The organism is Arthrobacter sp. UYEF36, from assembly GCF_040547025.1.
Taxonomy (GTDB): domain Bacteria; phylum Actinomycetota; class Actinomycetes; order Actinomycetales; family Micrococcaceae; genus Arthrobacter.
Genome location: NZ_JBEPOX010000004.1, coordinates 56522 through 112143 on the forward strand (window position 1 = coordinate 56522; position 55622 = coordinate 112143).

58 protein-coding genes (2 of these 58 running past the window's edge) are annotated in these 55622 nt (G+C 68.2%); 39 read left to right on the forward strand and 19 right to left on the reverse strand.

Features of this window, described 5'->3' with window-relative positions:
• The 6 genes in view from ABIB29_RS08080 to ABIB29_RS08105 are tightly spaced (at most 47 nt apart) and all read left to right on the forward strand, a layout consistent with a single transcriptional unit that may run on beyond the window.
• On the forward strand, nucleotides 1–1159 hold the 3' portion of the coding sequence (locus ABIB29_RS08080) for a PEP-utilizing enzyme (protein ID WP_354171687.1). Its footprint begins 710 nt before the window's first position; the window shows 1159 of its 1869 coding nt (coding positions 711–1869); its start codon lies beyond the left edge, outside the window; its stop codon occupies nucleotides 1157–1159.
• 7 nt (nucleotides 1160–1166) lie between these two features.
• On the forward strand, nucleotides 1167–1955 hold the full coding sequence (locus ABIB29_RS08085; protein WP_354171689.1) for an SDR family NAD(P)-dependent oxidoreductase: 789 nt from the start codon (nucleotides 1167–1169) through the stop codon (nucleotides 1953–1955).
• Between the two features lie 47 nt (nucleotides 1956–2002).
• Nucleotides 2003–2323 (forward strand): 2Fe-2S iron-sulfur cluster-binding protein, encoded by a 321-nt coding sequence (locus tag ABIB29_RS08090; RefSeq protein WP_354171691.1) that lies wholly within the window; start codon nucleotides 2003–2005, stop codon nucleotides 2321–2323.
• Between the two features lie 2 nt (nucleotides 2324–2325).
• Nucleotides 2326–3654 (forward strand): NAD(P)/FAD-dependent oxidoreductase, encoded by a 1329-nt coding sequence (locus ABIB29_RS08095; RefSeq protein WP_354171693.1) that lies wholly within the window; start codon nucleotides 2326–2328, stop codon nucleotides 3652–3654.
• A 31-nt stretch (nucleotides 3655–3685) separates the two neighbouring features.
• On the forward strand, nucleotides 3686–4459 hold the full coding sequence (locus ABIB29_RS08100; RefSeq protein ID WP_354171695.1) for an HD domain-containing protein: 774 nt from the start codon (nucleotides 3686–3688) through the stop codon (nucleotides 4457–4459).
• The gene (locus ABIB29_RS08105) at nucleotides 4456–5976 is read left to right on the forward strand and encodes an aldehyde dehydrogenase family protein (RefSeq protein WP_354171697.1); all 1521 of its coding nucleotides are present in this window, start codon (nucleotides 4456–4458) and stop codon (nucleotides 5974–5976) included. Before ABIB29_RS08100 ends, ABIB29_RS08105 begins: the two co-directional genes overlap by 4 nt.
• A 119-nt stretch (nucleotides 5977–6095) precedes the next feature.
• Here the strand turns inward: ABIB29_RS08105 and ABIB29_RS08110 are convergent, their stop codons facing one another.
• A complete protein-coding gene (locus ABIB29_RS08110) occupies nucleotides 6096–6455 on the reverse strand; it encodes a DUF6841 family protein (RefSeq protein ID WP_354171699.1) in 360 nt (119 codons plus the stop codon).
• A 135-nt stretch (nucleotides 6456–6590) separates the two neighbouring features.
• Between ABIB29_RS08110 and ABIB29_RS08115 the strand changes: the two genes are divergently transcribed.
• Nucleotides 6591–6914 carry an antibiotic biosynthesis monooxygenase family protein gene (locus ABIB29_RS08115; protein ID WP_354171700.1) on the forward strand — a complete coding sequence of 108 codons (324 nt, stop codon included), beginning with the start codon at nucleotides 6591–6593 and terminating at the stop codon, nucleotides 6912–6914.
• Between the two features lie 89 nt (nucleotides 6915–7003).
• Here the strand turns inward: ABIB29_RS08115 and ABIB29_RS08120 are convergent, their stop codons facing one another.
• The 6 genes from ABIB29_RS08120 to ABIB29_RS08145 form a co-directional block, all read right to left on the reverse strand.
• Nucleotides 7004–8284 (reverse strand): Dyp-type peroxidase, encoded by a 1281-nt coding sequence (locus ABIB29_RS08120; RefSeq protein ID WP_502915578.1) that lies wholly within the window; start codon nucleotides 8282–8284, stop codon nucleotides 7004–7006.
• The gene (locus ABIB29_RS08125) at nucleotides 8281–8889 is read right to left on the reverse strand and encodes a copper chaperone PCu(A)C (protein WP_354171702.1); all 609 of its coding nucleotides are present in this window, start codon (nucleotides 8887–8889) and stop codon (nucleotides 8281–8283) included. The genes ABIB29_RS08120 and ABIB29_RS08125 overlap by 4 nt, the downstream gene beginning before the upstream one ends.
• A 53-nt stretch (nucleotides 8890–8942) precedes the next feature.
• On the reverse strand, nucleotides 8943–9521 hold the full coding sequence (locus ABIB29_RS08130) for a copper resistance CopC family protein (RefSeq protein WP_354171704.1): 579 nt from the start codon (nucleotides 9519–9521) through the stop codon (nucleotides 8943–8945).
• Between the two features lie 107 nt (nucleotides 9522–9628).
• Nucleotides 9629–10240: a hypothetical protein gene (locus ABIB29_RS08135; RefSeq protein ID WP_354171706.1), complete on the reverse strand. Its 612-nt coding sequence runs from the start codon at nucleotides 10238–10240 to the stop codon at nucleotides 9629–9631.
• Between the two features lie 58 nt (nucleotides 10241–10298).
• Nucleotides 10299–10844 (reverse strand): hypothetical protein, encoded by a 546-nt coding sequence (locus tag ABIB29_RS08140; protein ID WP_354171708.1) that lies wholly within the window; start codon nucleotides 10842–10844, stop codon nucleotides 10299–10301.
• A complete protein-coding gene (locus ABIB29_RS08145; protein ID WP_354171710.1) occupies nucleotides 10841–12157 on the reverse strand; it encodes an MFS transporter in 1317 nt (438 codons plus the stop codon). The genes ABIB29_RS08140 and ABIB29_RS08145 overlap by 4 nt, the downstream gene beginning before the upstream one ends.
• Nucleotides 12158–12277: 120 nt before the next feature.
• Between ABIB29_RS08145 and ABIB29_RS19975 the strand changes: the two genes are divergently transcribed.
• The 8 genes from ABIB29_RS19975 (at nucleotide 12278) to deoC (ending at nucleotide 20068) form a co-directional block, all read left to right on the forward strand.
• Nucleotides 12278–12397 (forward strand): DUF8730 family Cys-rich protein, encoded by a 120-nt coding sequence (locus ABIB29_RS19975; RefSeq protein ID WP_502915579.1) that lies wholly within the window; start codon nucleotides 12278–12280, stop codon nucleotides 12395–12397.
• Between the two features lie 209 nt (nucleotides 12398–12606).
• Nucleotides 12607–13173, forward strand: a complete 567-nt coding sequence (locus tag ABIB29_RS08150) for a LacI family DNA-binding transcriptional regulator (RefSeq protein ID WP_354171712.1) — start codon at nucleotides 12607–12609, stop codon at nucleotides 13171–13173.
• Between the two features lie 216 nt (nucleotides 13174–13389).
• A complete protein-coding gene (locus ABIB29_RS08155; protein WP_354171714.1) occupies nucleotides 13390–14415 on the forward strand; it encodes a LacI family DNA-binding transcriptional regulator in 1026 nt (341 codons plus the stop codon).
• Between the two features lie 33 nt (nucleotides 14416–14448).
• Nucleotides 14449–15423, forward strand: coding sequence for a ribokinase (locus ABIB29_RS08160; RefSeq protein ID WP_354171716.1), 975 nt, complete (start codon nucleotides 14449–14451; stop codon nucleotides 15421–15423).
• 56 nt (nucleotides 15424–15479) lie between these two features.
• Complete coding sequence (gene rbsD, locus ABIB29_RS08165; protein WP_354171718.1) at nucleotides 15480–15884, forward strand: D-ribose pyranase; 405 nt, start codon at nucleotides 15480–15482, stop codon at nucleotides 15882–15884.
• A 1-nt stretch (nucleotide 15885) separates the two neighbouring features.
• Nucleotides 15886–17376, forward strand: a complete 1491-nt coding sequence (locus ABIB29_RS08170; protein ID WP_354171720.1) for a sugar ABC transporter ATP-binding protein — start codon at nucleotides 15886–15888, stop codon at nucleotides 17374–17376.
• Nucleotides 17373–19364: an ABC transporter permease/substrate-binding protein gene (locus tag ABIB29_RS08175; RefSeq protein WP_354171722.1), complete on the forward strand. Its 1992-nt coding sequence runs from the start codon at nucleotides 17373–17375 to the stop codon at nucleotides 19362–19364. Before ABIB29_RS08170 ends, ABIB29_RS08175 begins: the two co-directional genes overlap by 4 nt.
• Before the next feature lie 35 nt (nucleotides 19365–19399).
• Nucleotides 19400–20068, forward strand: a complete 669-nt coding sequence (deoC, locus tag ABIB29_RS08180) for a deoxyribose-phosphate aldolase (protein WP_354171724.1) — start codon at nucleotides 19400–19402, stop codon at nucleotides 20066–20068.
• Between the two features lie 110 nt (nucleotides 20069–20178).
• Here deoC and ABIB29_RS08185 read toward each other — a convergent pair whose 3' ends face one another.
• A complete protein-coding gene (locus ABIB29_RS08185; RefSeq protein ID WP_502915580.1) occupies nucleotides 20179–20619 on the reverse strand; it encodes a MerR family transcriptional regulator in 441 nt (146 codons plus the stop codon).
• 138 nt (nucleotides 20620–20757) lie between these two features.
• On the opposite strand from ABIB29_RS08185, the gene ABIB29_RS08190 reads away from it, so the two are divergent.
• From ABIB29_RS08190 to ABIB29_RS08225, 8 genes are all read left to right on the forward strand, one after another.
• The gene (locus ABIB29_RS08190) at nucleotides 20758–22281 is read left to right on the forward strand and encodes a SulP family inorganic anion transporter (protein ID WP_354171728.1); all 1524 of its coding nucleotides are present in this window, start codon (nucleotides 20758–20760) and stop codon (nucleotides 22279–22281) included.
• Between the two features lie 39 nt (nucleotides 22282–22320).
• On the forward strand, nucleotides 22321–22761 hold the full coding sequence (locus tag ABIB29_RS08195) for a protein-tyrosine phosphatase family protein (RefSeq protein ID WP_354171729.1): 441 nt from the start codon (nucleotides 22321–22323) through the stop codon (nucleotides 22759–22761).
• A gap of 124 nt (nucleotides 22762–22885) precedes the next feature.
• Nucleotides 22886–23170 (forward strand): DUF1540 domain-containing protein, encoded by a 285-nt coding sequence (locus tag ABIB29_RS08200; RefSeq protein ID WP_354171731.1) that lies wholly within the window; start codon nucleotides 22886–22888, stop codon nucleotides 23168–23170.
• A gap of 225 nt (nucleotides 23171–23395) precedes the next feature.
• Nucleotides 23396–24892: a pyridoxal phosphate-dependent decarboxylase family protein gene (locus ABIB29_RS08205; RefSeq protein ID WP_354172021.1), complete on the forward strand. Its 1497-nt coding sequence runs from the start codon at nucleotides 23396–23398 to the stop codon at nucleotides 24890–24892.
• Nucleotides 24889–26259 (forward strand): lysine N(6)-hydroxylase/L-ornithine N(5)-oxygenase family protein, encoded by a 1371-nt coding sequence (locus ABIB29_RS08210; RefSeq protein WP_354171733.1) that lies wholly within the window; start codon nucleotides 24889–24891, stop codon nucleotides 26257–26259. Before ABIB29_RS08205 ends, ABIB29_RS08210 begins: the two co-directional genes overlap by 4 nt.
• Nucleotides 26256–26819: a GNAT family N-acetyltransferase gene (locus ABIB29_RS08215; RefSeq protein ID WP_354171735.1), complete on the forward strand. Its 564-nt coding sequence runs from the start codon at nucleotides 26256–26258 to the stop codon at nucleotides 26817–26819. Before ABIB29_RS08210 ends, ABIB29_RS08215 begins: the two co-directional genes overlap by 4 nt.
• Nucleotides 26816–28720: an IucA/IucC family protein gene (locus ABIB29_RS08220; protein ID WP_354171737.1), complete on the forward strand. Its 1905-nt coding sequence runs from the start codon at nucleotides 26816–26818 to the stop codon at nucleotides 28718–28720. Before ABIB29_RS08215 ends, ABIB29_RS08220 begins: the two co-directional genes overlap by 4 nt.
• A gap of 177 nt (nucleotides 28721–28897) precedes the next feature.
• Complete coding sequence (locus ABIB29_RS08225; protein WP_354171739.1) at nucleotides 28898–29638, forward strand: Type 1 glutamine amidotransferase-like domain-containing protein; 741 nt, start codon at nucleotides 28898–28900, stop codon at nucleotides 29636–29638.
• A 9-nt stretch (nucleotides 29639–29647) separates the two neighbouring features.
• On the opposite strand, the gene ABIB29_RS08230 is transcribed toward ABIB29_RS08225, so the two are convergent.
• Entirely contained in the window at nucleotides 29648–30754 is a 1107-nt protein-coding gene (locus ABIB29_RS08230) for a GTP pyrophosphokinase (protein WP_354171740.1), read from the reverse strand.
• 228 nt (nucleotides 30755–30982) lie between these two features.
• Here ABIB29_RS08230 and ABIB29_RS08235 point away from each other — a divergent pair, with 228 nt between their 5' ends.
• From ABIB29_RS08235 to ABIB29_RS08280, 10 genes are all read left to right on the forward strand, one after another.
• The gene (locus ABIB29_RS08235) at nucleotides 30983–31777 is read left to right on the forward strand and encodes an alpha/beta hydrolase (RefSeq protein WP_354171742.1); all 795 of its coding nucleotides are present in this window, start codon (nucleotides 30983–30985) and stop codon (nucleotides 31775–31777) included.
• Nucleotides 31778–31820: 43 nt separating this feature from the next.
• Nucleotides 31821–33212, forward strand: a complete 1392-nt coding sequence (locus ABIB29_RS08240) for a TrkH family potassium uptake protein (protein WP_354171744.1) — start codon at nucleotides 31821–31823, stop codon at nucleotides 33210–33212.
• Nucleotides 33205–33900 (forward strand): potassium channel family protein, encoded by a 696-nt coding sequence (locus ABIB29_RS08245; RefSeq protein WP_354171746.1) that lies wholly within the window; start codon nucleotides 33205–33207, stop codon nucleotides 33898–33900. The genes ABIB29_RS08240 and ABIB29_RS08245 overlap by 8 nt, the downstream gene beginning before the upstream one ends.
• 78 nt (nucleotides 33901–33978) lie before the next feature.
• Complete coding sequence (nhaA, locus tag ABIB29_RS08250; RefSeq protein WP_354171748.1) at nucleotides 33979–35328, forward strand: Na+/H+ antiporter NhaA; 1350 nt, start codon at nucleotides 33979–33981, stop codon at nucleotides 35326–35328.
• A gap of 187 nt (nucleotides 35329–35515) precedes the next feature.
• Nucleotides 35516–36889, forward strand: coding sequence for an MBL fold metallo-hydrolase (locus ABIB29_RS08255; RefSeq protein WP_354171750.1), 1374 nt, complete (start codon nucleotides 35516–35518; stop codon nucleotides 36887–36889).
• 62 nt (nucleotides 36890–36951) lie between these two features.
• Nucleotides 36952–37956, forward strand: a complete 1005-nt coding sequence (locus tag ABIB29_RS08260; RefSeq protein WP_354171751.1) for a carbohydrate kinase family protein — start codon at nucleotides 36952–36954, stop codon at nucleotides 37954–37956.
• 9 nt (nucleotides 37957–37965) lie between these two features.
• A complete protein-coding gene (locus tag ABIB29_RS08265) occupies nucleotides 37966–38478 on the forward strand; it encodes a YbhB/YbcL family Raf kinase inhibitor-like protein (RefSeq protein WP_354171753.1) in 513 nt (170 codons plus the stop codon).
• A 272-nt stretch (nucleotides 38479–38750) separates the two neighbouring features.
• Nucleotides 38751–39569 (forward strand): HAD family hydrolase, encoded by an 819-nt coding sequence (locus ABIB29_RS08270; RefSeq protein WP_354171755.1) that lies wholly within the window; start codon nucleotides 38751–38753, stop codon nucleotides 39567–39569.
• Between the two features lie 134 nt (nucleotides 39570–39703).
• On the forward strand, nucleotides 39704–39955 hold the full coding sequence (locus tag ABIB29_RS08275) for a hypothetical protein (protein ID WP_354171757.1): 252 nt from the start codon (nucleotides 39704–39706) through the stop codon (nucleotides 39953–39955).
• Nucleotides 39956–40119: 164 nt separating this feature from the next.
• Nucleotides 40120–40863, forward strand: a complete 744-nt coding sequence (locus ABIB29_RS08280) for a glycerophosphodiester phosphodiesterase family protein (protein ID WP_502915582.1) — start codon at nucleotides 40120–40122, stop codon at nucleotides 40861–40863.
• A 15-nt stretch (nucleotides 40864–40878) separates the two neighbouring features.
• On the opposite strand, the gene ABIB29_RS08285 is transcribed toward ABIB29_RS08280, so the two are convergent.
• Nucleotides 40879–41838, reverse strand: coding sequence for an ADP-dependent NAD(P)H-hydrate dehydratase (locus ABIB29_RS08285; protein ID WP_354171761.1), 960 nt, complete (start codon nucleotides 41836–41838; stop codon nucleotides 40879–40881).
• Nucleotides 41822–42571 carry a histidine phosphatase family protein gene (locus ABIB29_RS08290; protein ID WP_354172023.1) on the reverse strand — a complete coding sequence of 250 codons (750 nt, stop codon included), beginning with the start codon at nucleotides 42569–42571 and terminating at the stop codon, nucleotides 41822–41824. The genes ABIB29_RS08285 and ABIB29_RS08290 overlap by 17 nt, the downstream gene beginning before the upstream one ends.
• 133 nt (nucleotides 42572–42704) lie before the next feature.
• Between ABIB29_RS08290 and ABIB29_RS08295 the strand changes: the two genes are divergently transcribed.
• Entirely contained in the window at nucleotides 42705–43829 is a 1125-nt protein-coding gene (locus ABIB29_RS08295; protein ID WP_354171763.1) for a glycerate kinase, read from the forward strand.
• A gap of 4 nt (nucleotides 43830–43833) precedes the next feature.
• Here ABIB29_RS08295 and ABIB29_RS08300 read toward each other — a convergent pair whose 3' ends face one another.
• From ABIB29_RS08300 to ABIB29_RS08310, 3 genes are read right to left on the reverse strand one after another with little or no spacing between them, the layout of a single operon-like run.
• On the reverse strand, nucleotides 43834–44358 hold the full coding sequence (locus ABIB29_RS08300; protein ID WP_354172025.1) for a DUF6766 family protein: 525 nt from the start codon (nucleotides 44356–44358) through the stop codon (nucleotides 43834–43836).
• Complete coding sequence (locus tag ABIB29_RS08305; RefSeq protein ID WP_354171765.1) at nucleotides 44324–44527, reverse strand: hypothetical protein; 204 nt, start codon at nucleotides 44525–44527, stop codon at nucleotides 44324–44326. Before ABIB29_RS08305 ends, ABIB29_RS08300 begins: the two co-directional genes overlap by 35 nt.
• A gap of 1 nt (nucleotide 44528) precedes the next feature.
• Nucleotides 44529–45068 (reverse strand): DUF6328 family protein, encoded by a 540-nt coding sequence (locus tag ABIB29_RS08310; RefSeq protein ID WP_354171767.1) that lies wholly within the window; start codon nucleotides 45066–45068, stop codon nucleotides 44529–44531.
• Between the two features lie 233 nt (nucleotides 45069–45301).
• On the opposite strand from ABIB29_RS08310, the gene ABIB29_RS08315 reads away from it, so the two are divergent.
• Nucleotides 45302–46201 carry an SDR family oxidoreductase gene (locus tag ABIB29_RS08315; protein ID WP_354171769.1) on the forward strand — a complete coding sequence of 300 codons (900 nt, stop codon included), beginning with the start codon at nucleotides 45302–45304 and terminating at the stop codon, nucleotides 46199–46201.
• Between the two features lie 70 nt (nucleotides 46202–46271).
• Entirely contained in the window at nucleotides 46272–46790 is a 519-nt protein-coding gene (locus tag ABIB29_RS08320; protein ID WP_354171771.1) for a hypothetical protein, read from the forward strand.
• 88 nt (nucleotides 46791–46878) lie between these two features.
• Here ABIB29_RS08320 and ABIB29_RS08325 read toward each other — a convergent pair whose 3' ends face one another.
• Complete coding sequence (locus tag ABIB29_RS08325; protein WP_354171773.1) at nucleotides 46879–48216, reverse strand: uracil-xanthine permease family protein; 1338 nt, start codon at nucleotides 48214–48216, stop codon at nucleotides 46879–46881.
• A 214-nt stretch (nucleotides 48217–48430) separates the two neighbouring features.
• On the opposite strand from ABIB29_RS08325, the gene ABIB29_RS08330 reads away from it, so the two are divergent.
• Entirely contained in the window at nucleotides 48431–49036 is a 606-nt protein-coding gene (locus ABIB29_RS08330) for a malonic semialdehyde reductase (RefSeq protein WP_354171775.1), read from the forward strand.
• 324 nt (nucleotides 49037–49360) lie between these two features.
• Nucleotides 49361–50524 carry a GGDEF domain-containing protein gene (locus ABIB29_RS08335; protein WP_354172026.1) on the forward strand — a complete coding sequence of 388 codons (1164 nt, stop codon included), beginning with the start codon at nucleotides 49361–49363 and terminating at the stop codon, nucleotides 50522–50524.
• Between the two features lie 99 nt (nucleotides 50525–50623).
• On the opposite strand, the gene pgm is transcribed toward ABIB29_RS08335, so the two are convergent.
• The gene (gene pgm, locus ABIB29_RS08340; protein WP_354171777.1) at nucleotides 50624–52285 is read right to left on the reverse strand and encodes a phosphoglucomutase (alpha-D-glucose-1,6-bisphosphate-dependent); all 1662 of its coding nucleotides are present in this window, start codon (nucleotides 52283–52285) and stop codon (nucleotides 50624–50626) included.
• 136 nt (nucleotides 52286–52421) lie between these two features.
• Between pgm and ABIB29_RS08345 the strand changes: the two genes are divergently transcribed.
• Entirely contained in the window at nucleotides 52422–53012 is a 591-nt protein-coding gene (locus ABIB29_RS08345) for a DUF4190 domain-containing protein (RefSeq protein ID WP_354171779.1), read from the forward strand.
• Nucleotides 53013–53036: 24 nt separating this feature from the next.
• Here ABIB29_RS08345 and ABIB29_RS08350 read toward each other — a convergent pair whose 3' ends face one another.
• From ABIB29_RS08350 to ABIB29_RS08360, 3 genes are all read right to left on the reverse strand, one after another.
• Entirely contained in the window at nucleotides 53037–53882 is an 846-nt protein-coding gene (locus ABIB29_RS08350; RefSeq protein WP_354171781.1) for a phosphotransferase, read from the reverse strand.
• A 4-nt stretch (nucleotides 53883–53886) separates the two neighbouring features.
• Complete coding sequence (locus ABIB29_RS08355; RefSeq protein WP_354171783.1) at nucleotides 53887–55356, reverse strand: peptide MFS transporter; 1470 nt, start codon at nucleotides 55354–55356, stop codon at nucleotides 53887–53889.
• Between the two features lie 179 nt (nucleotides 55357–55535).
• On the reverse strand, nucleotides 55536–55622 hold the end of the coding sequence (locus tag ABIB29_RS08360; RefSeq protein WP_354171785.1) for an alcohol dehydrogenase catalytic domain-containing protein. The gene runs 1026 nt beyond the window's last position; the window shows 87 of its 1113 coding nt (coding positions 1027–1113); the start codon falls outside the window, past its right edge; its stop codon occupies nucleotides 55536–55538.

A 55622-nucleotide genomic window follows, 5' to 3' on the forward strand; every position in this document is an offset into this window, starting at 1 on the left:
GCTCAAGCAGCTCGCCAAGCTCGCCGTCGAACTCCGGCTCCAGTCCCATTTCGGCAACACGGACGACGTCGACGCCACCCTGGCTGCCATCGACGCGGCCCCCGGCGGGGACCGCTGGACGGCACAGTACGAGGCCGCCAAGGACCCGTGGTTCAACTTCACCGTGGGCAACGGCTTCTACGGCCACGACAAGTACTGGAATGAACACCAGGAAATCCCGCTCGGCTACATCGCGGACTACATCCGCCGCGTGGACGAGGGCCAGGAAATCATGCGCCCGATCGAGGCCCTGATCATTGAACGCGACCGCATCATCGAGGAATACCGGGACCTGCTGGAAGGCGAAAACCAGGCGCTGTTCGACGCCAAGCGCGGGCTCGCCGCCACCGCCTACCCGTACGTGGAGAACCACAACTTCTACATCGAGCACTGGACCATGGGCGTCTTCTGGCGCAAGATCCGTGAACTGAGCCGCATGATGCAGGCCGAGGGTTTCTGGACCGAGCCGGACGACCTGCTCTATCTGGGCCGCAACGAGGTCCGCGACGCGCTCTTCGACCTGGTCACCGGCTGGGGCGTCGGCGCCAAACCGATCGGCCCGGACTACTGGCCGGAGGAGATCGAACGCCGCCGCGGGATCGTGGACGCGCTCAAGACCGCCCGGCCCGCCCCGGCGCTGAACACCCCGCCGGAGATCATCACCGAGCCCTTCACCCGGATGCTCTGGGGCATCACCACCGAACAGGTCCAGCAGTGGCTGGGTGCCGGTGAAGCGGTGGAAGGAGGCGGCCTGCGCGGCATGGCAGCCTCGCCCGGCGTCGTCGAAGGCCTGGCCCGCGTGGTCACCGACGCGGACCAGCTCTCCGAGGTGCAGCAGGGCGAGATCCTCGTCGCCACCGTCACGGCGCCGTCCTGGGGACCGATCTTCGGCAAGATCAAGGCCACGGTCACGGACATCGGCGGCATGATGAGCCACGCGGCGATCGTCTGCCGCGAGTACGGCCTCCCGGCTGTGACCGGCACCGGCTCGGCCTCGACCACGATCAAGACCGGACAGCGGCTGCGGGTGGACGGGACCAAGGGCACCGTCCAGATCCTCGACGACGAGGCCGAACTGCTCGTCACCGGCCCCGGGGCGCACAGCCACAGCCATGTCTGAACAAAAGATGCCTGAATCAAATATGCCTGCTGCGGAATATGACGGTGCGGGGCAGCCCGCCCGCACCGTCCTGATCACCGGTGCCGCCGGCGGACTGGGCCGGGCGTTCGCGCTCGGCTTCGGCCGCCGCGGCTACCGCGTGGCGGTGGCGGACGTGAACCTCGACGGTGCGGAGGAAACAGCCAAACTGGTCCTCGACACCGGGGCCGACGCGGCCGCCTTCCATGCCGACGTCACGAGCGTCGACTCCACCGAGGCCCTCGCAAAAAGCTGCGCGGACTTCGGCAACGGGAGCATCGACGTCGTGCTGAACAACGCCGCGGTGTACGCGGGGGTGACCCGCAGCCCGTTCGAGGACATCGATCCGGCCGAATGGGACCTGGTGATGAACGTGAACCTCAAGGGCCCCTGGCTCGTGACCCGGGCCGCCAGCCCGTACCTGCCCGAGGGCGGGCGCGTCATCAACCTCTCCAGCGCCACGATTTTCAGCGGCTCGGAGCAGTGGCTGCACTACGTCGCCTCCAAGGGCGGGGTGGTGGCCCTGACCCGGGTGATGGCCAAGGAACTGGGCCGGCGGGGGATCACGGTCAACGCGATCGCCCCCGGCTTCACCCTCACCGAGGCCAGCTACGGGCTCATGGAGAACGCCGAGAACTACGGTGTGGATCGCGGAGCGATCAAGCGGGCCAGCCAGCCGGAGGACATTGTGGGCGCGGCGCTCTTCCTGGCCGGGCCGGACAGTTCCTATTACACGGGGCAGACCATGGTGGTCGACGGCGGCCGCCAGTTCATCTGACTCTGCCCGCCTTGCCAACTTTCCGACTTCAACCCCAAGGAGATCCAATGCCAACGGTTCATTTCACCGACGCCGAGGGCGACGTCCGCGACGTCCAGGGCAACCCCGGCGACTCCGTCATGGAAACCGCGGTGCGCAACGGCGTCCCCGGCATCGTGGCCGAATGCGGAGGTTCGCTGTCCTGCGCCACCTGCCACGTCTTTGTCCGCGAGGACTGCCTTTCAAAGCTCCCGGCGATGGAGGACATGGAGGATGAAATGCTCTACGGCACAGCCGTGGACCGCGAGGACAACTCGCGGCTGTCCTGCCAGCTCCGCCTGACGGATGAGCTCGAACTCTTCGTCACCACCCCGGAAACCCAGGTGTAGTGATGGGCACCCAAGTTGCCGCGGCCGAGCAGCCGTCCGCCGGCGCCGCAGCGCAGCCGGAGAGCACCACCCGCACCGGCCTGCTGATCATCGGCGCCAGCCAGTCCGGCGTCCAGCTCGCCGTGTCCCTGCGGGCGCTCGGCTTCGACGAGCACATCACCCTGCTCGGCGACGAGGACCACCGCCCCTACCAGCGCCCGGCCCTGTCCAAGGAGTTCCTGCAGGGCACGGTGGAGAGCGAATCCTTAATCTTCCGCTCCAACGACTACTGGGCCGACCACAACGTGGAGCTGGTCAAGGGCGAATACATCGTCAAAATCGACAAGGAAGCGGACGGTTCCGGCGTCGCGCATGCCTCCTCGGGCAGACAGTTTCCCTTTAAACGCCTCGCCCTCACCGTGGGCGCCCGCGCCCGGAAACTGGAGATCGAGGGCGGTGACCTCGACGGCGTGCTCTACCTGCGTAACGCCGACGACGCTCTGGCGCTCAAGGCCCGGGTGGGGGACGCGCAGGACGTTGTGGTGATCGGCGGCGGGTTCATCGGCCTCGAAGCCGCCTCCAGCCTGCAGAAGATGGGCAAGAACGTCACCGTGCTGGAATTCGGCCCGCGGCTGGTGGGCCGCGCCGTCGGCGAGGAAACCGCCGACTACTTCCTGCAGGCCCACCGCGCCCGCGGCCTGGACATCCGGCTCAACACGAGCGCCAAACGCTTCACCGCCGACGGCACCGCAGGCGACGCCGGTGCCGTCGCCGGCGTCGAACTCCAGGACGGCACCGTGCTGCCCGCGCAGATCGTGCTGGTCGGCATCGGGGTCATCCCCAACACCCACCTGGCCGAACAGCTCGGCCTCACCGTGGACAACGGAATCGTGGTGGACCGCTTCGCACTGGCCTCGGACGGCACCACGGTGGCGATCGGCGACTGCGCCAACATGCCCAACCCGGTGCCCGGATCGGAACCCGGCGAGCGGATCCGGCTGGAAAGCGTCAACAACGCGATCGAACACGCCAAGGTGGCCGCCTACTCGCTCACCGGCCGGCGCGAGGAATATGCGGGCATCCCGTGGTTCTGGTCCAATCAGGCCGACCTCAAACTCCAGATCGCCGGACTCTGCAACGGCTACGACCGGACCGTGCTTCGACGGGACGAGGAACGCGGAAAATTCAGCGTCCTTTACTACCGCCAGGGCCAGGTCATCGCCGCGGACTGCGTCAACGCCCCGCTCGACTTCATGGCCGTGAAAAACGCCCTCGCCAAGGGCCAGAACATCCCCGCCGACGCCGCCGCGGACCCGGCCACACCCCTCAAGACGATCACCACGGACAGCTAGCCACGCGGCCGGCCCCACCCGAAGGAGCACTATGACCACCCCCAAGACCCCGGTTGCCGACGCAGGCACCGCGAACCCGGATTCCGACAACCCGGCGGCAGTCGATTCCGCGGCAGTCGATTCCGCGGCTGCGGATTTCGCCGCCGCGTACCCGGTCCGGCCGGTTCCGGCGCCGGGGCCGGTGGACACCGCCCCGATCGCCACCACCCCGGCGGCGCTCGAGGAACTCGACGGGCTGTGGCGGGCGGTGGTGCACGAGACCCGCACCCGCGGCAATGACATCCACCTGCCGATCTCGCTCGCCTTCGCCGAGCGGCTCTGCCGCGCCTACCCCGACGCCGACGCCGAACTGGTCCGGGTGGCCACCTTGCTGCACGACACCGGCTGGGCCCATGTGGACGAATCCCGCATCATCTCCGAGGGCTTCGCGGGGGATTGGCGCAAGGCCGCCATCCGCTACGAACACGAGAAGCAGGGCTGCGACGTGGCCCGCCGGGTGCTCCCGGGCCTGGGCTACTCCCCGGAATTCGTCGAGCGCGTCTGCGTGATCATCGACGGCCACGACACCCGCCCGGTGGCCCGGTCGCTGGAGGACGCGTTGATGCGCGACGCCGACCGGCTGTGGCGCTTCGACCAGGCCGGGATCGCCCTGGCCTCCACCTGGTTCAAGATGGACCCGGCCACCTACACGGACCGGCTGGCCGCGGAAATCGTGCCCGAACTCATCACCCAGGCCGCCCGCGACATGGCCACCGCCGATCTGGACCGCTCCACCGCACTGCTCAAGACGGCGGTCATCCGGTGACCGCCGCGACGCACGACGCTGCCGCCCTGGCCGCCCGCGCCGGGCTCCTGCTCCCGTACACGCATGTGGATGACGTCTTTCTCGACGGCGCCTGGACCCCGGCGCGGGGCACGGGCCGCAACCCGGTCACCGATCCCGCCACCGGCGACGTCTGGGGCTCCGTCCCGGACGGCACCCCCGAAGATGTGGACGCCGCCGTCGGCTCCGCCCGCCGGGCATTCGACGACGGCGAGTGGCCGCGGCTGGCGCCCTCCGAACGGGCCGCGTACCTCCTGCGCATTGCCGAGGAAGTGGAGAAGCGGGCCGAGGAACTCTCGCTGACGAACACCCGCGAGAACGGATCGCCGGTCTCCGAATCCACCGGGGCCGCAGCCAACGCCGCGGGCATTTTCCGGTACTTCGCCACCCTCGCCGACTACCTGGAGCGCGAGGACGTCCGGGCCTTTCCCAAGGGCGGCGGCGAATCCGTGGTCCGGCGAGAACCGATCGGCGTGTGCGCGCTGATCGCGCCCTGGAACTTCCCGATCAACCTTGTGGTGATCAAGCTCGCCCCGGCCCTGCTGGCCGGCTGCACCGTGGTGATCAAGCCGGCGTCGCCCACCCCGCTCTCGCTCCGGGTGATCATCGACGCGGTGGCCGCGGCCGGCGTTCCGGCCGGCGTCGTCAACCTCGTCACCGGTTCCGGCCGGCTGGGAGACGCGCTGGTGAAGCACCCGGGCGTGGACAAGGTGGCGTTCACCGGTTCGACGCCGGTGGGCCGGAAGATCGCGGCGGCCTGCGGCGAGCTGCTGCGCCCCGTCACCCTGGAGCTTGGCGGCAAATCCAGCGCGATTGTGCTGCCGGACGCGGACCTGGACGCGATGTCCAAGGTGCTGATCCGCTCCTCGATGCGCAACACCGGACAGACCTGCTACATCTCGACCCGGATCCTGGCCCCCGCCAGCCGCTACGAGGAAGTGGTGGACATGGTCACTTCCACCATCGCCGCCGGCAAGCAGGGGGACCCGCTGGACCCGGACACGGTCTTCGGGCCCTGCGCCACCGAATCCCAGTACCGCACCGTGCTGGAATACGTGGAGTCCGGACTGGCCGAAGGCGCCCGCGCCACCACCGGCGGGCGCGCGGCAGCGCTGGGCGGCGGACTGGAACACGGGTACTTCGTGGAACCCACCGTGTTCGCCGACGTCACCGCGGACATGCGGATCTCCCGGGAGGAGATCTTCGGCCCGGTGATCTGCATCCTGAAGTACGACGACGCCGGCGGCAATGCTGATGAGGCCGTTGCGCTGGCGAACAACACGGAGTTCGGGCTGGGCGGGCTGGTGTTCGGCGGCGATCCGGAGGCGGCGCTCGCCGTGGCGGACCGGATGGACACCGGCTCGGTGGGCATCAACTTCTTCGCCTCCAACCACGCCGCACCGTTCGGCGGCCGGCACGATTCCGGCCTCGGCACCGAGTACGGCGTCGAGGGCCTCAACGCGTACCTGAGCTACAAGTCGATCCACCGGAAGGTGTAGGGCCCGGCGCACTCTTGCCGCCGCCGTCGTCCGGCAAACTCCAACGCGGGGTCACTTCGCGCCCGTCCAGGGCCCCAGGATGGGCGCGAAGTGGCCCCGCGTTGTTTGTGAGGAGGTGTTCAGGCCATCAGCGTGAGCACCGCGATCCGGTAGCCGTCAGCTGAATCGACAAGCTGGTAGCAGAACCGCTCAGGTGGCCGGCCGGCGTAGGACCAGGTGACGTCGGCCCAGACGGTGCCCGGAGCCTCGCCCATGATGGCGATCTGTTTCTCAAGGTCCTTCACCCCTTCGTACTGGCCAAAAGCGGCCGTGAAGAACTCCTCGGCCTGGCGGGCGTCACTGACCGGGATCGACGTGCCGGGGAACAGGATGAGTGACGGCACCGCATACATGCCGGCGATCGCTGTGGCATCGCGGGCGAGCAGCGCCGAGGCGTAGCGCCCGAAGAACCCGTCGACTTTCTCCTGGGTTTCATTCATGGCATCAGCCTACAAATCCGCCGGGTCCCGCGCACGGACTTTCTGCAGCCGGGAAAGGCCCGCCGTCGGGTAAATCGGCCCTACCGGCAGGATGGCGGCCGGGCCGATAATCGGGGAATCCACCCCTTGCAGACTATGGAGGCGATCGACGTGTCGGTTTATACGCTGGGAATTTGGTTGGTACACCCGGGCCGCGAGAACGATTTCGTGCAAGCCTGGCGGGATCTGGCCCGAAAGACCCAGGAAGACTTCCCGCATGGGAAGGCCGTGCTGATGCATGACCACGACGTCCGGAACCGGTTCATCAGTACCGGCCCGTGGGAATCCCTGGAACAGGTGGAGCAGTGGCGGGCGTCCGAGATGTTCAAGCAGAGCCTGGAGGGCATGCGCGAGATGCTGGAGCACTTCGAGGCGCGCACCCTGGACGAGGCTGCCAGCATCGGCGGGGATACCCCCTAGTTGCACGCACTTCCCCAGCCGACGCGGGGTCACTTCACGCCCATCCGGGGCCTCGGGATGGGCGCGAGGTGACCCCGCGTTGCTTCGGATCAGGCAAACAGGCCTTCGCCGACGAACCCGCCCTCACGGCACCCCGGGGGGATGGCGAAAACGGCCGAGCCGATCGGCGTCGTCCACTGATTGAGCATGTCCATTTCGTCGAGCCGGCGCTGGATGGGCGTGAACTGCTTGTCGACGTCGGACTGGTAGGACACGAAGATCAGCCCCGAGTCCGAGACCCCTCCGGCGCCCGGGGCGGCATCGTAGTTGTACGCCCGCCGGAAGATCCGCTGCGAACTGTCCTCGGGCCGGGCCCGGCGCAGGTGCGAGACGTCCGAGATCACCGGGAACCCGAGCTTGGAGGCGGCCGCGAAGTCCGGCTCGTCGTGCTCCTGAGTCCCGGTCAGCGGTGCGCCGTTGGAGAGCCGGCGGCCCACGGATTCCTCCCGGCCCACGCGGTCCAGCTCGTCCCACTTGTCCAGGTTCATCGCGATCCGGCGAATCACAACGGACGTGCCGTTGTCCGTCCACGCGGGAATGTCCCCGCCGCCCCAGACGACGCGTTCAGCGTCGGTGCTGTCCGGCGCCGGGTTCGAGGTCCCATCCACCTGGCCGAAGAGGTTCCGCATGGTGGTCCCGGACTTCTCGCTGCCATACGAACGCCGGAAGCCGGTCTGCACCCAGCGGACGGACGCGAAGCTCCGGCTGTCCTTGAGGAGCATCCGTTGGGCATGCGCCACGGTCAACGGATCATCCGCGCAGATTTGCAGCAGCAGATCACCGTCGGAGAACCCGGGCTGCAGCCGGTCGATGCTGAAGACCGGCAGCGGCTTCAACCAGCCCGGTGCCCGGGCGGGGTCCACCGCGGCAACCAGCCCGGGCCCAAAACCGAAGGTGACGGTCAGCCGGGCCGGCACCTGGGCAAGCTCGCCTTCGGTGTCGGCCAGTGCCGGTTTTCCCGCGGCGAGGTTCGCGGCATCGTCGCTGAGGAGCCGCAGCAGCGCCCTGACCCCCGCGCGCGTTGTTCCCGGGAGCAGATCCAGCGCGACAAAAACGCCGTGGGCCTGCGCCGCCGTCGTAATTCCCGCCTGACGGTCGCCGTAAAAAGGGACAACTCCGCCGCCGTGGACGCTCTCCGCGGGCCCGGTCCGTGCAGACTTCCCGGCCTCCTGGGCATCCGCCCCGGCGAGGTGGGCGCCGGCAGCGGCCAGCGCCCCCAGTCCTGCGGCGGCGCCGCCGAAGAGCAGGCCGCGCCGCGGCAGTTTCCTCGGGGCTCCGGGCCCGTCACTGCCCGCGGTTGGACCCGCGGGCTTCTGATCCCCGGCCGTCACTTCGAAGTCGGCGCCGGCGCCGAAGCGGGGGCGCTGCCGGGGGTGCCGGAGGGCTGGCCGTGGGACATGCCGGCGCTTCCTTCTTCGACATAGTTCTCGTTGGCGCCGCTGAAGTCCTTCGCCACGGCGGTGATTTCCAGGCTTCCGCCGTCCGCCAGCGCCAGTGTGAACGTCACCTCAGTGCCGGCAGTGATCGGTGCTGTCAGGCCCATCAGCATGAGGTGGTTGGCGCCCGGCTCCAGGGTCAGTTCGCCGCCGGCCGGGATGACAAATCCGCCCTCCTTGGGCTGCATCTGCATGGCGCCGGTGGATCCCGCAACAGTTTCGTGAAGTTCGACCATCCGGGCCGCGGGGGTCGAGGCGCCGGTGACGGTGACATCGGCGTCGGAGGTGTTCGTGATGACGCCGAATCCGCCGGTCATCCCGGAAGAGGCGGCTTTGACCCATGGCTGGCTGACCGCCAGTGCGGCGGAGGCGCTGGACGGGGAGGCGACGGCAGCAGACGCGGACGGTGCCGGCGTCGAAGCCGAGGGGGCGCAGCCGGTTAGTGCCAGGGCCGCGGCGGCGAGAACGGAAAGGGCGGGGTACATGAGCTTCTTGGACATGGTGGTGCTCCTGAATCGTGGCAGGCGGCCGCAGCGGGCCGGCCTGGAAAGTGTTAGTCGCTGGGGGATTTTGTGTTGCGCTTGATGCGCCGGAGGCCTGCGAAGACCAGGTAGATGCCGAGACCTGCGGCCGCAGCGATTCCGGCGGCAGGCAGCCAGCCGGGCACTCCGTCACCGTCACCGGCGCCGTCCCCGGTGCCGGTGGCGGCAGCCGCGGTGGTTTCAACGCTGGCCGTCGGGCTGGCGGAGGCTGCGGGCGCGGCGGCGGCAGGATTGCCGACGCGGAACCCGTAGCTGCCACTGATCGGGTGACCATCCGCGGAGACCACCCGCCAGATGACCTGGTAGCCGCCGTCGGGGAGTTCCGGGAGCGCTTGGGTCAGCGTTTCCCGGCTGAGCACAGCGGCACCGCTGACCCAGTTCTTGGCGTTGTCATCGACAACACGGACCTCATGGCCGAGTGCGAGCAGGGGCGAACTGAAGGCCAGGATGATGCTGGCAGGTGTTTTGTCCAGGCGCTCATCGGGCGCCGGGCTGGACGAAATCAGCTGGTCGTGGGCAACGGCTGCCGGTGCTGCGGGGAGGCTGGCGCCTACGCAGAGCAGGAGGGCGGCGAGCAGTGTTGCCCCCAAGCCAGGATTCCGCCATTTTTTCAAGGGTTTTCTTGTCATGGCTGCTTCCCGCCCCGGCGCTGTCTTGGCAGCGCGGCGGGGCTTATCGGGTGAAAGGCGCAGTGCGCCTAGGACGCGGGCGGAAGCAGGGGAGGCCCGCGGTGGCGCATCACCAGCAGGGGCGCGCCGAGGTTTCGCAGCGGCCTGACAGGCCGGTTGGCGGGCAGGGCGGCCGGGGCCGGGCGGACCGGCAAGGGCAGGAAAAGCGGGAGGAAGGCCGTTACGCGCAGGCGCATGGCGTGAACCAGCCGGAGGACGGTCACTTCGCCGTGACGCAGGATCGCCACGGTCAGGAGGGCCGCGACGGCGTGGCCCAGCCACATCAGTGGCGAGGCATGGTCCGGCGCGGAGGCCAGGACCGTGCCGGCAGCAGGTTCCAGCACGGAGGAGTGGGCCAGGTGGCCGCCGGCCGGAGCGACGGACCCATGGGGAGCCGCTGCTCCGCTGAACAGCCAGTGGAAAAGTCCCTGGCTCAGTGCCACGCCCGCGGAGAGCCGCCACAAGGACAGCCCGCGGCCCGTGAGTGCGGTGCAGGCCAGCCCGGACAGTGCCAGCGCCAGCGCCAGGAGGGGAAGTTGGGGGGCGTTGCCTCCGGACAGGAAGTGCGAACCGGCGGCGATGGAGGTTGCGACGACGGCGCCGATCCAGCCGCGCACAAGCCGCAAGCCGCGTCCCGTCATGGTTCCTCCTCGCTCACGGGTAATTCTACAGGCTGTCGAAGACGTCTTACTGTGGCTTTCAGCCCTGCGGCCCCGGTCTGGTGGGGAACAACGGGCGGCAGTCGGTGCAGACGTCGTCGTCGGCATCCGGCGATCCGCTCCGGCCCAGCGTGACCTTGCGCTCCAGCTCCAGGCGGCCGTGCAGCGCCCAGGCCATCACGGCCAGGGACAGCAGCCCGACGGCGATCTGGGCTGCCGGAAGGGCCTCCCTCGTCGAGCTCGCCCACACCACACCGAAGAGGCCCAGGGCGGGCCAGCGCAGATCGCACAGCGTGGCCGCCGCGCCGATCGGTGCGTTCACATAGCTGCCTGCCAGAAAGCCGGCAAGGATCGACCCCGCACCCACCAGGGCGTGACCCGTCCAGCCGGTGCCGGCGCCGGCGATCATGCCGTTGGCGGCCATCAGGAAAACGGCGGCGAGGCCTGCCGCGACGACGGTCGCGGCCACGCGTGACCGGGACCAGCTGCGGAGTACCTGCGGGAGCTGCCGGACGCGGTTTAGTCCGGCGGGCGCCTGGTCCGTGCCCGGGGGGAGGTGCTGTTCGGGCTTGCTGCTGGCTGTCATGGCTGCTCCTGGTCCGGGGTGGGGCGTCGTGGCTGCCCGGCGGTCCAGATGATCACGGTGACCACCAGGGCGATGGAAAGGAAACCGAGCCCGGAATATCCGACGGCGGCCAGCACCGGCCCGGCCAGCGCGCCGCCGGTGGCCCCGGCTGCGTTCATGCTCAGGTCCGAAACGCCCTGGATCGCCGGACGGTCCTGCACATGGGCCGACTCGGCCACCAGGGCAGAGCCGGCAACCACCGAGGCGGACCAGCCCAGCCCCAGCAGGATCAGGCTCGCGGTCACGGCGGTGCCGGAGTCCGGCGCGACGCCGGCCAGCACCAGCGAAACCAGCAGCATGCCCTGGCCCAGCAGGATCGTCGGCACCCGCCCGGCCTTGTCCGCCATCCAGCCGAAAACGGGGGACAGGGCATACATCCCGGCGATGTGCAGGCTGATCGTCAGGCCGACCACCGTGAGGCTGGCCCCGTGGTCGCGCAGGTGCACGGGGGTCATCGACATGAGCGCCACCATCGTGGCGTGGCTGAGGGCGACGGCGGCCACCGCATACCGAGCCCTGGGGTTGCTTCGCAGAATCCGCAGCCCGCTCTTGGGCTGCGGCGCTTCCAGGTCGGGCACGCGGGAGGCCATGGCGGTGAGGAGGGGGTCAGGCCGCAGGCCGGTCGCATAAACGACGGCGGCCGCGAGCTGGGCGGCCACGGAGAAGGCGAACGCGCCCGTCAGCGGGGGCAGGCCAAGGGCGGCGCCGACGGTCTCGCCGGGACCAAAGAGATTCGGGCCCAGGACGGCGCCGATGGTTGTGGACCACACCACGATCGAGAGGTCCCGGCCCCGGGACCCGGGGCGGGCCAGATCGGTGGCGGCGAATCGGGCCTGCAGGTTCACTGCGGAGCCCGCCCCAAGGAGCATGAGGCCGAGCAGCAGCAACGGAAAGACGCCCAGCGCGGCTGAGGTGATGGCCGTGACGGCTCCCGCACCGGCAATCAGGGCGCCGGTGGAGAGTGAGACCCGCCGTCCGCGGGCCTGGGCCAGCCGGGCCAGGGGGACGGCGGCGAAGGCGGCGCCGAGGGTGCTCATCGTGGCGGCCATGCCGGACCACGCGTTGGACCCGGAGAGCTGTGCCGCCAGCAGGGAGCCGAGGGAAAGCGTCGCTCCCATGCCGATGCCGCCGAGGATCTGGCCTCCGACGAGGACGGAAACCACGCGGCGCTGGAGCCGCTGATTTTCCAGTCCGGGCGGGGCTGAGGCCGTTATGTGCCGCGGCTTGTCGGCCTGGTCCGGCTTCGAGCCTTCTGGCAGTTTCTGCGTGTCCATGCTGATCCTTTGGCGCTACCGGGTGGCTCCCCTGCGGCCGGGGACTTCTCCAATATACCCTATGGGGTATTATTGTCGTATCAGGTGCGGCACTCGCGGCACCCCGAAATTGGAGTTCATATGTGTGCTGCAGTTCGTTGTAATCGTTGTGGAAAAATCACCTGGGCCGGCTGCGGCGAGCACGTCGACTCGGTCATGGCCGATGTACCGCAGGATCAGCGCTGCACCTGCGACGACTAAAGGACGCGGTGCTGGCCGGAAAGCACCGGCGCCGCCCTCGCCCGTCAAACAGCAACGCGGGGTCACCTAACGCCGATCCACGGCCCCGGGATGGGCGCCAGGTGACCCCGTGTTGGGGTGAGGGCTAGAGTTCACCAGGGGGTAGACCCCAGGACGAAGTTTCAGCAACCGCCGCGAATCCGCGGCGCAGAAGTACCCGGGAGTCATCAGTGCGGCACGGATCCAAGCCCACCATCCGCGACGTTGCGGAGGCGGCAGGGGTGTCCCTGACCACGGTCTCCTACGTGCTGTCCGGCCGCCCCGGCGGAAATACCCGGATCAGCCAGCCCACCCAGGACCGCGTCCATGCCGCGGCCCATGAGCTCGGGTATGTGCCCAACCGGGCCGCCCGCGGGATGCGGCGCGGACGCACCGACGTCGTGGCCGTGGCGATCACCGACCTCGACGATTCCGGCGACCGCGCGCTCGCCGCGGCGGCAGCCAGGATCCTGCCCCGGCGCGGCTACCAGCCGGTCATCCTGGTGGGCGACAGCTGGCGGCAGTTCATGCTCTCCGGCGGCGCCGACGGCGTCATTCTCGGCTCCGTGCCGGCGGACCGAACCACCGAAGACCTCGAGACGATGGCGGAACTCGTCGAGCGCGGCGTTGCCCTGCTGGTTTTCTCGGACACCCCGCAGCAGGACGGCGTCGACTTGCTCCCGCCAGGGACCGCCGGGACGGCGGACGCTGTCGCGGAGCTCGCCGTCGCCCGGCTGCTTTCCCGGCTGCAGGATTAGGCGCCCCGAGCCCAAGGACCGGCCGCCGGCGTCGGTCCGGAGGATTCCCTCACCGTCCGTGCGGCAGAAACAGCGTGGAGAACCTGCCCTTGTCATCTCAACTGAAAACGTTTACAGTATTCAAATGCCGACGTGAGTTGATTCACAGGCGGCGCCTTATGCCGGTCCGGAAGGGCCGGACCAGCAGACCCGGCCGACTCAAAGGAGAGGGCATCCGTGGCAAACATCCATGACGTGGCTAGACGTGCCGGCGTGTCGATCGCCAGCGTCTCGCGCATGCTGGCAGGGGAAAACGTCCGGAGCGCCGAGGCGATCCGGCGGGCCATCGATGATCTCGGCTACCGGCCCAACGCCAGTGCCCGCGGCCTGCGCCTGGGTAAGCACCACAGCATTGCCGTGATTGTGCCCGACATCTCCAACCCTTACTTCGCCGCCCTGGTCCGTGGCATCGAGGAACGGGCCATGACGCAGGGTTTCCGCATCATCGTGGCCAGCAGCGATGAGCAGTTCAGCGCGGAATCGGAGCTCCTGGGAAACCTCATCGACGCCGTCGACGCCGTCGCGATCGTCCCGGCCGAGGAAGGCGACCGCACCCGCAGGATGCTGGCGGACCTCAACAAGCCGGTGGTGCTGATCGACCGGATGGTGGGGGAGGAGCCGGGCTTCGACCTGGTCCATGTGGACAATGCCAGCGGTGCTAAGGCCGCCGCGGAGTATCTCCTGTCGCTGGGGCACCGCAGGATCGGCATTATCAGCGGACGCCAGGACACCGTTCCGGGACGGGTCCGGCACCAGGTCTTCCTTCAGGCCCTGGCCGACGCCGGCATCCAGATCCCGGCAGAAGCCGTCAAAATCGGCGAATTCAGCCGTGACTTCGGGCGCCGCGCCGCCCAGGAGCTGATCGAACAGGAACTGATCGGCCGGCCCGCCGGAATCACGGCCCTGTTCGTGGGCAACAACACCATGGCCCAGGGTGCCCTGCTCTCCCTGCACGCCGCGGGGGTATCCATCCCCGGACAGCTTTCCTTCCTTTGCTTTGACGACTTCGACCTTGCGGAACTGCTCCCCGCGCCCGTCACCGTGATCTCACGGCCCGCCATTGCGGAGGGCCACGCGGCCGCGGACCTCCTGCTTAAACGGATTGAACATTTCGGCAGCCCCAAGCAGCCACCCCTGGAGCACAAAGTCCTGCCGGTGAGCCTGACCATCCGGCAGTCCTGCGCCTCTCCTGCCTCCAACTGACGCCCCACCTGACCTCATCATTAAGGAACCCCCATGACCACAACTGTGCCCGGAAACGGGAATGTACTGGTGATCGGCAGCATCACCTGCGATCTGACCAGTTTCAGCGACCGGCTCCCCCAGCCGGGGGAAACCGTCCTCGGCAACGCCTTCACCATGGTCCTCGGCGGCAAGGGTGCCAACCAGGCCCTGGCGGCGGCACGCGCCGGGAGCCAGGTCTCCCTGATCGGAAGCGTGGGCAACGACGGCTTCAGCGAGCTGGTCCTCGGGACCCTGGCCGAGGAACACATCGACACCACGCACGTGATGCGCACGGAAGGACCCACCGGAATCGCCCACATCCGGGTGGACGCCTCAGCGGAGAACGACATCGTGATGATCCCGCTCGCCAACTCCCGGCTGAGCCCCGGCCACATCAGGGATGCCCTTGACCAGTTTCAGCGTCCCGCCAACGTGGCCCTGATCCAGCTGGAAATCCCGCACGAATCCGCGCTGGAAGCGGCACGTGCGTGCAAGGCCCGCGGCATCACCGTGATTCTTGATCCTGCCCCGGCCCCGGCCGCGCCCCTGGACGAGGACTTCTGGGCCCACGTGGACATCGTCACCCCCAACGAGACCGAAGCGCGTCTCATTACTGGAATCGCGGTATCCGACCACGAATCCGCCACCGCGGCCGGACGCTGGTTCACCGACCGCGGCGTGCGGCGCGCCGTCGTCACCCTGGCCGGGGCCGGCGCCGTCGTCGTTGAACGGACTTCCGCGGACAGCACGGCCGTGACCCTGCGGGAACCCTTCCGTGTCACGGCGGTGGACACCACAGCCGCCGGCGATGCCTTTGCCGGTGTGCTGGGCAGCGCGCTGGCCGAAGGGCTGGACTGGGATGAGTCGCTGCGTCGCGCCATGGCCGGCGGCGCGCTGGCGGTCACCGTGGCCGGCGCCAGCCCGAGCCTGCCCCGGCGCGACGCGATCGACTCGTTCCTCGCCGCCCAGACGGCCACAGCCCGCTGACCGCGGGCAACCAGACCACCCCGAAGTCCCATCCTCTACAACGCAGTGGAGCAACTATGCGCAAAAACAGCGGTACCCTCAACGCATCCCTCGCCCGGGTCATCTCAGAACTGGGCCATACCGACGAACTCGTCGTGACCGACGCCGGCCTGCCGATTCCGGCCGGAGTGGAACGGATCGATCTCGCCCTGACGGCCAACGTCCCGCGGTTCCTCGAGTGCCTGGACGTGGTCCTGGCAGAAGTCGAGGCGGAAGGCGCCATCGCGGCGTCGGAGATAGCCGAACACAGCCCTGAACTCCTTGAGGCCCTCAAGGAACGGCTCGGCGACCACGGCATTCCGCTCGAACTCGTCCCCCACACGGAATTCAAACAGCGGACCAGGAACTCCAGGGCCGCCGTCCGGTCCGGCGAATTCACCCCCTACGCCAACGTGATCCTTGTGGCCGGAGTGGTGTACTGACATGACAGTCACCCTCAGCGGCATCACCAAGTCCTTCGGGCCAAACCGCGTGCTCCGCGGTGTGGACCTCAGCATCGAACCCGGCGAAATCGTGTCCCTCGTTGGGGAAAACGGGGCCGGAAAATCCACCCTGACCCGGATCATCGCCGGGGCCTACCAGCCCGATTCCGGCCAGATCATCCTGGACGGCGAGGTGCGGAAGTTCAGCGGGCCGCAGGACGCCATGGCGTCCGGCGTCCAGGTCATCTACCAGGAGCTGAAGAACAACCTGTTCCCGCAGCTGGACGTCGCCTCGAACATCTTCGCCCACGACGGCGCCGGCGAGTTCGGCCGGATGTTCGTCAACAAGGACAAGATGCATGCCCGCGCCGCCGAGCTCCTGAGCCAGGTGGGGATCGACGTCGACACCCGCCTGCCCGTGGGAAAACTCAGCTTCGGTCAGCAGCAGCTCGTCCAGCTCGCGCGCTGCCTCAACCACTCGGTCAAGCTGCTCATCCTCGATGAGCCAACGGCGGCCCTGGACGACCGCGAATCGGAACTCCTGTTCGCCCAGGTCCGCAAGATCCAGGCCGCCGGTGTCGCCGTTATCTACATCAGCCACCGGCTCCCGGAGGTCTTCGCCCTCTCCGACCGCATCGTGGTGATGCGCGACGGCCGCGTGTCCAAGACCGGCACCGCCGCCGAGCTGACCGAAGCCGCCGTCGTGGCGGCCATGGTGGGCGGCGAAGTGGAGAACTTCTACCCCAAGGAACACCACGCCACGGACCGGGTGCGGCTCGACGTCCAGAACCTCGAATCGGCCGGCGTCAACGGGGTGTCCTTCAAAGTCCACGCCGGCGAAGTCCTCGGCATCGGCGGGGTCATGGGCAGCGGAAAGGGGGATGTCCTCCGGGCCCTCTTCGGCCTGGACGACGCCGCGGGCACCGTCAGCATCGACGGCAATCCGCTCACCCTGAAGTCACCCCGGCATGCCATCAGCGCCGGTGTGGCCTACCTGACCCCCGACCGGCAGGCGGAGGGACTCACCCTCGCCCAGCCGATTTCGCACAACGAGTCCCTCGCCACCCTCGGGGCCATCACCCGCAAGGGGATCGTGGCACTCAAACGCGAACGGGACCGGTGCCAGGAAATTTCCACCCGGCTGAGCGTCAAATGCAACAGCATTGACGACGCCGTCGGGACGCTTTCCGGCGGCAACCAGCAGAAGGTCCTCCTGGCCCGCTGCTTGCTGGGCAACCCGGCGATCCTGCTGATGGAAGAACCCACCCGCGGCGTCGATGTCGGCGCCAAGGCGGAGATCTACTCCATCATCAACGACGTCGCCGCCCAGGGCGTCGCCGTCGTCCTTGTCTCGTCAGACCTTCCCGAACTTGTCGAAATGTCGGACCGGGTGCTGGTCATGCGCGGGGGCAGCATCAACGCTGAACTGTCCTCCGACGCCCTGACCCAGCAGTCCGTCCTGGAACACGCAATGGAGACCGTATCCCGATGAAAAAAATATCCCTCTTCAACGACCAGCTGCGCGCGGTGTGGATGCTGGCCTTCGTGGCCATCGCGCTGGTGTTCGCCACGCCCCTGTTCCTGCAGCCCTCCAACATGCTCAACGTGCTGCTCACGGCCGCCGTCGTCGCCCTGATCGCCGCAGGCCAGACCTACGTGATTATCCTCGCGGAGATCGATCTGTCCGTCGGCGCGGTCCTTGGCTTCAGCGCCATCACCACCGCGAGCGTCATCAGCCAGTACGGTGTTGTCGCCGGACTCGCCGCGGGCCTCGCGGTCGGCGCACTGGCGGGCCTGATCAACGGTGTGCTGGTCACCAAAGCCAAGATGCCCTCGTTCATCGCCACCCTGGCGACCATGTCCATCTTCGCCGGCCTCACGCTGCAGTTCTCCCAGGGCAACCCCGTCAAGGTGACGGACGCGGCGTTCCTGGCACTGGGCCAGGGCAACCTCCTCGGCATCCCCACGCCCATCTGGATCATGCTGGTCCTGGGCGTGCTCTTCGGCTACATCCTGGCCCGCACCCGCTTCGGCCGCGAACTCTACGCCACCGGTGACAACGCCGACGCCGCCCGACTCGCCGGCATCAGCACGGACCGGGTCAAGATCATGGCCTTTATGATCTCCGGTGTCCTCGCCGCCACCGCCGGGTTCATCCTCACCGCCCGCCTCGGGACGGCGCAGCCCACCGCGGGCACGGGCCTGGAACTCGCCGCCATCGCCGCCGTGATCATCGGCGGCACCAGCCTTGCAGGCGGCCGCGGGGCACTGCTGGGCACCCTCGTCGGCGCAGTGCTGCTGGCAATGATCGACAACGGGCTTAACCTGCTCAACGTCTCCCCGTTCCTGCAGAGCGTCGTCAAGGGCGCCGTGATCCTGCTGGCCGTGTTCGTGGACCGCAACTCCGGTGTGCTGATGCGGATCTTCCGGCCCGGTCCGGCCAGGACTGAAGCAGCCGCGACGGCGACCGCAGCCGGCACCGGCGGCCCGGCGCCGCTCCTTCCGAAGGTTGCCATGATCTCGGTGGTGGCCCTCCTGCTGGTCGGTGCCGGCGTCACCACAGCAGTACGCTCCACTGACGACGGGAGCGCGGGGGCGCAGCAGAAATCAGCCACCCTTGTCATTTCCACACTGAACAACCCGTTCTTCGTCTCCGTGGGGGACGGCGCCAGGGACCAGGCCGCGAAGCTGGGCGTGGCCCTGGATGTGCAGAACGCCAACAACAACGACACCGCATCCCTCAACCAGGCCACCACCGCGCTGGTCAAGAAGCCCGGTGTGCTGCTGCTGGACCCGACGTCGAGCGAAGCCGGCGGGTCGATCACTGTCAAAGCCAACCAGGCGAACGTTCCCGTTGTCGCGTTCGACCGTGTCCCGGATCAGGGCAAGCTGGCAGCGTTCATCGGTTACGACGCCGTCCAGGCCGGCAAGAACGGTGCCGCGGCCCTCTGCGAAGCGGTCGGCGGCGCCGGCAAGGTGGCCGAACTCCAGGGCCTCCTTGGCACCAGTGTTGCCCGGGACCGGTCCGAGGGTTTTAAAGCCGGGATGAAGGAATGCCCCGGCGTCGAGGTGGTGGCCGTGCAGTCCGCGGACTTCGACCGCGGTAAGGCACTGGATGTCACCACCAACATCCTCCAGGCAAACCCGGGCCTCACCGGGATCTACGGCGCTAACGACGAGATGGCGCTCGGAGCAGTGGCCGCCGTCAAATCCCGCGGCCTGCTGACCACCATCAAAATCGTCGGCAACGACGGCATCGGCGATGCCCTGGCCGCCGTGAAGAGCGGGGAGATGTACGCCACGAACGCCGAATCCCCGTTCGCCCTGGGCCAGGAAGTCGCCAAGATCGGCCATGCCGTGGCCAGCGGCGAGAAAGTCGAAGAGTCCCGGGTGTTGCAGGGCAAGCTCGTCACTGGCAGCGGCGTCGAGGACTTTTGCTCGTACCTGCGCGGCATCGGCGACACGGCCACTTGCAAATAGCGCCACCCACTTTCCCCGCACCTCCAAGGAGAATCATGACTGAACTGAATGCGGCCGGCCTGGCCGCGATGGTGGACCACACCTTCCTGCAGTCCACGGGAACCAGGGCCGAGGCTGAGCACGCTGCTGCCGAAGCCGCCCGGCTGGGTGCCTACTCAGTGTGCGTTTCGCCGTCGATGCTGCCGCTGGCCAGCACCGGCGCCCGGATCACCGCCGTGTGCGGCTTCCCGTCCGGCAAACACCACAGCAGCGTCAAAGCCGCTGAAGCGGCCGAGGCCGTGAGCAACGGCGCCCACGAGATTGACATGGTGATCGACGTCGGAGCGGTCCGGTCCGGTGACTACGCCGCCGTCGAACGCGACATCGCGGCCGTCCGCGAGGCCGTCCCGGCACCCACGGTCCTCAAGGTCATCCTCGAAACGGCGGCGCTGACGGACGAGCAGATCGTGCGCAGTTGTGCCGCCGCCGAAAGCAGCGGGGCCGACTTCGTCAAGACGTCCACGGGTTTCCACCCGGACGGCGGAGCCACGGTGCACGCAGTTGAACTGATGGCGCGGACGGTGGCGCCGCGTCTTGGGGTCAAAGCGTCCGGCGGCATCCGTGACTGGGCCGCAGCGCAAGCGATGATCGCAGCAGGCGCCACCCGGCTGGGGCTGTCCGGCACGGCAGAGGTCCTCGGCGGCGGACGCAGCACCGGGTACTGAACCCCAACCCCCTGTGGGCCGCAGTGGGCTCGACCCGCAGGGGGTTGGCCTGCAGCCGTGCAGCCGCAGTGCGCTCGACCCGCAGCGGCCATCTGGTCGTGGCTCCGGGGTCAGCGGACCCGTTGGCCCAGCATCGCAATGAATTCGTCGGCCTGGCTAAGGTTGCGGGCCATCTTGGCGCGCTGGTGTTCGGCCCGTTCGAGGAATTCGGCCAGCCGGGCCGGGGGGCCTGCGCCTTCAGCGCCGGCCCCATCCGCGCTGTCCGCCGTGCCCTCCGTGCCCAGCAGTCCGAGGATGTCCGCCATCTCCTCAAGGGAGAAACCCAGCGGTTTCATTTGCTTGATCAGCATCAGGCGCGACGCGTCTGCCTCGGAAAAGACCCGGAAACCGCCCTCGGTGCGGGCGGTCGCGGGCAGGAGCCCGACGTCGTCGTAATGCCGGATGGTCCGCAAAGACAGCCCTGTGCGTTCTGCGAGTTCACCAATGTGCATTGTGCTGCCGGTCTGTGCGGTCACTGGGCCCCTTCCTTCGTGCCGCTTAAACCCTACCATCACGTTAGGGTAGAGTTTTGGGGAGTGGTGAGACCGCCAAGACCGGTCCCGCTCTCTTCCGGCGCGGTGCTGCGTCCCCACAAGCTTCGAAAAATGAGGGCGCCCATCGCGTCTTCTTGACCATGAACGGAGCCAGCAATGGCCGTCACCAAAGCCGAACACCCCCCGGTGTTCACTCCTGAGCAGCTTCAATCCGTCCGGGGAACCCTGAAGTCTCCGCGCAGGCTCAAAACCGAGGTCCTCGCCGGACTCGTCGTCGCCTTGGCCCTGATTCCGGAGGCGATCGCGTTCTCGATCATTGCCGGCGTCGATCCCCGACTGGGACTGTTCGCCTCCTTCACGATGGCCGTCACCATTGCCTTCGTCGGCGGCCGTCCGGCCATGATTTCGGCGGCCACCGGCGCGATCGCCCTGGTCATCGCCCCGCTGGTGAAGTCCCACGGCGTGGACTACTTCATCGCCGCCGTGATCATGGCCGGCATCTTCCAGATCATCCTCGGCTTGTCCGGGGTGGCGAAGCTCATGCGGTTCATCCCGCGCTCGGTAATGGTCGGCTTCGTCAACGCCCTGGCCATCCTGATCTTCCTGTCCCAGGTCCCCGAACTCCTCGGGGTCCCCTGGCTGGTTTATCCGCTCACCGCGCTGGGGCTTGTGATCGTCTTCGGCCTGCCGAAGCTCACCAGGGCTGTCCCGGCCCCGCTTGTCGCGATCGTGGTCCTGACTCTGATTACCGTCTTCGCCGCCCTCGCGGTTCCCACCGTGGGCGACAAGGGCGAGCTCCCCGACTCCCTGCCGACACTGTTTATCCCGAATGTCCCGTTCACGCTCGAGACGCTGCAGGTGATCTTCCCGTTCGCCCTTGCCATGGCGTTCGTTGGACTGCTCGAATCCCTCATGACGGCGAAGCTCGTCGACGACGTCACGGACACCCGATCCCACAAGACCCGCGAGGCCTGGGGCCAGGGCGTCGCGAACATTGTGACAGGCTTCTTCGGCGGCATGGGCGGCTGCGCGATGATCGGCCAGACCATGATCAACGTCAAAGCCTCCGGCGCCCGCACCCGGATCTCGACTTTCCTCGCCGGAATCTTCCTGCTCATCCTGGTGGTGGTCCTGGGTGACATTGTCTCCGTGATCCCCATGGCCGCCCTGGTGGCCGTGATGATCTTCGTGTCGGTCGCGACCTTCGACTGGCACAGCATCCACCCCCGCACTCTCAAAGCGATGCCCAAAAGCGAAACCATCGTTATGGTCGCCACCGTCATCGTCACCGTCGCCACCCACAACCTCGCCATCGGCGTTGGCGTCGGCGTCCTCGTCGCCATGGTGATGTTCGCCCGCCGGGTCGCCCACTTCGTCACCGTCGAACGGTCGGTCAAGACCATTGGTGGCCATGAAACGGCCACCTACGTGGTGGACGGAGAACTGTTCTTCGCTTCCTCCAACGACCTCTACACCCAGTTCGAATACGCCTTGGATCCCGCGCACGTGGTCATCGACATGCACGCCTCCCACCTCTGGGATGCCTCGACCATCGCAGCCCTGGACGCCATCACCGCGAAGTACCACCACCACGGCAAGGACGTGAAGATCGTTGGGCTCAACGACGCCAGCATCCTGATGCGCCAACGTCTCGGCGGAAAGCTCGGCGCCGGCCACTAGGCGGTGCGGGCTGCCGGCGGAAGGTCTACGCTCAGGACCATGACGCAGACCTGGGATCCTGGCGAGGGCGGAGTCCTGGAACTTCCCTCCGGCCGGCTTATCCGCGGCCGTGCGCTTCTCAGGCCGCTTCCCGCCGGGCCGCGGCCTGAATTTGGCCTGTACCTGCTGGGAAGGCGCCCCGCCCCGGTGTCATGGGAATCCCGGTGGGTGCGCTGGCGGGACCTGCGTGTGCCGGCCGACGACGCCGACACCCTGGACGCGCTGACGGAGGCCTGGCGCCGGGCCGAGACCGAGCGGGTTGAAGTCGCCTGCTGGGGCGGCCGTGGCCGGACCGGCACCGCCCTGGCTTGCCTCGCGGTCCTGGACGGTGTCCCGCCCGCGGAGGCCGTAGCCTTCGTGCGGGCGCACTACCGCCGCGGCGCCGTCGAGACCCCGTGGCAGCGGAGGTACGTCGCCCGGTTCCAGAGCCCCGAGGCATAGAGCGCCAGCTGCATCCCGGCGGCATTAGGGCACACAATTGGGTCTTTTTGTTCGCTGAGAAGCGGCCTACCGTGGACGGACGGAGCCGCTCACTCAGGGTGGCGAAACCACGGAGGAATTACCAATGACGACGCACGTAGCCGACTGCAGCGTGACCAATTGCTCCTTCAACGACCATTCAAACTGTAACGCCGCCGCCATCACTGTCGGCGGCACCGAAGACCACGCTTCCTGCGCCACCTTCATCGATATCGGCGTGCACGGCGGGCTGCCCAAGGTGCTCGCCGACGTCGGCGCCTGCCAGCGTTCCGAATGCGCCCACAACGACCACCTGATGTGCAAGGCCGCCGAGGTGCATGTGGGTCCAGGGGTCGACAATGCCGATTGCCTCACCTACGCCCACCGGTAGGCCGCCCACAGATAACCCGCACGCGCCGTCCATCAGCCACAGGATGCCACCTCCAGGGAATTAAGTCACACTAGTTTGACGTTAAGGCTCACCTAAGTAAGGGTTAGCTTAGTCGATGCTGTCTAACGCCAAACAAAGGATTCCCCTGTGGCGCCCGTAACCCCTGTGGATGTTCACCCCGTGCCTCCGGGCACCCGGACCGGGCCCGGGTCCCCGGCCCGGCGCATGCAAAATGCCGCCGCCCACCTCTTCACTGCCCGCAATGCCGTCGGATACACGGCCGAGGTGCTCCGGGGCGTGACGGCGGTCGCCGCCAAGGTCTCGAGTTGCAGGCGCCCGTTTACCGGGGTCACTCCCGGCGAGCTGAAGAGCCGGGTCGATGGCGTGGACCTGGGCACCCCGCTGGGGGATACCGCAGCCGCCCTCGAGGAGCTGGAGGACGTCTACCTCCGGGATGCCGTGTATTTCCACGACGTCAAGTACGCGGCGCACTTGAACTGTCCCGTGGTGATCCCGGCCCTCGTTGCCGAGGCTGTGCTGTCCGCCGTGAATTCCTCGATGGACACCTGGGACCAGAGTGCGGGCGCCACCATGATCGAGCGGCGTCTCATCTCCTGGGCCGCCGGGCAGCTCGGGCTAGGTGATTCCGCGGATGGTGTCTTCACCTCGGGCGGGAGCCAGTCCAATTTCCAGGCGCTGCTGCTGGCCCGGAACCAGGCCGTGGAATGGCTGAAGCTGGACCCGGAACATGACGGGCTCCGGCTGCCGTCCCTCCTGGAGAAGCTGCGCATCTTCGCCTCCGCGGACAGCCACTTCAGCATCCGGAAGTCCGCGGCCATGCTGGGACTGGGGTACGACGCCGTCGTGTCCGTTCCCTGCGGACAGGACCACCGGATGGATCCGGAGGCGCTGGCCGGGGAACTGGCCCGGGCCCGGAATGAAGGGCTCGTCCCCGTGGCGGTGGTGGCCACGGCCGGGACCACAGACTTCGGGGCCATTGATCCGCTGGACGAGCTGGCCGCGGCGGCCCGCGAGCACGGTGCCTGGTTCCACGTCGACGCAGCCTACGGCGGCGGGCTGATGGTGTCCGGGAGGCACCGGCACCTGCTTGACGGCGTCCACCGGGCGGATTCGGTCACCGTCGACTTCCACAAGACCTTCTTCCAGCCGGTCAGCTCGAGCGCCCTGCTGGTCCGGGACGCGGCCACGCTGCGGCACGTGACCTACCACGCCGACTACCTGAACCCGGCCACCGCCGTCGACCGCCCCAACCAGGTAGACAAGAGCATTCAGACCACGCGCCGTTTTGATGCCCTGAAGCTCTGGCTGACGCTGCGGATCATGGGAGCCGATGCGCTCGGGACGCTCTTTGACGGGGCCATTGATCTGGCGGCGGGCGTGGGTGCCGTCCTGGCAGCTGATCCCGATTTTGAGCTCGCCGCCCCGCCGCAGCTCAGCACGCTCGTGTTCCGCTACCGTCCGCTGCAGCAGGACGACTGCCGGCTGTTCGAAGACACGGCGGACCGCCTCAACCAGGACATCCGCTCCGCTGTCTTCGCCTCCGGCGAGGCCGTGGTGGCCGGGACCACGGTCGCCGGCAGGCACTACCTGAAGTTCACCCTGTTGAACGCCGAGGCCGGCGTGGAGGACATCCGCAGCATCATCGAGCTGCTCCGGAGCACCGGGGCATCGCTGCTGGCCGCCGCGGAGGTGTCCGTATGAGCGCCGGTGCCCCCAGCGCAACGCAGCGCGTCCACGACTTCGCCGCCATCGGCGTCGGGCCCTTCAACTTGGGCCTCGCGGCGCTGAGCGAGCCCATCGACGGGCTGGCCGGCATCTTCCTCGAGCGCCGGGAATCCTTCGACTGGCACCCGGGCATGATGCTGGAGCCGGCCCATCTGCAGGTCCCCTTTATGGCCGATCTGGTGACCCTGGCCGACCCCACATCGCCCTTCTCGTTCCTGAATTTCCTGAAGCAGACCGGACGCCTGTACCGCTTCTACATCCGGGAGAACTTCTACCCGCTGCGCGCCGAGTACAACCAGTACTGCCAGTGGGTGGCGGGCCAGCTGGACTCCGTCCGGTTCGGCACGGAGGTGCTGGAGATCAGCCACGACGACGGCGTGTACCGCCTGGCCCTGGAAGGCCCGGAGGGGCCCGAGGTCCTGCACGCGCGGCGGCTGGTGCTGGGCACCGGCACCTCGCCCTATGTTCCGCCGGCCTGCGACGGCATCGCGGACGCCGGGGGACTCGTCCTGCACAACGCCGAGTACCTGCTGCGGAAAAGCGAACTGCAGCGGCGGCGGAGCATCACGATTGTGGGCAGCGGCCAGAGCGCCGCCGAAATCTTCTACGAGCTTCTGCAGGAGATTGACGTCCACGGCTACCGGCTGAACTGGGTCACCCGTTCGGGCCGGTTTTTCCCGCTTGAGTACACCAAGCTGACGCTGGAGATGACGTCGCCGGAATACGTGGACTACTTCCACGCCCTGCCGCAGGAACAGCGCGACGGCCTGATCGAGAGCCAGAAGAACCTCTACAAAGGCATCAACGCGGAGCTGATCGACGCCATCTACGACCTCCTTTACACCAAAAGCCTCGCCGGCATGGTGGACACCCAGCTGCTGACCCACTCGGCGCTCACGGGCGCGGCCTGGGACCCGGCATCGGCGTCGCACACCTTGCAGCTGCGGCACGAGGAAACGGGCGCCGACTACGCGCTGGACACCGAAGCCGTGGTACTCGCCACCGGCTACGGCTACCGCGAGCCGGAGTTCCTCGCCGGCGTGCAGCACCGGATCGCACGGGACAGCAGCGGCCGGTTCGCCGTGGACCGCAACTACAGCACCGGCGTCGAACCCGGGGAGATCTTCGTCCAGAACGCCGAGCTGCACACCCATGGCTTCGTCACCCCGGACCTGGGCATGGCGGCGTACCGCAACTCCTGCATCCTGCGGGAAATCACCGGCCGGGAGGTCTATCCGGTGGAGCAAAGCATCGCGTTCCAGCAGTTCGGCCCGCCGCCGGGGACGGCGCGGCAGGGGGCCGCGCGCGGCGGTGCCCGGGCAGCGGCGGGAGGGCCGGCGTGAGCTTCACCTTCCGCGACCTGGACCCGGTGGCCGACGCGCCGCTCCTGCACTCGTGGGTGACCCAGCCGTACGCCACTTTCTGGGACATGCTGGGCTGCACCGTTGAGGACGTTGCCGAGGAGTACTCGAAGATCCAGTCCAGCGGCCACCACCACGCGCTGCTGGGGCTCGACGACGGCGTCCCCGCCTTCCTGACGGAGGCGTACCTTCCGGACTCGTCGCCGCTGGCCGGGGTGTATGCCGTCCGGCCCGGCGACCTCGGGATGCATCTGCTGGTTGCCCCGCCGACCGGTCCGGCTCGTCCCGGCTACACCACGAGGGTGATGGACGCCGTCCTGGAGCTGCTGTTCGGCGACCCGGGCGTGGAACGCATCGTGGTGGAACCCGACGCCCGCAACACAAAAATCCACCTCCTCAACGCCCGGCTGGGTTTCCTTCCCATCGGGAAGGTGGCACTGCCCGGGAAGCGGGCGCTGCTCAGTTTCTGCAGCCGGGAGGCTTTCCACGCCGCCCGCCTTGACCTTCATTCGTCCCCGATCCGCCAGGGAGCACCGCTATGACCATCGCTGAACTTGAATCCGTCCTGACCGCCGGCAATGCCACCGCCCACCTGAGCCCGGAACGCTGGGCCGCCGCAAACCGGCACGTGGTCCGCAAGGCGCTCGCCGAGTTCTCGCACGAACGGATCCTCACGCCTGAAATTCTCACCCCTGAAGGGCCTGAAACTGAACCCGCCCACTACCGTGTCACCAGCGACGACGGGTCCGTGGAATACCGGTTTTCGGCCCGGAAACTGGAGCTCGACCACTGGTCCATCGCGGACATGTCCATCCGCCGCCTCGCAGCGCGGGCATATCCCGACATGCCCACGCCAGGGGCTGAAGAATGGGCATGTCCCGCGGGGCAGGAGACGGAGCTCGATGCCCTGCGCTTCATCACCGAGTTCCGGGACACCCTGGGGATCCGCGAGGAGATGCTCCCGGTCTACCTCGAGGAAATCAGCAGCACGCTCGCCAGCCACGCCTACAAGCAATGGATTGGCCAGCCCTCCTCCGAGGAACTGGCGGCGGGCGTGACCGGCGGGGCCGACGCCGCCATCGACTTCCAAACCATCGAACGGAGCATGACCGAAGGCCATCCGTGCTTCGTGGCCAACAACGGGCGGCTGGGCTTCGGGATCACGGACTACCGTTCCTTCGCCCCGGAGGCCGGCGCCCCCGTGCAACTCGAGTGGATCGCGGTGCACCGGACCAAGGCCGTCTTCACGTCCGCCTCGGGCCTGAGTTACCGGAACCACCTCGACGCCGAGCTGGGGACGTCCGCCGTCGTGCACTTTGACGCCGAGCTCGGCACCCTGGGCCTGGACCCGGCGGACTACTTCCTAATGCCGGTCCACCCGTGGCAATGGGACAACAAGCTCTCCGTGACGTTCGCCGCGGAACTGGCGAGGCAGCACATCGTGCATCTCGGGATCGGGGCGGACAGCTACCAGGCCCAGCAGTCCATCCGGACGTTCTTCAACACGGTCTCGCCGGAGAAATGCTACGTCAAGACGGCCATGTCCGTGCTGAACATGGGCTTCATGCGGGGACTGTCGCCGCAGTATATGAAGGCCACCCCCGCCATCAACGACTGGCTCCACAGGCTGATCCTCAGCGACGCCACCCTGCAGCGCCGCGGACTGAAACTCATCCGCGAAGTCGCCGCCATCGGCTACCACAACGGCTACTACGAGGCCGCGGCGCCGAAGGAGTCGCCGTACCGGAAGATGCTGTCGGCTTTGTGGCGGGAAAGCCCGCTGCCGCTGCTGGCTGACGGGCAACAACTGGCCAGCATGGCGTCCCTGCTGCACGTCGACGCCGCGGGAAAACCGATGGTGTCCGCGCTCATCGAGCGTTCCGGACTGGAGCCTGCGGAGTGGCTGCGCCGGTACTTCGAGGCCTATCTCGTCCCGCTGGTCCACTGCCTCTATGCCTACGAACTGGCCTTTATGCCGCACGGCGAGAACGTCATCCTGATCCTCGAGAACGGCGTCCCGGTCAGCGCCGTGATGAAGGACATCGCCGAGGAGATCGTCGTCATGGGTGACCGCCTGGAGCTGCCCGAGGAGGTGGCCAGGATCAAGGCCGAGATCCCCGACGAGGAGAAGGTCCTGGCCATCTTCACCGACGTCTTCGACTGCATCTTCCGGTTCCTCAGCGCGCTGCTGGAGGACGACGGCCAGCTCAGTGGCGAGCAATTCTGGGAGACCGCCGCGGCCGTCCTCCGGACTTACCAGGGCAAGCACCCCGGGCTCGCAGACCAGTTTTCCCGGCATGAGCTGTTCGCCGAGGACTTCCCGCTGTCCTGCCTCAACCGGCTGCAGCTGCGCAACAACCAGCAGATGCTGGATTTGACCGACCCGTCCGGCGGGCTGCAGATGGCCGGCCGGCTGCAGAACCCCCTGGCACGGTTCGCCTGAGGCCGCCCTCGACGCCGGAATTTCCCCACCTTTGAAGTCGGCGCCCCGCGTGTCGAACCGACCCGCCCATGAGTACCGGCGTCGCTGTTCCAAAGGTGGGGGGAATCCGCGCAGGCAGGGAGGCTTCGGTACGCTCGACTCCTAGACCGCATTTTCCCCGACCCAGGATGGAATTTTATGGCTGCCGAAAGCCCGACAATCCTTGCGACCTCCGGTGGCTTCAAGCCGGGGGTTCGGACACGTCTGGAATTCAACAAGCTGGTCCATCACGCCGTGGACTTGTCCGGAGCCACCGGCCGGGCGCCCAGGGTTGCCCACGTCGGCACCGCCAGCGGGGACCAGCGCTGGTTCAACAATGAGATCAGCGAAGCGGGGAACGCCGCCGGCTTCCACCTCACCCACCTGAACCTGTTCACCATGCCCAACGTCGGGAACGTCGAGGAATACCTGCTCGGCCAGGACGTCGTCTGGGTGAACGGCGGTTCGGTCGTGAACCTCCTCGCCGTGTGGCGCGCCCATGAGCTGGAGGCGATCTTCCGGCGCGTCTGGGAGGCGGGAGTCGTCCTTGCCGGGGTCTCGGCGGGTTCGATCTGCTGGTTCAAGGGCGGGACGACCGATTCGTTCGGTCCCGAGCTTCGCGCTGTGGGCAACGGACTGGGACTCCTCCCGTACGATAACGGGGTCCATTACGACTCCGAAGCCGCACGCCGGCCCCTTGTGCACCGTCTGGTGGCGGACGGAACCTTGGGCGAGACCCACTGCACCGACGACGGCGTGGGCCTGCTGTACCGCGGGACCGAACTGGTCGGGGCGGTCACGGAAACGCCGGGCAAAGCAGCGTACCGGGTGCGGCTGGTCCACTCCGGGGACTCAACCGCCGAAGTGCTCGAGGAACGCCTGGAGCCGGGCGAGCTGTAGGCCCGCCCCCTACCCCTGCGTCAGCCGGTAGCGCTCAATCTGCTTCAGCCGCCGCTGGAGGCTGTCTCGCCGCGGGTGCGGGACGGCGTCGGCCGGTTCGGCGGTGAGGTCGATGTGTTTGGTGCCGTACTGCCAGAGCAGCAGGTCATCCAGGAGCCGGTCCGGGCCGGGGGAGTAGCGGTGGTCCAGCGCCCTGCGGACCTCGGTGATCCGGTTGGCGCTGAGCAGCCCGGCCAGTTGCATGGTCTGGTTGAGGCCGTGGGCGGCCATCAGCTCGGCGGCCCAGCCCCAGTCGTCGTCGACCTTCCGGTCCACGTGCGGGAGCAGCGTGCGCCAGACATCGCGGATCCGGTTCGGAGTGAGCTGCGCGGCACCTTCGCCGTCCATGTCCCAGTAGCTGCGGACCTCTTCGTAGCGTTCGTGCAGGTCGGCGAATGCCCCCTCCACCGTTTCCAGCATGGCTGCGGTGGCGGTGAACTGGCGGTCGAAGTGGGGGGTCCAGGCGCGCGGATCCTCGGCCTTGAAACGGATGTCATGCTCGATTTCACTCCAGGCGTGCGCGAACACGGTGCGGATCTGGCATTCGAAGAAGTAGCTGCCGTTCGGCTGGATCTCCGGGTTGTAGGCGTGCTGATACTCCTTGACGGCCTCGTTCTGGATGGTCCGCAGGATCAGGTGGCGGCTGGAATAGCCGTAGGTCCCCGATTCGATGGAGCCGATGTCCTTCTCGCGGTCACCGCGGCAGTCGAAAAGCTGGCGCTGGCGCTTGATCAGGTTGGCCACCACCGCGTTTTCCGTCGGCAGCTTCGTGATCACCCGGATGCCCACCATGTCATTCAGGGTTCGGAACGGATCCGGGAACTTCAGCACCGGCGGGCCGCCCGGTTCCAGCGGCTCCTCAATGCGGGAGATCTTCTCGCGGAAGGATTCGACCGTCTTGGTGCGGCCGGTGACGAACAGCGGCGTCACCTCGGTGCCCTTGAGCATGCTCCGCAGCGTCAGCAGGACCTCGCGGGTGACCAGCTTCAGGGCAGGGCGCACCCGCTCGTAGAGTTCCACGTTTTCCTGCACGGACTCGCGCAGTTTCGGGTCCAGTCGATCCCAGTTGCTCGCCATGCCTCCAGCTTACGGCCGGGGTGCGACGGCGGAGGGGCTGACACCCGCGGGGGCCGTCCGGACCGGCCGCCCCACCGGGCCGGTGCCGCTTGGCGCCGTGCCGCGCAGCGCTCAAGGTAGGCTCCTCACATGGCTGATGTGCGGCGTCGGGCTTTGATCACGGCCGCAGCGACGGTGACTCTGGGGGCAGTCTCCGCCGCCTGTTCACCGGGCCCCAAGGAGGACACAGTGAAGCGGCATAGGTACAGCTACGGCGATGACCCCAGCCAGTGGGGGGAGCTCTTCCTGCCGGATTCTGCCGTCACGAAGGGCGTGGTGGTGGTCATCCATGGCGGCTACTGGCGCTCGCAGTACGGCGCGGAACTCGGCGAACCCCTGGCCAAGGACCTCGCGGCGCACGGCATGGTCGCCTGGAACCTGGAGTACCGCCGTGCCGGCAACGGCGGCGGCTGGCCACATACGTTCTCCGACGTGCTCGCCGGAATCGACAAGCTCGGCGACATTGCCGGTGAACATGGCCTGGGCCTGGACAGGGTTGTGGCGCTGGGTCACTCCGCCGGCGGGCACCTTGCGGTCTGGGCGGCGGGCCGGTGCCGCCTCGCCCAGCTCGGAGCCCCGGACGCGGACCGCCAGCTGCTGCGCAAGCACAACGACGGCGCGGTGCACCTGACCGGCGTCGTCAGCCAGTCCGGGGTACTGAACCTCGCTGAAGCCGAACGCCTGAACCTCAGCAACGGCGCCGTCAGCAACCTGCTGGGGGGTTCCTCCGAGAAATACCCGAAACGGCATAAGTTTGCCGACCCGATGAGCGCAGTGCCGTTGACGGTCCCTGTTTATGCCGTCCACGGCACAGACGACGACGATGTCCCCGCCAGCCTGTCGGACTCCTACGCGTCGGCGGCAAAGTCCGCCTGTGCTCCGGTCCAGCTCCTGAAGGTCCCGGGCGACCATTTCGCCCTGATCGACCCAAAGGCCGCCGCCTACCGGAAGTGCCGCGAACTCGTACAGCTTCTGCTCGCCTGAAACCCGTCCGCCGCGGCCGCCGGCCAGTGGTAGCGTGGCGCCTATGCGAGTCGAAGTTCCCGTAGTTCCGCGCGCCCTGGCTGCGGGCTACGCCAGGGTCATCCGGAGGTTCGCTCCTCGCCACCCTGCCCAAGTGATCGTGCTGGGCTTCGCCGCGGCCGTCGCGGTCGGGACCGGGCTGCTGATGCTCCCGGCGGCCAAGGCAAACGGGGGCGGGGCAAGCCCGCTGGAGGCGCTGTTCACCGCCACGTCCGCCGTCTGCGTCACGGGCCTGATCACCGTGGACACACCCGTCTTCTGGAGTGGATTCGGCCAGGTGGTCATCCTGGTCCTCATCCAGATCGGTGGCTTCGGGGTGATGTCCTTCGGCACGCTGCTCGGGGTGCTGACTGCGCGGCGGCTGGGCCTGAAGTCCCGGATATCTGCCGCCGCAGAGACGAAGAGCAGCGGCTTCGGTGATGTCCGGCGCGTGCTGCTCGGTGTCCTGCTCATCAGCGTGATCGTGGAAGCAGCGCTGGCACTGATTCTCACGGTCCGCTTTATGGCCGGGTACGGCTATGCGCTGGGCGACGCGGTCTGGCATGGCGTATTCCACTCCATCTCGTCCTTTAATAACGCCGGCTTCGCCTTGTATTCGGACAGCCTGATGCGGTTCGTCGGCGATCCCTGGATCTGCCTGCCGATCGCCGCCGCGGTGATAATTGGCGGACTCGGATTCCCGGTCCTCTTCGAACTGGGCCGGCAGTACCGGCGTCCGATCCACTGGAGCATGAACACCAAACTCGTCGTCGTCGGCTCGGGCATCCTCCTGGCCGGCGGGACCGTTTTCCTCACCGCCCTCGAATGGGCCAACCCGGCAACCCTGGGCGGTCTCCATCCGGCCGAGCGCATGCTGGCCGGCTTTTTTCAGTCCGTCATTACCCGTACCGCAGGGTTCAACAGCATCGACATTGCCCAGATGAATCCGGTGTCCTGGCTGGGCATGGACATCCTGATGTTCATCGGCGGCGGCCCGGCCGGTACGGCCGGCGGCCTGAAGGTCACCACGTTCGCGGTGCTGTTCTTTATCCTCAGTACCGAATTGCAGGGCGGGACGGCCGTGAACATCTTCGGCAAGCGACTGTCCCGCGCGGTGCACCGCCAGGCCATTACCGTGGTGCTGCTGGCGATCGCCCTCGTCACCGGCTCCACGATGTTCCTGATGCTGATCACCGACTTCGGGCAGGAACGGATCCTGTTTGAGGTCATTTCGGCCTTCGCCACGGTCGGGCTGTCCACCGGCATCACCGCCGCGATTCCCCCCGCCGGACAGCTCGTGCTGATTTTGCTCATGTTCGTCGGGAGGCTGGGTCCGGTCACGCTGGGTGCGGCCCTGGCCCTGCGCGAACGACCCACACTTTACGAGTACCCCAAAGAAAGGCCCCTCATTGGCTAGGAATATCTTCTCGTCCCACTCCGCGGCCGCCAGTGACAAGGCGTCCTCGGTGGTGGTCATCGGCCTGGGCCGCTTTGGCGGCTCGCTTGCACTGGAACTGGAAGCGCAGGGTACGGAGGTGCTCGGCATCGACGCCAGCGAAGAAGTCGTCCAGTCCTACAACGGGCGCCTCACCCACGTGGTCAGGGCCGATTCCACCAAGGAAGAGGCGCTGCGCCAGCTCTCGGTCCACGAATTCGACCGTGCGGTAGTCGGGATCGGCTCGGACATCGAAGCCAGCATCCTGACCACATCGCGGATCCTGAAATTCAAGCGTCCGCAGATCTGGGCGAAGGCCATCAGCGAACCCCACGCCGAAATCCTGGGCCAGCTCGGTGTCGAGCACGTCATCCGGCCGGAACACGACATGGGCAAGCGCGTTGCACACCTGGTCCTGGGCTCAATTCTTGACTACGTGGAATTCGAGGACGATTTCGTTATGATCCGCACCAGCCCGCCGGCCGCGGTCCGCGACCGGCCGCTGGGCGTGCTCGGGCTCCGGGACAAGTTCGGAGTTACTATCGTGGCCGTGAAACGGCCCGGCGGCACCTGGGGCCACACAACGGCGCAAACGGTGCTCTACGACGATGACCAGATCATCGTCCAGGGCAGCAAAGTCAAGGCCGAACGGTTCAGCACCATGCCGTGAGCGACTAGACTGGGAGGCAGGTGCGCCGGGAAGTCTGGTCGGCATAGTTCTGTCGACCCAACTTTTAGGACTCCCCGCATGAGCCCCACGCCTCCCCCCACCCGGCCGCGCATGACGATCTTCAGCCGTGGCAGCTACGCCGAATCCCTCCGGATCGGAGAGATCCTCCGCAAGGAGACCGTCGGCGGCGCCCTCCTGGTGGCCGCAGCGGTGATCGCCCTCATCTGGGCCAACTCACCCGCTTCCGAGAGCTACTTCGCCCTGCGGGACTTCAAGTTCGGCTACGAACCGTGGCACTTGGAACTCAGCCTCGGCGCCTGGGCGGCCGACGGGCTGCTGGCGATCTTCTTCTTCCTGGTCGGACTCGAACTCAAACGTGAGTTCATCGCCGGTGACCTGCGCCAGCTGAACAAATCGATCGTTCCGGTCGCAGCGGCCGCCGGCGGCGTCATCATCCCGGCCGTGATTTACATCGTCGTCAACCTCGCAAGCCCGGAGACCCTGCGCGGCTGGGCCATCCCCACCGCCACCGACATCGCCTTCGCCGTCGCCGTGCTGGCCATTATCGGCTCGCATCTGCCCAGCGCCCTGCGGATCTTCCTGCTGACCCTGGCCGTCGTGGACGACCTGATCGCCATCACCATCATCGCCATCTTCTACACCAGCGACCTCCAGCTGACGCCGCTGCTGCTGGCCCTGATCCCCTTGGCCCTGTACGCCTACCTGGCGCATAAGTACCGGCGTTTCTTCGGGATGAAGGCCCCCGCCGCGTGGCTGATTCTGCTCCCCATCGGTGCTGTTACGTGGGCACTCGTCCATGCCTCGGGGATCCACGCCACCGTCGCAGGTGTGCTGCTCGGCTTCGCCGTTCCCGTCCTGCGCTCCCAGGCCAGCGGTGGACCCGAGTCCGGTCCGGGACTCGCGGAGATCTTCGAACACCGGTTCCGCCCGATCTCGGCCGGCGTCGCCGTCCCGATCTTCGCGTTCTTCTCCGCAGGCGTGGCCGTGGGTGGCTGGGACGGACTGGTTTCGGCGCTGACCGACCCGGTGGCCGTCGGCATCATCCTGGCGCTGGTCCTCGGCAAGCCAATCGGCATCATGGGCACCACCTGGCTGCTCACCAAGATCACCAAGGCCCGGCTGGACACCAGTTTCAAGTGGATTGACATCTTCGGAGTGTCCCTGCTGGCCGGCATCGGCTTTACCGTCTCGCTCCTCGTGGCCGAGCTGAGCTTCGGCCAGGGCAGCCTCCACGACGACCACGCCAAGGTGGGCATCCTTGCGGCCTCCGTGCTGGCAGCCCTGCTGGCCATGCTGGTGCTGCGGGCCCGGAACCGGCACTACCGGCAGGTCCAGGAGGCGGAGAAGGTCGACGCGGACATGGACGGGATTCCCGACGTCTACCAGCAGGACGGCCCCGCGCGGTAGCCCCGCCGGGCCACGCGGGTACCCCCTCCGGGCCACGCGGGTACCCCCTCCGGGCCACGCGCCGCCGTGCGATGCCGGTCTCGGTCCCGGATTGGGGCTTGCGTTCATACCCCAGGGGGTTTGATCATGGAGAGTGCGCAGCCGGCCGCCCGCGGCCGTCCTTTCCTTGACCAGCCAGGAGTGAATCATGGACGTCGTTGTCATTGAGACCACCCAACTCGGGGACCGCAGCTATCTTGTCCATGACGGCTCCGTGGCGCTGGTCATCGACCCGCAGCGGGATACGGACCGCGTCGAGGCGGCCGCCCGCGACGCCGGAGTGACCATCACCCATGTTGCCGAGACGCATATCCACAACGACTACCTCACCGGCGGCCTCGAACTGGCCCGGGCGCACGGTGCCAGCTATCTCGTGAACGCTGCCGACCCGGTCAAATTCGAGCGGCAGCCGATCACGGACGGGCAGACGGTCCGGGTCGGTTCGCTGACGGTCAAGGCCCTCGCCACACCCGGGCACACCCACACCCACCTGTCCTTCATCGTGGACGACGGCGGGCAGCAGGCCGTATTCTCCGGCGGAAGCCTGCTCTTCGGCTCGGTCGGCCGGACGGACCTGGTGGGCGCCGAGGACACGCTCGGGCTGACGCATGACCAGTACACTTCGGTGCGCCGGCTCGTCGGGGAGGCCGCGCCCGAAGCCGCGTTGTTCCCGACCCACGGGTTCGGCTCCTTCTGCTCCTCCGGTCCGGCGAGCGGTGCCGGATCCTCCACCGTCGGCGAACAGCTCAGCAGCAACCATGCCCTGACGGACCCGGACGAGGACCATTTCGTCCAGGAACTCATCGCGAACCTCACGGCCTATCCCTCCTACTACGCCCACATGGGCGTCACTAACGCGGCCGGCCCCGGCCCGGCCGACCTGACCGTTCCGGAGTCCCTTGATGCCGCGGAACTCCTGCGCCGGCTGGAGGGCGGCGAGTGGGTGGTGGACCTGCGCCGCCGCGTGGCCTTCGCCAGCAACCACCTGCTGGGCAGCGTGAGCTTCGAATACGGCACCAGCTTCAGCACCTACCTGGGCTGGATCCTGCCCTGGGGCGAGCAGCTGACCCTCGTGGGATCCCGCGAGGACGTGGAACAAGCCATCCGCGACCTTTCCCGGATCGGCATCGACTCCCCGGATGCCGCCCTCGGAACGGACCCGCACGCACTGGCTCCCCGCGCCGCTCTTGCCTCCTACCCCCGCGTGGGCTGGGACGGCGTGCTCGCCGGCAAGGCTCCCGGGGACACCGTCGTCGACGTGCGGCGGGCCGACGAGTACGCCGAGTCGCGGGTGGCCGGAGCGCTCAACGTCCCCCTGCATGAACTGCTGCGGCGGCTCGATTCCGTCCCCGCCGGGAAGCTGTGGGTGCACTGCACGTCCGGCTACCGGGCCGGCACTGCGGCGAGCCTGCTGCAGCGCGCCGGCAGGGATGTGGTCCACATCGACGCGAACTTCGACGACGCCGGGCCCGCCGGAATCCCGGTGGAGAACGCCCCCGGGTCCGCGGCCTCTTCGGCCTGAACGAAACACCCGCACGCCGAAACACTCCGGCACCGGCCCTCGTTCTCTGGCAGAGTATGAGCATGCTCACAGTTATTGGCGAGGGCCTGGTCGATGTGGTCCAGCGTTCCTCCGGTATCCAGGCCCATGTCGGCGGCAGCCCCCTGAACGTCGCCGTGGGGCTGGCCCGGCTGGATCATCCGGTGCAGTTCATTGGCCGCTACGGCCGCGACGCCTACGGCGAATCAGTGGCGGCGCACCTGAAGTCCAGCTCCGTGCTGCTTCCGCTGGCCCCGGACGGGCTCCCGACGTCCGTGGCCACCGCCCTGATCGACGACGGCGGCGCCGCCAGCTACACCTTCGAACTCGCCTGGGAACTGCCCGGCCTCGCGGACCGCTTGCCATTCATGCTGCAGGCAACGACGCTCCTGCACACCGGCTCGATTGCCACCATGCTGGCGCCCGGGGCCGCGGAAGTACTCGCCGCCGTCGAGCATGCCCATCCCTCGGCGACCATCAGTTACGACCCCAACTGCCGGCCCAGCATCATCACCGACGTGGACTACGCACGCCGGCAGGCGGAGAAGTTCGTCACCCTGGCCGACGTGGTCAAGGCCTCGGACGAGGACCTCGAATGGCTCTACCCCGGCGAGGATCCGCTCGACTCCGCCCGGCGCTGGCTGAAACTAGGCGGCTCGGAAGGCCCCGCCATGGTGGTGGTTACCCGCGGCGCCGAAGGGCCCTGGGGCGTGAATGCCGCCGGCGAGGCGCACTTCCCGGCGCCGTCCGTCCAGGTCGCGGACACCGTCGGCGCTGGAGACTCCTTCATGGCAGCGCTGCTCTCCGGCGTGGTGGACCTGGGTCTGGCCGGGGCGCAGAACCGCAAGGGCCTGCGTGAACTCTCCGCCGAGAGCCTCCGGGACCTCCTCGCCCATGCCGCGCGGGCTGCCGCCGTCACCGTGTCCCGGGCCGGCGCCAACCCGCCCACCCGGGCGGAACTGACCAGGATGGAGCTCCGCGGACAGGCTCCCCACCCCACGGACGCCGCGCTCAGCGACCCTGAAAGTGCAGAACTCCCGAGCAACTGAAAGGCAGTCATGGCACTCCACGAGGCCCCGTCCTTCCGTGTCAGCAGTGAGTCATTCCAGGACGGTCAGACCCTGCCGCCGGCCCAGCGCGGAGCCTCGACCGGGGCGGGGGCCAAGGACGAGTCCCCGCAGCTGAGCTGGAGCGGTGCCCCGGCGGGGACCCGGGGCTACGCCGTCACCGTCTTCGACCCCGACGCCCCCGGCCGCGGCGGCTTCTGGCACTGGGCCGTACTGGACCTCCCCGCGGACGTCACGTCCCTGCCGGCCGGGGCGGGATCGCGCCAGGCCGGGCACCTGCCGTCCGGCGCCTTCCAGCTCAAGAACGACGGCGGCAGCACCGGCTATCTGGGGGCGGCCCCGCCCAAAGGCCACGGTCCGCACCGGTACGTCGTCACGGTCCACGCCCTCGACGTCGCGCACTCCGGGCTCGATGCCGGAGCCCGCCCCGCGAAGCTCGAAGCGCATCTCGCCCCGCACACCCTGGCAGAGGCGAGCCTGACCGGCATCTACGAACGGCACTAGGCCCGGGCCCGGGCCCCGGCCCCGGCCCCGGCCCCGCTCGCCGCCCCAGCCGCCGAATTCGCCGGAAGCCTGCCCCGCTCGCCGTAACGTTACGGCGACCGGGCAGGGTTCCCACGAACTCGACGTCGGTGCGGGCCGCCGCGGTGGGCGCGGGACGTCGTCGCCGACGTCGGTGCGGGCCGCCGCGGTGGGCGCGGGACGCTGGCGCTGGACTCTGGCCGACGGCGGACGAACCGGAAACCGCCCCGGCAGCGCCAACGTAGACTGGCAGTATGCGGCTGGTAGCGAGTGACATTGACGGAACGATCCTCGGCCACGACGGCAAAATCAGTGACCGGACTGTCCGGGCGTTCCACGCGTGCCGGGAAGCCGGCGTCGAGCTGGTCTTCGTCACGGGCCGCCCGCCGCGCTGGCTGCACCCGCTGCAGGACCGGCTGGGCCACACCGGAACCGTCATTTGCTCCAACGGCGCCGTCGTCTGGGACCTTGAAGCTGACCGCCTCGTTTCGGCCCGGGGCCTGCAGCTCGACGCCGTCTTCGAGGCCCGCCGCATCATCCAGCGGCTGCGCCCCTCTGCCGTCTTCGCCGCCGAGACCCTGACCGGCTTCCACCTGGAACCGGGATTCATCGAAAACGGCTCCAGCGAGCTGCTGGCCGAGGTCACCCCGGCGCCGCTGCACACCACCCTCACCGCTGCGGACTCCGTGGTCAAGTTCCTCGCCATTGTCCGGGAGGGCACGGCCGACGAGTTCCTCGCCCAGGTCACGCCCGCCGTCGCCCATCTGGCAGCAGCGACGCATTCGGCGCCGAACATCGCGCTCCTGGAGCTGTCCCTGCCCGGCGTCAACAAGGCCGTCACGCTCGCCGAATACGCTGCCGCCCTGGGCATCAACTCGGCCGACGTCGTGGCATTCGGGGACATGCCCAACGACATCGAGATGCTGCGCTGGGCCGGCGACGGCTACGCGATGGCCAGCGGCCACCCGGAGGCCATCCTCGCCGCCGGGCAGCAGGCGCCGCACTTCGACGACGACGGCGTCGCCCAGATCCTCGAGGCCAAGCTCGCAGCCCTGGGCGTCCGGCTGCCCTGACCAGGTTTCCTGGCCTGGACCGCACGCGCCTGCCGGCGCAGACACCGGACTCCCAGCTGGCGGTCAACTGGCGTTCACCTTGGCGTCCTACGCTGGGATCTCACGACGGAGCAGCTGACTGACGGTGGGAAATCATGGCCAAGTACCGCACGAAGAACACGGACGACACGCCCCTGCGCCCGGCGGCGCCGGACGCGCACTGGAAGAGCCTGCAGCAGGGCGACCGCGTCAGTGTCCGGCTGGCGCCCGGCTACGAAACCGGGGGCCGGGTGGATGCCGTCACGGCGGACCACACCGCCGTCTGGGTGGACCTCGACGGCGGCCGGGGCCGCACGCTCCTGCACTGCAGCGACGGCGTGGAGATCTTTCCGTCCTCCAACGGATGAGGCACGCCGGCTGATCCAGCCCCGCCGGCTGGACTGCGCGCAGCTCCGACCTTGCCCGGACCTGCTGGGCTCTGCCGGGCACCGCGGCGCTCCGCTAGGCTTCAGGAGTGAGCACCCCGCACCCGTTTTTTGCTGCCGGTGACGGTCCGGAACGTCCCGTGGCCATGGCCCACCGGGGCTTCTCCCGGGACGGCCTGGAGAACTCCATGGCGGCGTTCCGCGCCGCCGTCGAACTGGGTTTCCGGCACCTGGAGACGGATGTGCACACCACGGCCGACGGCGTCCTGCTGCTGTTCCACGACGAAACCCTGGACCGGGTCACGGACGGCCGCGGCCGGATCTCGGAACTCCCGGCGGAGACCGTGGCGCTGGCGAGGATCGGCGGCGCGGAGCCCATCCCGCTCTTTGAGGAACTCGCCACGGCCTTCCCGGACGTCCGGTTCAATCTCGACGTCAAGGACTGGAACTCGGTGGACGCCCTGGCCGCGGCGATCGAACGGTTCGGCCTGCATGACCGGGTACTGATCGCCAGCTTCTCTGACCGCCGGCGCCGGGCCGTGCTGAAGCAGCTGAGCCGCCCCGTAGCGAGTTCGGCCGGCATCGTGTCCAACGCCCTGTTCGTCCTGCTCGGACCGGTGCTCCCGGCACCCCTGCTGAGTCTTACGGCCGGACGTGCGCTCCGCGGCGTCGACGCGCTGCAGGTGCCGGTCACCTATGGTGCCGTGACCGTGGTGACCCCCGGCTTCGTCCGGCGCGCACACCGGCACGGGCTGCAGGTGCATGTCTGGACCGTCAACGATCCCGCGGAGATGCACCGGCTGCTGGACCTTGGAGTGGACGGGATCGTCACCGACCGCGCGGACCTGCTGAAGGAAGTCCTGCAGGAACGCGGCGGCTGGAGCGGCTGAGCCCCGCTTCGGGCGTCAGGAACTCAGTTCAATCATCAGCGGCGGCAGTTCCTCCGTGAGTTCGCGGGCGAGGTAGCCGAGACTGCCCAGTCGGCTCGCGAGCCGGTCGCCGGCGGCCGCATGCAGATGGGTGCCCCAGCAGGCGGCCTGCGCGTCCGTGGTTCCCCGCGCCCGCAAACCGGCGATCGTTCCGGAGAGTACATCGCCGGAGCCTGACGTGCCCAGGCCGCTGTGTCCGGTGGTGATTTCCCACAGCGAGGCCCCGCCCCCGCCGCCAGCTTTACCGCCAGCCTTGCCGCCGGCCCCGCCCGGCCGCGCGACCACTCCCTTGCAGCTCACCACCGCGCCGTATTTCTCCGCGAGCTCGGGTACGTCCCGGACCAGCTCACCGGCGTCGTGCCCCAGCAGGATGCCCGCCTCGGTGACATTCGGGGTCAGGATCAGCCGGCCCGCCCAAGGGCCCAGCTCCCCGGCCAGCTCGGGCAGGCTGCCCAGAGCGAAGGCATCGAGGATGATGGCCGGCGGCTGCTTCCCCGCCGGCAGCTTGAGGAGTCCGCGGAGCAGCGCCGTGGCCTCATCCTTGTCGTCGAGGCCCGGGCCGATCAGGACCGCGTCCGCCGCTTCGACCGGTGCTGCGAGGACGGCGGCTGCCGAAGAGCCCCTGACCGTGCCCGACGCAGTTTCCGGCAGCCGGAGCACGCCCGCCTCGGGCAGTGCGACCGCCAGGTGCACGGCCACGGATTCCGCCACGGCCAGGGTGAGCCGTCCGGCGCCGGAGCGCAGCGCGGCCACCCCGGCGAGCAGCGCGGCTCCCGGCGTCATCCGCGCCCCGCCGATCACCAGCACCGATCCGCGGTCATCCTTGCCGGAGCCACCGCCGGGCAGCGGCCAGTCCCGCAGCATGGTCGGCGTGACCGGTTCTGGGCGGACCGGCTCCCGCCTGGCCCCGGAGGCAGCCTTACCGTGGGTGGACATTGGCATCTCCGGCGTGTTCGGTCACGGGGACTCCTTCGCTCGTCAGGTGGTCTGCCATGTTGAAGCTCTCCAGCTGCCACGGCCCCGTGCCGCCCGGCCGGACGAAACGGCTCACGGAGGCGTTGAGAATGGCGGTGGTGGCGGCGATGTCCAGCAGTTCGCGCTCCGTCAGGCCCTCCAGGATGTAGCGGATCAGCATGATGACGGCGTCGTGGCAGACCAGCAGCACCCGCTGGCCGGGGTACGAGCGGTCCAGATCGGCCAGCAGGGAGCGCAAGCGGAGGACGACGTCGGCCCACGATTCGCCGCCGGGCGGGCGGTAGTAGAACTTGCCCAGCCACCGCCGCCGCTCCGCTTCCTGGGGGAGCCTGGCCTCCACGCCGGCCGAGGTGAGCATGTCCAGGATGCCGAGCTCGCGGTCACGCAGCCGTTCATCCAGCAGGACCTGCGTTTTCCAGCCCCCGGTGTGCACGGCCAGCTCCGCCGTCTGCCGCGCCCGGAGATACGGGGAGGACCACACGGCTGCACGCCCGTCCTCCGTAAACCCGGCGAGCAGCCCGCCCAGCGCCAGCGCCTGCTCGCGCCCGGTTCCGGACAGCTCGACGTCGGCATCCCGCGCCGGCACGTTGATGACGTGCGCCCCGGACTGGTGAGCCAGCGTGGCGGCGACGTTCCCCTGGCTCTCGCCGTGCCGGACGAGCAGAAGCTCGGTCATCCCGGGCAGGCCGGTCATGCGCTGGTGGGTCTTTCCGTTGTCATTCACTGCTACCCCCTGGGTCCGGGCCGGTTCTGTCTGGCTGCCACGTTACTACCGGCGCGATAGCCTGTCGCCGCTGTCCCGGCGCCGGGACTGGCAGGATGGAACCATGCGCATTCTGATCGCCCCGGACAAATTCAAGGGCTCCCTGACCGCCGCCGAAGCCGCCTCCGCCATCGCCGAAGGCGCCTTGCGCGTTTATCCCGATGCCGAGGCCATCCAGTTTCCGGTGGCCGACGGCGGCGAAGGAACCCTCGAGGCGGCCGTCGCCGCCGGGTACGAGGAGCGGCTGAACGCCGTCGTCGGCCCGATCCTGGCGCCGGTGGGCGCCGCCTGGGCGATCCGGAAGGACGCCTTCGGCGGGGCCACCGCCGTGATCGAAACCGCGCAGGCCTCCGGGCTGGCGCACATGGAACCCACTCCGGCCAACGCCCTGCGCGCACACAGCTACGGCTGCGGCCAGCTGATCGCCGCCGCCCTCGACGCCGGGGCGACGGAGATCGTGCTGGGCCTGGGCGGCTCGGCAATGAGCGACGGCGGCAGCGGTGCCCTGCGCGCGCTGGGCCTCAAACCGCTCGACGCCGCGGGCAATGTCGTGCCGCTCGGCGGCGGCTCGCTCGCCGACGTGGCGCAGCTCGATGTCAGAGGCCTCGATCCGCGGCTGGGCTCGGTCACGTTCCGGATCGCCGTCGATGTGCAGAACCCGCTCGTGGGCGGCGACGGCGCCGCCCACGTGTTCGGCCCGCAGAAGGGCGCCGACGAGGACGCCGTGGAACTGCTCGACGCCGGACTCCGCAACTGGGCCTCGGTGCTGCGCCAATCCACCGGCCGGGACGTCAACGTCCCCGGGGCCGGGGCGGCAGGCGGCTTCCCGGCGTCGTTCCTGGCCTTCAGCAACGCGGCCCTGGAAGGCGGCTTCGAGCTTGTGGCCGGGCTCACCGGGCTGGCCGACAAACTCGCGCAGGCGGATCTTGTGATCACCGGTGAGGGCTCGCTGGATTCGCAGTCGCTGACCGGCAAGGCGCCGATTGCGCTCGCCGATGCCGCCCAGAGCCTCGGCATTCCCGTGATTATGGTCGCAGGACGGATCCTGGTCACCCCCGAGGACCTCGCTAAACACGGTGTGGTGGCCGCGGCGCAGCTGCTCGACGTGGCCGGGAGCCCGGACGACGCCGTCGCCAACGCCGCGAAGTACCTCACCTGGGCCACCAGCCAGGTGCTCGAGGGCGCCTGAGCGCTCAGGCGCCTGTTTCATAGTGCGGCTCCGCGACGGGTTTGGATTCGGGGGAGCCGCGTTCGCGCAGGTACACCGAAGCGCCGACGAGGACGGCGACAGCCAGGAATTCGCTTTGCCAGTTCTGGAAGGATTCAAACCAGAAGCGGCTCGTTGCCAGGTACGCCAGGACCGTGACCGGCGGCTGTCCGTGGCTCTGCTGCTCGGAACTGTATTCCTCACTGCCGCCGACGGCGTGGAGGGCGAAGGAAGCCAGAAACAGCAGCAGGAACATGATCGACAGGGAATGCTCATAGAGTTTGAGGACCCAGCCTCCACGCCGCACGGGCCACGGGGTGGCGGCCTTCAGGGGCGCGTCCCGGGGATCCTCGTCCTGCGGGGCATCCCGGTCCACCGGCTTCGACTCCGAGGACCCTTTCTGGAACAGGAACACCGTCAGGATGACGTACATGCCCATCTGCAGGAACTCGGACTCCCAGTTCTCGAACGTCGCCTCAAGGAATGCCCCGGTGCCAAGGTAGCCGAGCAGCGTCCCCCAGCTGGTCCTCGCTGTACTCGGCGGCTCCGCTGACCGTCATGCCCCCGAAGAACACCAGGAACAGGCCGATATTGGCCAGCAGCAGGCCATGGTCCTTCACCCACCCGCCCAGGGGCCTTCCCGGCCGTGTGCTGCGCTGCTGGCTTGCGGCGTGGGGCATGTCAGTTCCCTTTTTCGGCCTGCCGGCGGAGCCTGCTCGGCACATACACCAGCAGGACCAGCAGCACCGCCAACAGCACCGCCCCGGCAGTCAGCCCCGCCGCCCGGCCCGCCGCGACGTCGAAAACCAGCGCCGACGTGCCGACGCTGAGGAGCCCGATGCCGGCCAGGGCGACCTTCGCTATCCTGTCCGCGCTGGACACGAGGGCCGCGCGGAGATGCAGGCGGAACAGGCGGCGGTGCACGCTCACGGGGAGCAGGATCACGGCCGTGGTGAGTGCGGCCAGCGCCACGTTGGCAAGGTAGAGAGTGATCTGGAAATCGTCAAGCGTCTCGAACCTCGACTGGAACGGCAGTGTCAGCAGGAATCCAGCGAGGATCTGCACGCCGGTCTGCAGCACCCGCAGCTCCTGCAGCAGTTCCATCCAGTTCCGGTCCAGTTTTTCAACCGGGGACTCGTTGCGTTCGTCCGCCGCGGCCCCGCCCTGAGCGGACTCTCCTGGCCCGGGCTTCGTCGGAGCGGACTCTCGGGGAGCGGACACAGACTCTCGATCGGACACTGGATCGCCTCCGGGTGAATGCGGATCAGGCTGCGGTGGCAGTTAACACTCAACCTAGGCTTGAAACGTACGAACTTCAAGGCAGTACTAAGCTTGCTGACGAATTTCCGGGTAGGGTGGAATTGTTTACTTCGTGGAGCAGCTTCACAGGTCCGGGTCAGCGCCCGTGGCCGGGGAACAGCCCCTGGAAAACCGACACGTTGGGTAGGTGGACTATGAGTGATTCGAACAACCAGCAGGACCAGCCGCGCGACCCCCGGGGCGGCTACTATTCCGGGTCCTTCCCGGAGCAGGTGCAGGAACAGCCGGGCCTCACCGCGCCCATGGACCCCCAGCCGGACCACGGCGAGGAGAGCTACCAGGGCAGCGGCGCTCTCGAAGGCAAGGCCGCGTTGATCACCGGCGGGGACTCCGGGATCGGCAAGGCGGTGGCCATCGCCTTCGCCCGGGAGGGGGCCGATGTCGCCATCTCCTACCTGCCGGAGGAGGAAGCCGACGCCCAGGGCACCGCCGCGTGGATCCGCAAAACAGGCCGCAAGGCGCTGCTGATCGCCGGCGACGGACGCCATGAGGATTTCGCGACCAGGATCGTGGACGACACGCTCGCCGAGTTCGGCCGCCTGGACGTTGTGGTGCTGAACGCCGCCTACCAGAAGAACCGCGACAGCTTCGAGTCCCTCCCCACCGAGGAGTTCGACCGCGTTTTCCAGACCAACCTCTACTCGCTGATCTGGACCGCGCGGGCGGCAGTGCCGCATCTGAGGGCCGGCGCGTCGATCATCACGACGGCGTCGATCCAGGCGTTCAACCCCTCGCCCGAGCTGATCGACTACGCCATGACCAAGGCCGCGCAGGTCGCCTTCACCAAGGCCCTGGCCCAGGAGCTCGGCCCGAAGGGAATCCGCGTCAACGCGGTGGCGCCCGGCCCCATCTGGACGCCCCTGATCCCGGCGACCGAGTGGCCGGAGAAGCTGCCGTCCTTCGGCCAGGACACCCCGCTGCAACGGGCGGGACAACCGGCGGAACTCGCGCCGGCCTACGTGCTCCTTGCCTCAGACCACGGCTCCTACATTTCCGGTGCCGTCCTGCCGGTCACGGGCGGCAAGGGTCTCTGAGCCGCTGCAAGGCATTTCCGCCAGACCCAAGAAACCACGCAGTTCACGATTCCAGCACGGGAGGAACAGCATGACCCAGGAGAAACAGCAGGAGCCGATCGAGGAAGCCGGCGGCTACGGAACACCGACGGCGGAGCAGGAGCTGCCCGGCGGAGACACCAAGAAGTCCGCCCAGCCCCGCCAGGAAGAAGCTTTCGACGCCGCAGGGCTGAGCCAGGACAGTCCGGGCGGGGAAACCTACCCGGCCGGCGCCCCGGACCTGAGCCAGTTCGGCGCCGAAGACCAGGACAGTGCAGGAGAACCCGGAGCAGGACGCTTCGGAGGAACGGAGGAACAAATGAGTTCAGAAAACGCCAGCACAACCCCCGGCTACGACGGCGACGCCTCGGAAAATTCCGAGGCGGCCGTGCCGTCCTCGGAGGCGGAGATGGACGCGTCCAACACCGAAGAGCCCGACGCCGGCCGGCCGTTCTCCTCGGAGCCCGGCCAGGACGCGGCCGGCCTGCCGGACGGATCGGGAACGGACCTGCCGGAGGACAAGGAACCCAAGGACCGCGGCGACGACGAGGAAGCCTTCGACGCAGGCTAAGCCGCCACCAAACAGCGAAGACCGGAACCCGAACACCTTCATGGTGTTCGGGTTCCGGCCTTTTGGCCGCAGCGCGGAGCCGCAGTCGCTAGCGGCGTTTCTTCGGAGGGCGCTTCACGGCGGCGGTGGCTGCGGCCACGACGCCTTCCGTTTCCGGCTCCGCCACCGTGCCGCGGGCCTTCGCGATCGCCTTCATGCCGTGGTAGATCACCAGGGCCGCCGCGGAGCCCAGGGCGATGCCGGTGAACACCAGGTCGCCGATGGTCCAGGTGTAGTCGGCGATGCCGACAATAAGTGCGACGGCGGCCGTGGTCAGGTTGATCGGGTTGGAGAAGTTGACCTTGTTCTGCACCCAGATCTTGACGCCCAGGACGCCGATCATGCCGTAGAGCATCGTCGCGGCGCCGCCGAGCACACCGGCCGGGACGGTGGCGATGAGCTCGCCGAACTTCGGCGAGAAGCTCAGCACCACGGCGAAGACGCCGGCCACCCAGTAGGCCGCCGTCGAGTAGACCTTGGTGGCGGCCATTACGCCGATGTTTTCCGCGTAGGTGGTGGTGCCGGAGCCGCCGCCCATGCCGGCCAGCACGGTGGCGGCGCCGTCGGCCATCAGCGCGCGCCCGGAGACGCCGTCGAGGTTCTGGCCGGTCATGGCGGCCACGGACTTCACGTGTCCGATGTTCTCCGCCACAAGCACCAGCACCACGGGCACGAACAGGCCAACGACGCCGAGGTGGAATTCCGGGGTCTGGAAGAACGGCAGCCCCACCCACGCGGCGGCGTCCATCTTGGAGAAGTCCACTTCGCCGCGGATCATCGCCACGAAGTAGCCCACCACGACGCCGACCAGGATGCTCAGCCGGCCCAGGATGCCGCGGAAGAAGACGCTGACCACGATGATCGTGACCAGGGTGATCAGGGCCGTGATCGGGGCCGCGTCGAAGTTGTTCTTCGCCGCGGGCGCGAGGTTGAGCCCAATCAGCCCCACGATGGCGCCGGTCACGATCGGCGGCATCAGGCGGTTGATCCAGCCGGCGCCGAACTTCTGCACCACCGCACCGATGATCGCCAGCCCGACGCCGGCCAGCACCACGCCGCCAAGCGCGCCGGCAACGCCGTACTGCTGCTGCGAGGCCATGATCGGCGCGATGAACGCGAAGCTGGACCCCAGGTAGCTCGGCACCTGGCCCTTGGTGATGACCAGGAACAGCAGCGTGCCGATCCCGGAGAAGAAGAGAGTGGTGGCCGGCGGCATGCCGGTGATGATCGGGACCAGGAATGTGGCGCCGAACATGGCGACAACGTGCTGCATCCCGACGCCAATGGTCAGCGGCCAGGCAAGGCGCTCATCCGGCTTCACGACCTCGCCCGGGCGGATGGACTTGCCGTTGCCGTGGAGCTTCCATTTGGTACCGAGCATGCTCATTGCCGGGGCCTTTCAGAGAATGTGTGGCGGGGCGGGAAGGAATCTTCCGGAGCAACTTTACCGCGCCGGTGTTTCCAGCATGCGTCGCCGGCGGCGCCGCTGTGCCGGAGGTCACGGACAATACGGGAAGCAGGAAGCGGAAGTTGAAGTTGCAACTAATGACAGCAACCAGTGGCCGCCGCCCCCGGCGGGCCGCCCAGCGAAAGGGACGCTCATGACCATCGCCCATGACGAAGCAGTAATCGACGCCGCCGCAGTGGACGCCATCTTTGCCGAGGCCCGCACGCCCAACACCTTCACCGGCGAAGTCACCGATGAGCAGGCCCGGGCCATCTACGAACTCACCAAGTTCGGTCCCACCGCGTTCAACTCGCAGCCGCTGCGCGTGACCTACGTCCGGTCCGCGGACGCCCGCGCCGCCCTGGTGGAAACCCTCGCCAACGGCAACCGCGCCAAGACTGCCTCCGCACCGCTCGTCGCCGTCCTCAGCTACGACACGTCCTGGCAGGAACAGTGGGACAACTTCCTGCCCGGCTACAACGCGCCCAAGGCCATGTACGACGCCGCCCCCGACCTCGCCGCGGCCACCGGCAACAACAACGCCCACCTGCAGGCCGGCTACTTCATCCTCGCCGTCCGGTCCCTTGGCCTGTCCGCCGGACCCATGACGGGCGCGGACTTCACCGCCATTGATGAGGCGTTCTTCCCCGACGGCGGCCAGAAGAGCTTCCTCGTGGTCAACATCGGACAGCCCGCGGCCGACGCCTGGGGTGCGGCGAAGCCGAAATTCGCCTACGAGGACGTCGTGCGCACGGTCTGACCGGAATGTTTCGCTGGCGCGGTGTTCGCTCCGCCGGCCTGCACGCGGAGGTGCCTCCGGCACCATGGGGGACAGGCCGGAGGCACTCGGGACGCTATTCTGCGGTTGAGCGCAAGGCCGCATCCGGGGCCGCTTCCCAGTTTAGTCCGCTTTGAGGCCGTAAACACAGGGCCGGCGGTCCCTTTCAGCGGCTCAGTCCGGCCCGCTCACGTCGCATCCGAGACCGGGGTCACAATTCCTCGCCGCGGAGTGCAATACTAAGGTCACCTGCGGCGCGGAGTCGGCGCAAATCGGGCTTTTGCGAGCGGACCGGGGGGCCACTACATAATGCTTGACATCGCAACCTTGCGTGTCGCCCTGGCGGTGGTCGATCTGACCCTGCTGCTGCTCTTCTACTTCATCACTTTCCGCCGGACGCGTTCGGCCTACAGCGGATGGTGGTGCCTGGCGCTCCTGCTGTTTCTGTCCGGCAACGCGGCGTACCTGCTGGACGGGACCCCACACCAGATCTGGACCAATCCGCTGGGGAACGTGTTTCTCGTGGCGGGCGCGGCCAGCATCTGGGCCGGCGCCCGTTCGCTGCGGACCACGATTCCCAAGATCTGGTACCTCGCCGCCGGGCCCGCCATCACCGCCGTGGCGTCGGTGCTGGACCAGCCGGCCACCAACGTGTGGTCCGGCGGCCCTGCCTATCTCGGTTTCATGGGCCTGCTGATCGGACTCGGCTGCCGGGAACTGTTCCTGCTGGACCGGCACTTTTCGCGGGTGCACCTCACCCTGGCCGTGGGTTCCGGCCTCCTGGCCGCGTTCTACCTGGGCCGCTTTGCCGCGTTTGTGCTCGAAGGCCGCGACGGGACAGTGTTCCTGACCTTCTTTGGATCCGTTCCGATGACACTCTGTTCGGCCGTGATCATGGTGGTGGCGTCCTTCACCATGGCGGAGCTGAGCTATGAGCAGCAGACCCAGGACCTCCGCGCCCGCGCCACGGTGGACGGGCTCACCGGGCTGTTGAACCGGACGGCGTTCCTGGACCTTGCCGAGAACGAACTGCGCCGCCTCAACCGGGCCAGAACCATGGCGTCGCTGATCCTGGCGGACCTGGACCACTTCAAAGCCATCAACGACGAGTACGGCCACTCGGCCGGGGACGTCGCGCTGCAGGCATTCGCCGACGCCTGCACCTCAACGGTCCGCTCCACCGATCTCGTGGGCCGCTACGGCGGCGAGGAGTTCATCATCCTCCTGCCGGGAGTGACCCCCGAAAGGGCCGGGGAAATCGCCTCGGAGATCAGCGCCCGGATGCAGGCCTCATCGTCACCGGTTATCCCGCGCCTGCCTACCTCCAGCTATGGAATCGCCTCGACCGCGCCCGGCCGCGTGGACCTTGGCGCAATGATCGCCTCCGCGGACGCCGCTCTTTACCGCGCCAAGACCCTGGGCCGGGACCGCTCCGTCCTTGCCGGCGGCCTCGAGGAAGAACCGGCCTGAGCGGGGCGGCGGAACCCGTGCTCGGCTTGAAAACAGGTCAGCCCGCGGGCTGAACGAGTCAGCCCGCGGGCGGTGCCTGCAGAAGTGAACCGGGGGCGGCTAGGAAATAACCCCGTCCACCAGCGCTTTTGCCTCGGCCTGGACCTGCTTGAGGTGCTCTGCTCCCTTGAAGGACTCGGCGTAGATCTTGTAGACGTCCTCGGTGCCGGAGGGGCGGGCCGCGAACCAGGCGTTCTCGGTGACCACCTTGAGCCCGCCGATTGCCGCGCCGTTGCCCGGCGCTTCGGTCAGCTTGGCGATGATGGTCTCACCCGCAAGCTCGGTGGCGGTGACGTCCGACGGCGAGAGCTTGCCCAGGGCCGCTTTCTGCTCGCGCGTGGCCGCGGCGTCAATCCGCGCGTAGACGGGATCGCCGAACTGATCGGTGAGGCCCTTGTAGAGCTGCGACGGCGACTTGCCGGTGACGGCCGTGATCTCCGAGGCCAGCAGCGCCAGCAGGATTCCGTCCTTGTCCGTGGTCCACACACTGCCGTCCATCTTGTTGAACGACGCGCCGGCGGATTCCTCGCCGCCGAACGCCCCTTCACCGGACAGCAGCCCGGGAACGAACCACTTGAAGCCAACCGGCACCTCAACGAGCTTGCGGCCCAGGCTTTCGGCCACACGGTCGATGATCGAGGACGAGACGAGGGTCTTGCCGATCACGGACTGCGGGTTCCACCCGGTGCGGTGGCGGTACAGGTAGTCGATCGCGACGGCGAGGTAGTGGTTCGGGTTCATCAGCCCGCCCTGTCCGTCAACAAAAGGCGTCACGATGCCGTGCCGGTCGGCGTCGGCGTCGTTGCCGGTGGCGATGTCAAAATTCGCGCCACTGGACATGCGGTTGATCAGCGACGCCATCGCCGACGGGGAGGAGCAGTCCATCCGGATCTTCTCGTCCCAGTCCAGGGTCATGAAGGCCCACTGCGGGTCGACGGTGGGGTTGACCACCGTGAGGTTCAGGTGGTGGCGTTCGCCGATCTCGCCCCAGTAATCCACCGACGCTCCGCCCATCGGGTCGGCGCCGATCCGGACGCCGGCCTCGCGGATGGCATTGAGGTCCAGGACGGAAGGAAGGTCGTCCACGTAGCTGCTGAGGAAGTCGAACTTGCCCGTGGTGCCGGCGCTAAGGGCCTCGGCGATCGGAATCCGCTTGACTCCGCGCAGGCCGTTCTCCAGCAGTTCGTTGGCCCGGTTGGCGATCCAGCCGGTGGCGTCCGAGTCAGCGGGTCCGCCGTGCGGGGGGTTGTACTTGAAACCGCCGTCGCCGGGCGGGTTGTGGCTGGGGGTGACCACGATCCCGTCTGCCTGCGGGGCCCCGGCGGGGGAGTTGTTGTTGTGCGTGAGGATGGCGTGGCTCAGTGACGGTGTGGGGGTGTAGCCGTGGCGGGCATCGATCAGCACCATGACGCCGTTGGCTGCGAGGACTTCCAGGGCGGAATTCTGGGCCGGTTCGCTGAGGGCGTGGGTGTCTTTGGCGAGGTACAGCGGCCCGGTGATGCCTTGGCCCGCCCGGTACTCCACAATCGCCTGGGTGATGGCGAGGATGTGGGGCTCGTTGAAGGAGGCTTTCAGGCTCGACCCCCGGTGCCCGGAGGTGCCGAAGGCCACCCGTTGTCCGGGGTCGCCAAGATCCGGGGATACGTCGTAGTACGCATCCAGGAGCGCAGTGAGATCAACAAGGTCTTGGGGTTGGGCAACAGTGCCCGCGCGGCTAGCCATTGCACCAGCATGCCAGACCGGCATGTCAGGCAACATGATTTCGACGCATTACAGCCCCTGTGACGCAAGAAATATCCTGCTCAACGCCGCGGGACGGCGGTAGGCTGAACCCAGAGACGTCCAGAGGGGGAAAACCATGACTGACCAGCCGAAACCTGAGAAGGACGGGACGCCGGAGGGCTACCAGCCGCCGTCGTATATTCCTGGCCAGGAGTCCGGCGAGCAGTACCGCCAGCCCGCCGCCGACTACAGCCGGCCCACGGAGCCGTACGCCACGCCGGACGGCCCGGCGCCGCAGCAGCCTTTCGGCCAACAGCCTTTCGGCCAGCAGCCGTCCGGGCAGCAGCCCTACGGCGCTCAGGGCCAGCAGCAGTACGGCCAGCAGCAGTACGGTGCGCCGGTTCAGTATGGCCAGCCGGGCAGCCCGTTCAATGCCTACGGTCAGCCGGCCTATTACGGCGTACCCCCGGAGCCCAAGGGCCTGAGCATCGCCAGCCTGTGCTGCGGCATCGCGGCCTTTGTCGGGCTGGGTTTCTTCCTCCTGCCGCAACTCGCGGCGGTGGTCCTCGGGCACATGGCCCTCAAACGGGAGCCGTCGGGCAAGGGCATGGCCATTGCCGGCCTGGTGCTCGGTTATGTGGGTATCGCGCTGGCCCTGCTGGTCTTCGTGGTCATCGCGCTGGGGCTGGCGATCGGCAGCGCAAGCTACCGGGGCGTCGGGGCCTAGGCTCCTCCGGCCATCGTTCTGCGGTCAGCCGGTAAGCGCCACCAGCAGCCGCCCGGCATGGGCCTCGAGCCAATCGCCGCGGCGGCGGATCATGCCGCCGACGCCGTCGTCCCACATCCGCGCCCAGCCGCCGCCGAGGACCCGGGCGTTGTGTTCCATCCGTTCATAGCTCAGCGACGTCGCCTCGACCCCGAAAGCCGGCAGCTGCCGCCGTTCCTCGGCGCTCCAGCCGTAGGCGTCGGCGAAGATCCGGAGCCGCCGGAACGGGTCGGTTGCTTCCCAGCCGGGCCACCCGTCGGCCGGATCGCGGAGCGGGGCCCAGTGCATCGCGGTGTTATAGGAGTCCTTGAAGGCCGTGGTGGGGCCGGCGAGGTCAAAGTCCACCAGGCCGGCGGCGCGGCCGTCCCGGACCACGACGTTCTGCGGTGTCACGTCGAGGTGGCAGACGAGTTCCGGCGGGTCCTGGCGGACCGGGCGGGGCGGGAACGGGTGGGCGTGTGGTGCGAACCCGGCCGAGGCCCTGTGGAGCCGGCGCACCAGCCGGGCCACGGAAACCAGGAGCTCCTCGGTCTGCACCCAGGGCTCCGGGGCGGGCCCGGCGCACCGTCCGGGCAGGAAGGTCAGCACGTCCCGGCCCTCGGCGTCCCGGCCCAGGAACCGCGGGGAACCGTCGAAACCGGCGTCTTCCAGCCAGTCAAGGTACGCGGCGACAGCCAGTGATTGCGGCTGGTGCGGGCGGCGGATGGTCCCGCCGACCCGCACCACACCGTCGGTGACATCGCCTGCCGGCATGAGTTCGACGTCGGACGCCTCGCCTGCGGCGGGGACGTAGACGCGGGCCTCAAGTGGCGCGCGGTGCCTGGACCTCATCGGCTCAGCGTACGCCGCCCATGAGCTTCTTGATCGCCGGCGAGGCCGCAGCCAGGCCAACAGCCAGCAGCATGGCGGTGCCGCCGATGCCGATGAAGTACGGCAGCTCGTCCTCCGGGTTGTACAGGCCGGACAGGATCCCGGCCAGCGTGGTGCCCAGCGACACCGAGAGGAAGAACAGCGCGACCATCTGGGTGCGGAAGGCCGCCGGAGCCAGCTTGGTGGTCACGGACAGGCCGATGGGGGACAGGAACAGTTCCGCGAGCGTGAACAGGAACAGGATCCCGACCAGTGCCAGCAGCGGGGTCTTGCCGTCCCCGGCGAGCGGGATGAAGGCCAGGAATGCCAGGCCCATCACGAAGAGGCCGATCGAGAACTTCAGCGCCGAACCGGGCTGTTTGCGGCCCAGGCGGGTCCAGAGGGCAGCCATCACGCCGGCAAAGATGATGATGAACACCGGGTTGATGGACTGGACCCAGGCGGCCGGCATTTCCCAGCCGAACACGTTCCGGTCCAGCTTCTCCTCCGAGTACACGGCGATGAAGGTGAACTGCTGCTGGAACAGCGCCCAGAACGCGGCCGAGGCGATGTACAGCGGGATGAATGCTGCCACCCGGCGTCGTTCGGTCCCGTCGACCTTCTTGCTGCTGAAGATCAGGGCGAAGTAGAGCACGGACGCGCCGATGGCCGCGTAGGCCATGGACATGGCCAGGTTCCCGGCATTGACGATCCCGGTGGCCAGCAGCACGGCGATGACCGCGGCGATGCCGGCGAAGCGGAGGCCGTATTTGGTGCGCTCGGCGGCGGGCAGCGGGTTATGCACCCGGTGCGCCTCCTCGGGCAGGTTCTTGCGGCCCAGCGCGTAGATGACCAGGCCGACGGCCATACCGACGGCGGCGGCGCCGAAGCCCCAGTGGAACCCGTGGCTTTCCTGCAGCCAGCCGGTCACCAGCGGGCCGATCAGCGCGCCGGCGTTGATGCCCATGTAGAAGATGGAGAATCCGGCGTCGCGGCGTTCGTCCTTCTCCCGGTAAAGGCTTCCCACCAGGGCGGTGGCGTTGGCCTTCAGGCCGCCGGAGCCGACGCCGACGAGCACCAGGCCCGCGATCAGGCCGGGAATGCCCGGCACGAAGGCGAGGGCGACGTGGCCGGCCATGATCAGGATGGCGGAGCCGAACAGCACCTTTTCGGAACCGAAGAGCCTGTCCGCGAGCCAGGCTCCGAGGATGGTGGAGAGGTAGACGCCGCCGCCGTACGCGCCGACGAGGCCGGCAGCCAGGCCCTGCTCAATTCCCAGACCGCCCTCGGCGGCCGTGAAGTACATGTAGTAGAGCAGGATGCCCTGCATGCCGTAGAACGAGAAGCGCTCCCACATCTCTACGGAGAAGAGGCTGGCCAGCATCTTTGGGTGGCCGAAAAAGGATGAATCGCCCGGCGTTGTAGCGGGGGGATTGGATAAATGAGTAGTGCTCATTTACTTAATGCTGACAGTGTGACGCGGGATTGTCACATTCGCGGCGGCCCGGGGCAAGCCAGGCTTCCGGCGTCTTGCCCGCCTTTTCCTGACCCGTTGCGCTATCACTTTTAGCTGCTTAGGACCCGGAATAGCAGCTATGAGTGATGGCGCAACCTGGGGGCGGGCGGCGCCCGCGGCTAGCCGGCGTCGAACATGATGACCTGGCGGACCGCTTTCCCGTCGGCCAGCTGGTCCATGGCCTGGTTGATGTCCGCCAGGGCGAT

Coding starts and splice junctions, on each gene's coding strand:
- ABIB29_RS08230 (WP_354171740.1), bottom strand. CDS start 30,754: ATGGCGAGCAACTGGGATCGACTGGACCCGAAACTGCGCGAGTCCGTG.
- ABIB29_RS08185 (WP_502915580.1), bottom strand. CDS start 20,619: ATGGTAGGGTTTAAGCGGCACGAAGGAAGGGGCCCAGTGACCGCACAG.
- ABIB29_RS08090 (WP_354171691.1), top strand. CDS start 2,003: ATGCCAACGGTTCATTTCACCGACGCCGAGGGCGACGTCCGCGACGTC.
- ABIB29_RS08200 (WP_354171731.1), top strand. CDS start 22,886: ATGACGACGCACGTAGCCGACTGCAGCGTGACCAATTGCTCCTTCAAC.
- ABIB29_RS08125 (WP_354171702.1), bottom strand. CDS start 8,889: ATGTCCAAGAAGCTCATGTACCCCGCCCTTTCCGTTCTCGCCGCCGCG.
- ABIB29_RS08210 (WP_354171733.1), top strand. CDS start 24,889: ATGAGCGCCGGTGCCCCCAGCGCAACGCAGCGCGTCCACGACTTCGCC.
- ABIB29_RS08135 (WP_354171706.1), bottom strand. CDS start 10,240: ATGACGGGACGCGGCTTGCGGCTTGTGCGCGGCTGGATCGGCGCCGTC.
- ABIB29_RS08345 (WP_354171779.1), top strand. CDS start 52,422: ATGACTGACCAGCCGAAACCTGAGAAGGACGGGACGCCGGAGGGCTAC.
- ABIB29_RS08225 (WP_354171739.1), top strand. CDS start 28,898: ATGGCTGCCGAAAGCCCGACAATCCTTGCGACCTCCGGTGGCTTCAAG.
- ABIB29_RS08350 (WP_354171781.1), bottom strand. CDS start 53,882: ATGAGGTCCAGGCACCGCGCGCCACTTGAGGCCCGCGTCTACGTCCCC.
- rbsD (WP_354171718.1), top strand. CDS start 15,480: ATGCGCAAAAACAGCGGTACCCTCAACGCATCCCTCGCCCGGGTCATC.
- ABIB29_RS08220 (WP_354171737.1), top strand. CDS start 26,816: ATGACCATCGCTGAACTTGAATCCGTCCTGACCGCCGGCAATGCCACC.
- ABIB29_RS08110 (WP_354171699.1), bottom strand. CDS start 6,455: ATGAATGAAACCCAGGAGAAAGTCGACGGGTTCTTCGGGCGCTACGCC.
- ABIB29_RS08285 (WP_354171761.1), bottom strand. CDS start 41,838: ATGTCCACCCACGGTAAGGCTGCCTCCGGGGCCAGGCGGGAGCCGGTC.
- ABIB29_RS08240 (WP_354171744.1), top strand. CDS start 31,821: ATGCGAGTCGAAGTTCCCGTAGTTCCGCGCGCCCTGGCTGCGGGCTAC.
- ABIB29_RS08140 (WP_354171708.1), bottom strand. CDS start 10,844: ATGACAGCCAGCAGCAAGCCCGAACAGCACCTCCCCCCGGGCACGGAC.
- ABIB29_RS08190 (WP_354171728.1), top strand. CDS start 20,758: ATGGCCGTCACCAAAGCCGAACACCCCCCGGTGTTCACTCCTGAGCAG.
- pgm (WP_354171777.1), bottom strand. CDS start 52,285: ATGGCTAGCCGCGCGGGCACTGTTGCCCAACCCCAAGACCTTGTTGAT.
- ABIB29_RS08255 (WP_354171750.1), top strand. CDS start 35,516: ATGGACGTCGTTGTCATTGAGACCACCCAACTCGGGGACCGCAGCTAT.
- ABIB29_RS08320 (WP_354171771.1), top strand. CDS start 46,272: ATGACCCAGGAGAAACAGCAGGAGCCGATCGAGGAAGCCGGCGGCTAC.
- ABIB29_RS08260 (WP_354171751.1), top strand. CDS start 36,952: ATGCTCACAGTTATTGGCGAGGGCCTGGTCGATGTGGTCCAGCGTTCC.
- ABIB29_RS08265 (WP_354171753.1), top strand. CDS start 37,966: ATGGCACTCCACGAGGCCCCGTCCTTCCGTGTCAGCAGTGAGTCATTC.
- ABIB29_RS08315 (WP_354171769.1), top strand. CDS start 45,302: ATGAGTGATTCGAACAACCAGCAGGACCAGCCGCGCGACCCCCGGGGC.
- ABIB29_RS08305 (WP_354171765.1), bottom strand. CDS start 44,527: ATGCCCCACGCCGCAAGCCAGCAGCGCAGCACACGGCCGGGAAGGCCC.
- ABIB29_RS08085 (WP_354171689.1), top strand. CDS start 1,167: ATGCCTGAATCAAATATGCCTGCTGCGGAATATGACGGTGCGGGGCAG.
- ABIB29_RS08115 (WP_354171700.1), top strand. CDS start 6,591: ATGGAGGCGATCGACGTGTCGGTTTATACGCTGGGAATTTGGTTGGTA.
- ABIB29_RS08195 (WP_354171729.1), top strand. CDS start 22,321: ATGACGCAGACCTGGGATCCTGGCGAGGGCGGAGTCCTGGAACTTCCC.
- ABIB29_RS19975 (WP_502915579.1), top strand. CDS start 12,278: ATGTGTGCTGCAGTTCGTTGTAATCGTTGTGGAAAAATCACCTGGGCC.
- ABIB29_RS08170 (WP_354171720.1), top strand. CDS start 15,886: ATGACAGTCACCCTCAGCGGCATCACCAAGTCCTTCGGGCCAAACCGC.
- ABIB29_RS08095 (WP_354171693.1), top strand. CDS start 2,326: ATGGGCACCCAAGTTGCCGCGGCCGAGCAGCCGTCCGCCGGCGCCGCA.
- ABIB29_RS08175 (WP_354171722.1), top strand. CDS start 17,373: ATGAAAAAAATATCCCTCTTCAACGACCAGCTGCGCGCGGTGTGGATG.
- deoC (WP_354171724.1), top strand. CDS start 19,400: ATGACTGAACTGAATGCGGCCGGCCTGGCCGCGATGGTGGACCACACC.
- ABIB29_RS08205 (WP_354172021.1), top strand. CDS start 23,396: ATGCAAAATGCCGCCGCCCACCTCTTCACTGCCCGCAATGCCGTCGGA.
- nhaA (WP_354171748.1), top strand. CDS start 33,979: ATGAGCCCCACGCCTCCCCCCACCCGGCCGCGCATGACGATCTTCAGC.
- ABIB29_RS08325 (WP_354171773.1), bottom strand. CDS start 48,216: ATGAGCATGCTCGGTACCAAATGGAAGCTCCACGGCAACGGCAAGTCC.
- ABIB29_RS08280 (WP_502915582.1), top strand. CDS start 40,120: ATGGCCCACCGGGGCTTCTCCCGGGACGGCCTGGAGAACTCCATGGCG.
- ABIB29_RS08290 (WP_354172023.1), bottom strand. CDS start 42,571: ATGACCGGCCTGCCCGGGATGACCGAGCTTCTGCTCGTCCGGCACGGC.
- ABIB29_RS08355 (WP_354171783.1), bottom strand. CDS start 55,356: ATGAGCACTACTCATTTATCCAATCCCCCCGCTACAACGCCGGGCGAT.
- ABIB29_RS08330 (WP_354171775.1), top strand. CDS start 48,431: ATGACCATCGCCCATGACGAAGCAGTAATCGACGCCGCCGCAGTGGAC.
- ABIB29_RS08160 (WP_354171716.1), top strand. CDS start 14,449: ATGACCACAACTGTGCCCGGAAACGGGAATGTACTGGTGATCGGCAGC.
- ABIB29_RS08145 (WP_354171710.1), bottom strand. CDS start 12,157: ATGGACACGCAGAAACTGCCAGAAGGCTCGAAGCCGGACCAGGCCGAC.
- ABIB29_RS08100 (WP_354171695.1), top strand. CDS start 3,686: ATGACCACCCCCAAGACCCCGGTTGCCGACGCAGGCACCGCGAACCCG.
- ABIB29_RS08295 (WP_354171763.1), top strand. CDS start 42,705: ATGCGCATTCTGATCGCCCCGGACAAATTCAAGGGCTCCCTGACCGCC.
- ABIB29_RS08275 (WP_354171757.1), top strand. CDS start 39,704: ATGGCCAAGTACCGCACGAAGAACACGGACGACACGCCCCTGCGCCCG.
- ABIB29_RS08270 (WP_354171755.1), top strand. CDS start 38,751: ATGCGGCTGGTAGCGAGTGACATTGACGGAACGATCCTCGGCCACGAC.